Here is a 56407-nt window from a genome sequence, read left to right on the forward strand (position 1 = left end):
GCAGACCGAAGGCCGCCTGCTCGAGCTGTGGCATCTGGCAGGCAGCCATGAGTCGGTGTTCCGCAGTGACCCGATGCTGTCCTGGCATTGGGACATGGCGCGACGGCAGTTTTTCGGCGAGTCGCTGCCGATGATCGAGCAGCTGATCGAGGATGGCAGGCGCGGCCGGCCACCGCCGTGGACCGCGGCCGAGTTCACCACGCGCTACGTACCGACGCTGCGTTCGCTGGAGGAACTGCGCGACGGCTATCTGCGGGTGTCGATCGATCGCTTCGAGCACGCCCGCAATCGCGAGGCGACACGGCTGGGGGTGCTGGTGGCCACCGCGCTGGGTACGCTGCTGGTGTTGGGCGGCGCCCTGCGCATCGCCCATCGGCAGATCCTGCGCCCGCTGCTGCAGGCGCAGAAGCAGGTGATCCAGATCGCCTCGGACACGCCCGGTCCGGAGCAGCACGCCACCCATCCACTGGCCGAGATGCAGCGCTTGTTCGATGCGATTGAAGTGCTGCGCGAGAAGTCGCGCGAGCGCTCGGCGCTGACCAGCGAGCTGCGCCAGCTGGCCGGCACCGATGAACTGACCGGGCTGTTGAACCGGCGTGCGCTGGAAGAAAAAGTGCAGCAGCGCCATGCCGATGGAGACGCGGACGCCGTAGTGATCCTGCTGGACGTGGACCGCTTCAAGGCCATCAACGATGGCCATGGCCACGATGCCGGCGACGCGGTGCTGGTGCAGGTGGCCCGATTGCTGCAGCGTCATCTGCGCCGCAGCGACAGCATTGCCCGCTACGGCGGCGAAGAATTCCTGGTGCTGTTGGCCGACGGTGATCTGGCCGGTGGCCGCCAGCTGGCCGAGTCACTGCGGCTGGCCCTGCAGCAGCTGGACATCGTGGTGGCCGCTGGCACCGTGCTGCGGGTGACCGCAAGCTTCGGCGTGGCCGCAGGTGGCACCGATGCGCTGGGCTGGCGCACACTGCTGCGCGCCGCCGACGCGGCGATGTACCAGGCCAAGGCCCAGGGCCGCGATCGGGTGCGGGTGGCCGGTGGTGGACGTGGTGGACGCTGAGGCCGGCGTTCATCGCCGGCGCACGCGCCGGCCCCTAGACTGGCCGCCCTGAACGTTGCAGGAGCTGGACATGATCATGCGCCCCCTTCTGGCTGCCATGCTGCTGGCCGGCGTGCTCGCTGGCTGCAGCACGCCCTCGCAGACGTCGGCCGATGAGCCGCACCCTGCCACCCTGGGCGCCGGCCTGAGCCCGGTGCCGGCTTTCACGGGTGGCGGTGCCGGCTGGCGCATCGAGATCGCGTCCACCGGCAAGGGCAACCACGATGCCAGCCTCAGCGCCGATGGCCGCACCCACTCCGGCACGCTGCGCTATCTGGGCCAACCCGCCGATGCACCCAGCACGCTGATCGTGCTCAACGGTGAGCTGGGCAGGCAGCCGGCCATCGTCGAGATCAAGCGCGAGTCGTGCCGCAATGCTGAAGGCGTGGATACGCAGGCCAGCGTGCAGGTGACGATGGAAGGGCAACCGCAGCGCCGCGGCTGCGGCCACCTGGCGGTGTACTGAGCCGGCACGGGCCATGCTTGAGATCCCCACCCTGCACACCGCACGTCTGCGGCTGCGCCCGCAACGGCTGGACGACTTCGGCGCCTATACCGCGTTCCTGGCGTCGCCGCGCGCACGCGGCATGGGCGGTCCGTTTGGTGAAGTGGCGGCCTGGGGCCAGTTCTGCCATGACCTGGCCAGCTGGCACCTGTTCGGCCATGGCGCGCTGATGATCGAGCGCAGCGACAGTGGCGCCTGCATCGGCCAGGTCGGCATCAATCACGGCCCGCTGTTCCCGGAAAAGGAACTGGGCTGGTTGCTGTACGACGGCCACGAAGGCCAGGGCTTTGCCACCGAAGCGGCCGGCGCGCTGCGCGACTGGGCATTCGTGGTGGTGCAGCTGCCGACCCTGGTCAGCTACATGGCGCCGGACAATATCGCCTCGCAGGCAGTGGCAAAGCGCCTGGGCGGCGTGCTCGATGCGCAGGCCACGCGCAGCGACGCGCAGGATCTGGTGTACCGCTACCCCGCCGGGTAGCGCCGGCCGCTGGCCGGCATCATCACGTGAGCCGCCCTCCCGTCCTGCAGGTACCAGGTTGGAGGGAATGCCTGCGATTCATCCTTTCACGCCGGATGTGATATATCGTTTATCGATAAATCCACCCCGGGGCGGCGAGGCCACCCCAATGCCGGAGGCCGCTTGACCGCTCGTCCCGCCCGCGCCACCCCTGCGCGAGGCCTGTTTACCCTGGCCCTGGCCGCCGTACAGGCCGTCCGGGCGATGTGCTGGCTTGGCATCCTTGCCGCACTGCTGGCCGTGCCGCTGGTCGCCCATGATCGTCGCTGGCTGCTCGACAGCGTGCATGACACCGCTGCGGCGGCCGCGCACGGCAGCGACCTGTTCCTGCATTTCTGCCTGGGGCTGGGCGCGATCATTGCGCTGCTGGTGCTGTGTCTGCTGTTCCTGCGTCACCTGCTGCGGCTGCTGCAATCGGCGGCGCGCGAGCGGCCCTTCACCCACGCCAATGCGCAGCGCCTGCAACGCATGGCTTGGCTGATGCTGGCGATGGAACTGCTGTCGATCCTGATCGGGGCCTACGCAGCGTGGATGGGCCCGGACTTCACCTGGATGGAAGTTGGTGGCGGCATGTCGATCACCGGACTGATCGCGGTGCTGATGCTGTTCGTGCTGGCCCGCGTGTTCGCCGCTGGCGCGGCGATGCGCGACGACCTGGACGGTGTGATCTGATGGGCATGCACTGATGGCCATCGTCATCACCCTCGACCGCATCCTGCACGAGCGCGGCATGACCCTGTCCGAGTTGGCCGGGCGCATCGACATCACCCTGGCCAACCTGTCGATCCTGAAGACCGGCAAGGCGCGCGCCATCCGCTTTTCCACCCTCGATGCGATCTGCCGCGAGCTGCAGTGCACGCCGGGCGACCTGCTCGGGCATGACCCGACGCAGCCGCAGGACGGCGACTGAATGCGTGTTTTCTTCCCTTACCTACTGACGAAACGGAACTGAAATGGAATGGTTGGCTGACCCCTCGATATGGATGGGCCTTGCAACCCTGGTCGTGCTGGAGATCGTGCTCGGCATCGACAACCTGGTGTTCATCGCGATCCTTGCCGACAAGCTTCCGCCGCACCAGCGCGACCGCGCACGCGTGATCGGCCTGACCCTGGCGTTGCTGATGCGGCTGGTGCTGCTGGCGGCGTTGGCCTGGATCATGAAGTTGACCGAGCCGCTGGTCACGTTGTTCGACCACAGCTTCTCCGGCCGTGACCTGATCCTGCTGGGTGGCGGCCTGTTCCTGCTGTTCAAGGGCACGATGGAGCTGCACGAGCGGCTGGAAGGCCGCGAACACCATGAAGACGGCAAGAAGGTCTACGCCAGCTTCGCGATGGTGGTGGCGCAGATCGTGGTGCTCGACGCGGTGTTCTCGCTGGACTCGGTGATCACCGCGGTCGGCATGGTCGACAACCTGGGCGTGATGTACGCCGCGGTGACCATCGCGATGGCGCTGATGCTGGTGGCCAGCAAGCCGCTGACCCGCTTCGTCAACAAGCATCCCACGGTGGTGGTGCTGTGCCTGGGCTTCCTGCTGATGATCGGTTTCAGCCTGGTGGCCGAGGGCCTGGGCTACAAGATCCCGAAGGGCTACCTGTACGCGGCCATCGCCTTCTCGATCCTGGTCGAAGCGTTCAACCAGTGGGTGCGCTTCAACCGCGAGCGCAACGAGCGCCGCCAGCCGTTCCGCCAGCGTACCGCCGACGCGGTGCTGCGCATGCTGGGTGCGCGTCCGGCCAACGGCCACGACGACGAAGGCGAGGACGCACACGCCGATACCGAAGAGCGGCTGCAGCCGGCCGAGCACGAGATGATCCGCAGCGTGCTGGGCCTGGCCGACCGCCCGGTGTCGAGCGTGATGACCGTGCGCGCCGACGTGCAGTGGATCGATTTGGCGCGAGGCCGGGACGACGTGGTGGCACGCCTGGTGGCGTCACCGCACACCCGCCTGCTGGTCGGTGACGGTGATCTCGACAGCCTGCGCGGCGTGGTGCAGAGCCGCGACCTGCTGGCCGACCTGCTGCAGGGCAAACCGCTGCAGCTGGAAGCCAACCTGCGCGAACCGCAGTACGTGCTGTCCAGCGCCAGTGCGCTGCAGGCACTGGAACTGATCCGCCAGCACCCGGTGCCGCTGGCGGTGGCCGTGGACGAGTACGGCAGCGTGGAAGGCCTGGTCACCGCCAATGACCTGCTGGCCGCCATTGCCGGTGACCTGGTCGACACCCAGGACGAACGCTATGGCGTGATCGCGCAGGGCGAGCAGCAGTGGGAAGCCGACGGTGCGTTGACACTGGACGACCTGCAGCGGCTGACCGGTGTGTCGTTGCCGCGCAGTGCCGACTACATGACCATCTCCGGGCTGGTGCTGGAGCAGCTGGGCCGCCTGCCGGACATCGGTGACGCGGTGGAGATTGCCGACGTGCGCATCACCGTACTGGCGATGGAGAAGCGCCGCATCGCCCGCCTGCGCGTGGAGCGCCTCAACCTGCCGTTGTAGCGCCGAGCCCCTGCTCGGCTGCCCGTAGCGTAGCGTCGAGCCTGCTCGACGCCCGTCAAGTAGAGTCGAGCTTGCTCGACTGGCTTTTGAGCAGCCGAGCATGGCTCGGCTCTACATCCAAAGCAGCCGAGCACGGCTCGGCTCTACACAACGCGACCCGCACCCCTCACCATAGCGGCCCCGCTTTTCCCCTGGATGGTTGCAGTGCTGAGTACGATCGGTTTGTTGATGGGCCTGTATGTGGCCTGGCGCCTGTTCTGGCCACTGCGCATGCGGCCCTGGCTGAAGATCGTGCTGTCGCTGCTGCTGGTGGCCGTTGCCGTGCAGCTGCGCATCGTGGCTACCTTCTGGGGCACGATGGCGTCACCAGAGATTCCGAAGCTGGCCATCGCCACGCTGGCCACCGGATCGACGGCGGTGCTGCTGCTGGCGTTGGCCATGCTGGTGCTGGATGCCGCCCTGCTGCTTTCCCGTCTGCTGCGCTGGCCGCGTGCCGTGTCGGCGCTTCGCGGCCCGAAGCTGCGGCCGATGGCCGGCGTGCTGGCCCTGCTGGTCAGTGGCTATGGCATCAGCCAGGGCATGGCCGTGCCCCAGACCCGGCAGATTGAGGTGGCGATCAACGATCTGCCGCCCGCGTTCGATGGCTACCGCGTGCTGCAGCTGACCGACATCCATGCCAGCCGCCTGCTGACCGGCGATTGGGTGCGCAAGGTGGTGGCCGGGAGCAACGCATTGAAGCCGGACCTGATTGTGATCACCGGCGATCTGATCGATGGCAGCGTGCACGCCCGCCGCGATGATGCGCGCCCGCTGGCCGATCTGCGCGCACCCGACGGCGTCATTGCCATCACCGGCAACCACGAGTACTACGCGCAGTACCAGGACTGGATGCAGGCGTTCCGCGCGCTGCACATGCAGGTGCTGGAGAACAGCCATCTGCAGGTGCGCCGCGGTGACGCTGCGCTGACCATCGCCGGTGTCACCGATCCGGTGGCGGCCCGCTATGGCCTGCCGTTGCCGGATATCGATGCCGCGCTGGCAGGGGCTGATCGGTCCGCGCCGGTGATCCTGCTCGATCACCGTCCGCGCAATGCGCGCGAGGCCGCCGCCCGTGGCGTGGCGCTGCAGCTGTCCGGGCATACCCATGGTGGGCAGATCATCGGCATGGACCAGCTGGTGAAGCGGGCCAACGGGGGTTTCGTCTCCGGGCGCTACGAAGTCGATGGCATGACCTTGTATGTGAGCAACGGTGCCGGTCTGTGGGCAGGTTTCCCGGCGCGCATCGGCGTGCCGTCGGAGATCACCCTGATCACGCTGCGCCGCACGCTGTGACCTGAAGTGGGGTCAGATCCCTTTCCCACCGGGAGAGGGATCTGACCCCGAAGACCTGGAAGGAACCATGGCCCACCCGCGCGCGCCGATGGAGCGTCTGATCCGAGCCAATGCCGATGAGATCAACCGGCTCCGCCAGGCCATCCGTGAAGCCGCTGGCGCGCGCTGGCGTGGCCCGGAAGAATTGCAGCGGCATGCGGCAGCCTGCGCGGAATACAACCAACGCCATGAACAGCTTGCGTTCCCGGGTGGCTACGCCAACGCACTGAAGCAACTGGCTGAGCACGATCCGAATACGGTGGATGTCGTGCTGACCTTCCTCGAGGTGCGGCCATACTTCTTCCGTTCCGGATACATGTGGAAGACGCTGTTGAAGCGCGTGCAGCGGGTGCCGATGGGCGCCAAGCAGCACGCCAGGCTGCAGAAGATCCTCGTGGACTATGCGCTCTACCGCGCCGCGCGAAGCCAGTAGGGGTCAGATCCCTTTGCCATTGACGAGGGGATCTGGCCCCGACTGGTCACGATGCCCGCGGTGCCGGCCGCGCATGCGCATTGCGCCGCAGGGACTGCGCCCGCTTGGCGATCGCGCGCACCACGAAAGCGGTGAACAGCAACGCCGAGGGCACCGCGTACCAGAAGTTGCCGGGTACGCGCTTGAAGTACGAATAGGTGAACACTGCGGCGATGATCCACATGCCGGTGACGTGCAGGCGTCGCCATGCGGTGGGGCCCATGCGCCGTGCGATGCCACGATGCGAGGTGATGGCCAGGGCAAGGATGGCCACGTAGCCGACCGTGCCCGGCAGATTGGCCAGGGCCGAGCGCGCTGGCCAGAACGCAGGGTTGAGGATGCCGAAGGTGGTGATCGCCACCGCATGCAGCAGGTGCGAGAACGCGAATGACAGGCCGACGATGCGCCGTTCGCGCAACAGGAAGCGGGTGAACGGGCCGGGCAGCAGGCTGGCGAACGAGGATGCGGTGAACGCGGCCAGGAACAGCAGGAACGATGTGCGCGCGGTGACCCGGATCGCCGCACGGCTGCCTTCGATGATGTCGGGCTGCAGGGCGAACGCCGCCAGTGCGAAGGCGATCAGGACCACGGCGATGACCGCGAACAGGCGCCAGCCGTGCAGAAAGGAAGTGTTGGAAACAGCCATGATCAGACCTCGAAGAATGGAGAGGGGGCCGTGCCGGTCGCTGGCCGGCCAAGGACGGGGTAGTGCCGGCCGCTGGCCGGTCAAGGAAGGGTAGTGCCGGCCGCTGGCCGGCTCGCTCAGCAGTCGTTCGTCACAACCAGCACGCCGCCCGCGCACAGTTGGTCCAGTAGTGGGCTGCAGGCTGCGCGCAGTTCGTCGGTGGCAATGCCATGCGCCTCGGCCAGTACCTGCAGCGCGTCTTCCACGCGGGCACCGTCATCGCCGAAGGCCGACAGCAGCGCATACGTCAACGGTGCCAGTTCCTCGACCCGCAGGCTGAAATCATCCAGGCGCCGCAGAAGCAGTAGCGTCGGTGCCGTGCTCGGCGCACCGTTCACCCTGGCATCCTCATGCACAGGCCACTGGTAGCCCAGCACCCGTACCAGTGGAGACAGCGCAAGCACGCTGCCTGTCTGTGGCGCATGCAATGGCTGCTGGCCCGGGTCGCGTGCTTCGATATGCAGCGCCTGCTGCGTGCATTCGTAGTGCGCCAGTTCTGCCGCCCAGCCCGGCAGTGCGAGGTCTGCCTGCACGCCCAGCCACGTGGCGAATTCACCTGCGATCTGCGGGAACAACGGCGTACGGCAGGCATGGCGCGCGTAGTAGCGCTCGACGGCATCGCGCCAGCAGGCGTCGCCCAGCCGCGCCTGCAGGCGCGGCAGGCTGCCTGCCAGCAGGTTGTCCAGGCTGTCGAAGCAGAGGCGGCGGTAGACCGCCATCCGTCGTGCATCGATGCCCTCGGGAACGGGCATCGACGGATCGCGTACATGATCGGCCCAGCACTGCTGCAGGGCGGCCAGCGACTCAGCCATGGGCCACCTCGGGCAGCAGGACATCGGCCTGCACCTGGCGGATCTGCTCGACCTCGGCCAGCAGCTCGGCCAGCGGAGGAAGTTGAAATCACGTTCCAGCAGGGTGGGGCGCACGCCGACACGCGCATATGCCTGGTGCAGCAGGGCCCAGACCACGCCCCTCACCGGCGCGCCATGGGTGTCGATCTTGAATCCGTCGTCCTCATCGAAGTGGCCGGCCACGTGCAGCGAGGCGACGCGATGCGCAGGTACACGTGCCAGGAAATCGAAGGCGTCGTAGCCGTTGTTGCAGGCGTTGACGAAGACATTGTTGACGTCCAGCAGCAGGTCGCAGTCGGCCTCGGCCAGCACCGCAGTGATGAAGTCGATCTCGCTCATGTCCGCACCGGGCACGGCGTAGTAGGAGATGTTTTCCACGGCGATGCGCCGGCCGAGTGTGTCCTGCACCTGGCGGATGCGACTGGCGACGTGGCGCACGGCCTCGGTGGTGAACGGCAGTGGCAGCAGGTCGTAGACATGGCCGCCGGCGGCGCAGTAGCTCAGGTGTTCGCTGTACAGCTGCACCTGGTGCAGATCGAGGAAGGCACGGGTCTGCGCCAGCAGGGTACGGTCCAGCGGGTCGGGGCCACCCAGTGACAACGACAGGCCATGGCAGGTCAGGCGATGGCGCTCGCTCAGCTGGCGCAGCGCGGCGCCGTGTGCACCGCCCACGCCGATCCAGTTGTCCGGCGACACTTCAAGGAAGTCGAGGGCATCGGCCGGCATCGCCAGCAGTTCATCGATCAGGCCACGGCGCAGGCCGAGACCGGCACTGGCGGAAGGCAGGGGCAAGGACATGCGACGGTACTCCAGGGCAGTGGCGCCGCCGTAGGGGCGGCGCCGGGTGGGGAACGATCAGTCGTTGACGCGGGAGAACAGGCCCTTCGGCATCGGCTTGCCGTGGGCGGTGTAGACACTGCGCAGGTAGTCGTGCGCTTCCTGTTCGCTGATGTAGCCATCGTGGTCGGTGTCGATGCGGTCGAACTCGGCGGCGCGCTTGGCCGCCACGGCATTGAACTCGGCACGCGAGACCCGGCCGTCGTGGTCACGGTCGGTGCGGGCGAACGAGGCATCGCCACACTTGCCTTCACCGCACTGGCCTTCGGCCACCTTGGCCTTGCCGGCCGGCTTGCCGGTGGCGGCCTTGTTGGCGCCGCACTTGCCTTCACCGCATTTGCCTTCGGCGGCGGCGCTCATGGCCACCGCACTGATGGCCAGCGGCTGGATCGCAGCGGCCTGGCCGGCCAGCAGCAGGCCACCGGCCAGGGCGATACCAATGGTGCCGATGCGCGGCAAGCGGGAAGCAGGGGTGTTCTTGGTCGAAACGGACATGGTGATGACTCCTTGAATTGGCACGCAGGGCGTGCGGGATGGACGCCGCTGGAAGGCGACGGAAACGAGGGGAAGACGCGCGGGGAGGGCGAAGCGGATCAGGCGTTGCAACGGCGGCGCAGTACGTAACCCAGCAGCAGTGCGCCACCGAGCAGTGCGCCACCGAAGCCGATACCGGGCAGCAGCGCAGCAACCGGCAGCAGCAGGGCGATCAGGCTCACGCCCCAGCCGAGGCCGTCATTGCCGGCGGCGGCGCGTTGCGGGCCGGTCAGCAGACGATCCAGGCTGAGCGCACCACCGCCGTTGAGGATCAGCGGCAACAGCATGGCCAGGAACAGCAGCGGCAGCTTGAAGTTGCCGTAGCCCTGGTCGGTGATCGCATAGCCCTGCCAGAGTTCGCCCAGGCTGTTCCACTGATCGGGCCAGTGCACGGCGGCGATGGCGACGATGGTGAGCACCCAGAAGATGTAGGCCACCGAGCGCGTGGCCAGGCCCAGCAGCAACAGCACCGCGCCCACCAGCTCCAGCCAGGTGGCCAACTGCCAGTTCAACGTTGCGGGCAGGGTGGAGAACGGAAACGGGAAACGCCCTTCCAGATCGGCGAACCAGTTCTGCCCGCCCAGCTTCTCGCGGCCCGACTCGAAGAACTCCCAGGCCAGCAGGGCGCGCAGGGCCAGCGGCGAGAGCCAGCGGCCGACGGCATCCAGGCGGGGGTGTATACGGAAGAGGCGGTGCTGATCATGGGGTTGTCCTGCGGGCCAGTGGTCGATGGAGGCCATTTCGAGCCGCGCAGGTATCGGCAACGTGTGCGGTTGCCCGGGGTTTTGTCAGCGACTGTGGCCGCGTCGGGGGTTTCGTACAGTCCGGTACAAAGACGCCGCGTCGGGCGTTCGCCGGGCATGGCCCGGCGGCCGAATGTATCCAACTGTAGGAACCGGCCGTCGCCCTACATTCCGGTACAACTCGGCGCCGCAGCGAAACAGCACCGATACACCCCCAGGCGGAAATGGCCACTCCCAACACCGGAGTGCCACCCATGATCCGTACCACCCTGCTTGCTGCCGCCCTGGCCTTCGCCGGCGCTGCGACCCCCGCCTTCGCCGCACAGACCAATGCCAGCGCGCCGCCCACCGTCATCCTGGTCCACGGCGCCTTCGCCGATGGTTCGAGCTGGAACAAGGTGATCAGCACGCTGCACGACTGGAAGGTACCGGCGGTGGCGGTGCAGAACCCGCTCACTTCGCTGGCCGACGATGTGGCGGCGACCCGTCGCGCGATCGCCGCTGCGCCCGGCAAGGTGGTGCTGGTCGGCCACAGCTGGGGTGGCACGGTCATCACCGAAGCGGGCAACGATCCCAAGGTGCAGGCGCTGGTGTACGTGGCCGCGTTCGCACCGGACGTGGGCCAGTCATCGGCACAGCAGGGCGAGGGTTTCCCGGTGGGCCCGGGCCTGACCCGCCTGCAGGACCGTGATGGCTACCTGAGCCTGCCGGCCGATGCCATCGCCGAGGATTTCGCGCCGGATGTCATGAAGAAGACCGCAGCGCTGCTGTACAGCACCCAGGTGCCACTGAAGGCCAGCGCACTGGGCGAAGCCGTGACCACCGCGGCCTGGCGTGGCAAGCCGAGCTGGTACGTGCTCAGCCGCGACGACCGCATGTTGTCGCCGCAGCTGCAGGCGGCCACCGCAAAGCGCATTGGCGCGCAGCTGCAATCCATCGGCAGCAGCCACGTGTCGCTGCTCTCGCACCCGGCCCAGGTGGCCGACAGCATTCTGGAAGCCGCGGGCGTGAAGCCGGCCGAACTGCCGCTGGCCGAGCAGGGGGCTGAGTGATGGTCACCCTGCGCGCGTATGCGTTGCCGTTGCTGCTGGCCCTGATCGGGGGCTGCACTGCTGCTGGTCTGGCCCAGCCCGCAGGCCGATGCGCAACCGGCCGAACCGGTGGCGGCGGCCGGCTTCGAGGGTGGCGGGCCCTGGCACAACAGCCCGCCGCTGCGGCTGGAACAGTTGCGCGGGCAGGTGGTGCTGGTCGAGTTCTGGACCTATGGCTGCAGCAACTGCCTGAACGTCGCACCTTATGTTCACCGGTGGCACGCACGCTATGCGCCGAAGGGCCTGCGCGTGGTGGGTGTGCACACGCCTGAATTCGCCTATGAAGGATTGCAGGGCAACGTGCGCCATGCCCTGCGGCGGTTGGACATCACCTGGCCGGTGGTGCAGGACAACCAGTACCGGATCTGGAACGCCTGGGGCAACCGCTTCTGGCCGGCGCTGTACCTGCTCGACCGGCAGGGCAGGGTGGTCTACCGCCATTACGGCGAAGGCGACTACGCACGTACCGAAAGCGAGATCCAGCGCCTGCTGGCCGGCCCCTGAGCCGCGCTACCATGGCCGCGCCGCGCGGCCTTGACCTCCGTCTTCATCGAGAACGCCATGAACCACGTACCGCACATCCTTGTCGTCGACGATGACAGCGAGATCCGCCAGATGCTGGCCGATTACCTGCAACGCAACGGCCTGCGCGTCAGCCAGGCCGATGGCGGCCGTGCGATGCGCGCGCTGATGGACACCCATGCGGTGGACCTGGTGGTGCTGGACGTGATGATGCCCGGCGAAGACGGCCTCAGCCTGTGCCGCAACCTGCGTGCCGGCAAGCACCGTGCGGTGCCGGTGGTGCTGCTGACCGCCCGCGACGACGAAACCGACCGCATCATCGGCCTGGAAATGGGTGCCGACGACTACGTGACCAAGCCGTTCTCTTCGCGCGAGCTGCTGGCGCGCATCAATGCGGTGATCCGGCGCACGCAGATGCTGCCGCCGAACCTGCAGGTGACCGAAGCCGGGCGCCAGCTGGCGTTCGGCGACTGGCGGCTGGATACCACCGCGCGCCATCTGCTGGATGCGCAGGACACCGCCTATCCGCTCAGCGGTGCCGAGTTCCGCCTGCTGCGCGTGTTCCTCGACCATGCCAACCGCGTGCTCAGCCGCGACCAGCTGCTCAGCCTTACCCAGGGCCGCGATGCGGAACTGTTTGATCGTTCCATCGATCTGCTGGTCAGCCGCGTTCGCCAGCGCCTGGGCGATGATGCGCGTGAGCCCACCTACATCAAGACCGTGCGCAGCGAAGGCTATGTGTTCAGCGTGCCGGTGCAGTTGCTGGGGCCGCAGGAATGAACGCCCGCGCGCGCCGCCTGTCGTGGCCGCGCACGCTGTCGGCACGCCTGCTGCTGGTGCTGCTGGGCGGATTGATCCTGGCCCATGCGCTGTCCTTCGGCCTGTTGTTCTTCGAGCGTTACCAGTCCACGCGCAGCATGATGCTGCGCAACCTGGACGAGGACGTTGCGGTAAGCGTGGCCCTGCTCGAGCGCCTGCCGGCCGACCAGCGCCAGGCCTGGGTGCCGCGGCTGGAGCGGCGTACCTACCGCTACCTGTTGCGCCCGGCACAGGCGGGGCCTGCGCTGGAAACCGATCGCGCACGCCAGGTCACCGCCATCATCGATGACAGCCTGGAGCACCGCTATCGGTTGCAGGCGCGGCAGGTGGCACGCCTGCCGGAACGCTTCGAAGTGGAGCTGCGCCTGCACGACGGTTCGCCGCTGACCATCGAAGTCACACCCTCGGGCCTGCCGCTGGCGCGATGGCTGCCGGCCGTGCTGCTGGTGCAGCTGGCGTTGCTGCTGGTCTGCGCATGGCTGGCGGTGCGGCTGGCATTGCGCCCGTTGCGGCAGCTCTCGCACGCCGTCGAGCAGCTGCAGCCCGGCAACGACGTACCGATGCTGCCCGAAGACGGCCCCGCCGAAGTGGGCACGGCCGCGGCCGCGCTCAATGCACTGCAGGCGCGCATCCGCGGCCATGTCAGCGAGCGGTTGCAGATACTGGCTGCCATCTCCCACGATCTGCAGACGCCGATCACGCGTATGAAGCTGCGGGTGGAAACGCTGCCCGAAGATGCCACCCAGCAGCGCCTGCTGGACGACCTTGACCACCTGGGGCAACTGGTGCGCGAAGGCGTGGCCTATGCGCGCAGCAGCCATGTGGCCCGTGGCGCGCCGGTGGCGATGGATCTTGGCGCGTTCCTGGCCAGCGTGGTGGGCGACTATGAAGACATGGGCAAGGCGGTCAGTGGCGGCGCACCTGCGGGCCTGACCGTGCAGACCTGGCCGCAGCCGCTGCGGCGGGTGGTTGGCAATCTGGTCGACAATGCATTGCGTTATGCCGGCAGTGCCGAGATCGAGGCGGGTCGTGATGCAGCAGGCCGGCCATGGATCAGCGTGTCCGACCGCGGCCCCGGCATCCCGGAGGACCAGTTGCAGGCCGTGCTGGCGCCGTTCCATCGGCTGGAAAGTTCGCGCAACCGCGATACCGGCGGCACCGGCCTGGGCCTGGCCATCGCGGTGCAGCTGGCGCAGTCGTTGGGCGGCTCGCTGCAGCTGTGCAATCGCGAGGGCGGCGGCTTGCAGGCGGTGTTGCAGTTGCCGGGGTAGCAGGCGGGTCAGATCCCTTTGCCAACGGCAAAGGGATCTGACCCCGTAGTTGATGCACCGCGTCGTCACTGCGTACGTGGCACCCTGCGGCGATGAAGGAACGCATGCAATGACCGCAGCACGGCAGCGCTCAATGTGGGTGGCGGGCCTGTCCACGGTGGTGGAGTGGTACGACTTCACCCTGTACCTGTATTTCGCCACGGTGCTGTCGCGGGTGTTCTTCGGCGGCGGCGAGCAGGCCTTGCTGGTTACCCTGGCCGGCTTCGCGGTGTCCTATCTGATGCGTCCGCTGGGCGCGCTGTGCTTCGGTCACCTCGGTGATCGCCTCGGCCGGCGCTGGATGCTGCTGGCCTCGATGGCATTGATGGCCGCGGCGATGCTCGCTACCGCACTGCTGCCGACCGCCGCCACCGCAGGCAGCACCGCCGGCGTATTGATGCTGGTCCTGCGCTGCGTGATGGCGTTCTCGGTGGGTGGCGAATACACCGGCGTGGTGGCCTACCTGCTGGAAAGCGCACCGCTGCGGCGACGGGGCCTGGTGACCTCGCTGGCCTCGGCGGCCAGTGAAGTGGGTGCGCTGCTGGCGGTGGCGATCTCCGCGCTCACGGTCGCGCTGCTGCCCACACCGCAGCTGGACAGCTGGGGCTGGCGCATTCCGTTCTTCGTCGGCGCCGCGCTGGCGCTGGTGATCCTGGTCGCACGCTCGGGCATGCACGAGTCACCCGAATTCGAGCGCCAGCGCCGCGACGGCAGCATACCGGCCACACCGCTGCGGCATGTGCTGCGCAATCATCCGGGGGCAGTGGCGCGTACCTTCGCGATCTCCGCACTGGGTTCGATCACCTATTACGTGGGCATTACCTACGTGCCAGCGTTCCTGCATGCGCGGGGGCATGACGAGGGCGATGCGTTGTGGCTGTCGACGATCGCGGCGGTGGCGGTGATCGCGATCACCCCGCTGTGCGGCGCATTGTCGGACCGCGTCGGCCGTCGGCCGATGCTGCTGGGGCTGACCATGCTGGCGGCCCTGCTGCCGCTGTCGCTGTTTGCGTGGATGGCGCAGGCGACGACGCTGGGCATCGTGTTGGCCGCAGTGCTGCTGGCCTGCGTGGCAGGTGGCGTGAGTGCGGTGGCGGCCCCGGCCACCGCCGAACAGTTCCCGGGCGAAGGCCGGGTCAGCGGGTTGGCACTGGGCGTGACCATGGCCACAGCGGTGTTCGGCGGTGCGACACCGTGGCTGGCGCAATGGTGGGTGGAACGCAGCGGCTGGGCGGCGGCGCCGGGCGCGATGATCGCGCTGGTGGCGGTGCTGGTGCTGCCCGTGCTGTGGACCCTGCCCGAGACGGCCCCGGGCAGGGTCAAGCGCTAGCCGATCAGACCTTCAGGGTCTGCTCGATGTCGGCCAGCACCGCGGCCGCATCCACGCCAATGGCGATGGACTGCAGCACGTGGCCATCCCACACGCTGGGGCCGAAGCCCATGCCTTCCGGCTTGGGAATGGTCATGCCACGGGCAACGCCGTCGGTGGCCACGCGCACGCTGGCGCGCTCGAACTGGAACAGTTCCGGGCGGGTCAACGCGATGCAGGCGCAGCAGTCGTGCACCACCATGCCCTTGTGGCCCGCCTGCAGGTAGAAGTCCACGTAGTCCTGCGACAACGCCCGCACCAGCTCGGCATCGGCGCCGCCGAGGGCGGCCAGCGTGTCCAGGCCATCGCGGTTCATTTCCACGCGGGTGGTCACGTCCAGGCCGATCGCGGTGACCGGCCAGTCGGTGGTGAACACCACGTCGGCCGCTTCGGCGTCGCCCCAGATGTTGGCCTCGGCGGCCGGAGTGATGTTGCCGTTGACGTGGAAGGCGCCGCCCATGAGCACCACGCCGCGCACCAGGCCGGCGATGTCCGGGGCCTGCTGCAGGGCCAGGGCCAGGTTGGTCATGCGGCCGACCGCGACCAGGGTCACTTCGCCCGGGTGGGCACGGACCAGATCGATGATCAGCTGATGCGCCGGGCGGGCGTCGACGGCCACATCCAGCTGTGCCGGCACCGGGTGGTTGCCCAGGCCATTATGGCCGTGGATGTGCACCGGCCAGGCTTCCGGGGTGGCCTCCGGCTGCAGCGGGCCAGCGGCGCCGCGCGCAACCGGGGCGGCAAAGCCCCAGGCCTGCTTCAGGTACAGCGCGTTATGCGTGGTCGACTCCACCGAGGCATTGCCGAAGGTGGTGGTGACGCCGATCAGGTCGATCTGCGGGTGCTTGTGCAGGTACAGCAGCGCCAGGGCGTCGTCGACGCCCGGGTCGGTATCGAAAATGACTTTCAGCATGTTGTTGTTCTTCTTCTTCCGTGTGGTGCGGGGGCGCCGGCGGCCCGCAGGCAGGCCGGCGCGCCCTACATTGTCCCATCTTCATGACAGGCACGGCCATTGCCGGGGCGGCAGGCCATAATCTCCCCGTCCAGGCCCGGAGTCCGCCGCATGCTGATCGTGACCCTTCTGCTGGCCCTGCTGGTGCTGGGCCTGAACGTGGTAGCCACGGTGGTGATCGTCCAGCGCGAGGGCCTGTCGGCAGGGGGCGGGCGGTGCAGCTGCTGCTGGTCTGGCTGCTGCCGCTGGTGGGCGCGATCCTGTGCATGGCGGTGGCCACCGCCGATGGCTCGGGTGGCCGCGGGGAGGGGTGAGGGCTGCGTAGCGTCGAGCTTGCTCGACGGCCCGTACAAAAGCAGTCGAGCAAGCTCGACGCGACAGAAGCGGCGACAGCGGTGACGGCGGCGATTGATGGGACGTTCCCGGGTGCATACCCCGCCGAGGTCACGTCTCGGTAGTGCCGGCCGCTGGCCGGCAACCCCATCCGTTCAGCCGCCGCCTTCGGTCGGCAACGGCGCCGGTACGTTCAGCAGGCCTCCCGCAGCCACATAGGCGGCCAGCGCCTGGCCCTGGCTGAGCAGGTGGCGCTCCATGGTGCGTTCGGCGGCAGCGGCATCACGCCTGCGGAAACACTCCATCAGTTCGCGGTGCTCGGCCAGCGACTGCGCGGTACGACCCGGAGTCAGCAGCTGGCGGCCACGGTGCATCTTCAGGATACGGTGCAGGTCGTGCGTGATCCGGATCAGCCACGGGTTGCCGGCATAGTGCTGCACGGTTTCGTGGATGAGGTAGTTGTTGCGGTAGTACTCGGCGATGTTGCCCTCGGCCGCAGCGGTTTCCATCGCCGCATGCAGGTCTTCCAGCTGCTGTACCCCAGCATCATCGATATGCCGGACCGCTTCATGCGCGCAGCGGCCTTCCAGCATCGCCATCACCGGGAACAGCTGGTTGAGGTCTTCCAGGGTGAGCCGGGTGACCCGCGCGCCACGACCGGCATCGATCTGCACCAGGCCCTCGGCGGCCAGCAGTTTCAGTGCTTCGCGCAGCGGCGTGCGGCTGATGCCCAGTTCCTCGCACAGGGCCGGCTCGTCGATCCACTCACCCGGTGGCAGGCGGTAGTCGTAGATGCGTTCGCGCACGTGTTCGGCGACCTCTTCATACAGAGGAGCACGCTTCTTCGGTGAGCGCGGGGCAGGAGCGATGGCCATGGCGGAAAGTGTACTGCCTCCATGCATGGGACCTGCAATGCGGGCGGAAACCGAGGGGGAAACGGCTCGGGGGAGCGGCTGGGTAGAGTCGACTGTTAGTCGACTATCGCGCGGAGCGCGGGGTTTTTCGCCGTCGGAACGGAGAGCAGTCGACTAACAGTCGACTCTACCTCGTCGGTCATACCCCGCTGGAAGGGCGCCGGAATCCCCGGCGCCCCTGTGCAGTTACATCCAGCCCGGCACCACGAACACCAGCCACGCCAGCAACGGCCCCAGCGCCACCACCAGGCCGCTGTAGACCAGGAAGCGGCGGAACAGGGTCTCGCGCTCTTCCTTGGCGGCCGAGGCCACCACCAGTGCACCATTGGTCGAGAACGGGCTGACGTCGACGATGGTGGACGACACCGCCAGCGCGCAGATCACGCCGGCTGCGCCCAGGTGGCCCTGCATCAGGAACGGCACGGCCAGTGGGATCGTTGCGCCCAGCACGGCGGCCGAGGACGCGAAGGCGGAGACGATGCCACCGACGTAGCAGACCAGCAGCGCGCCCAGCAGCGGAATGCCGATGCTGGAAACACCATGGCCGATGAAGTCCACCGCGCCGGCGTGCTCCAGCACGCCGATGTAGGTCACCACGCCGCAGATCAACAGCACGGTGGACCAGCTGATGCCGTCGACCGCGCCCTTCTGGCTCTGCGGCGACAGCAGTGCCAGCGCTACGGCCACCGTGATCGAGACCAGGCCGACGTTGAGGTTGTAGATCAGCGCGGCCACGCCCAGGCCCAGCAGGCCGATCAGGGTGAACAGGCGTTCGCGGGTGAAGCCGACCGCCTCCAGCGCCTCCGGATCGTTGCTGAGCGTGCCGCCACCGGCGGCGACCAGCGCGCCATGCCCCTCAATGGCGAACTGCCGCGACGACGCCTGCGGGCCACCGGCCATCGCAAGCCCGGCGTTGCCAACCGTGCCGGCCAGTGTGATCGAGCCGCGGCGCAGCAGCGCGATGCCACCGAAGGCGACGAAGCAGATGATGGCCATCATGAAGTTGAAACCGAGGCTGGTCAGAAACACCGCCATCTCGGTCACCTCCAGCCCGGCCTTCTGCACGACCCCGTTGGTGATGCTGCCGTACACGCTGATCGGCGAAAAGCCGCCGGCCTGTGCGCCATGGATCACCAGCAGGCCCATCATCAGCGGGTTGATGTTGTATTGCTTGGCGAAGCGCAGCGCGACCGGGCCGATGATCGCCACTGCGGCCGGGCCAAGCGCACCGAACGCGGTGAGTACCGCGGTGACCACGAACATCACCCAGGGGATGGCGACGATGTGGCCGCGCACCGCGCGCACCGCCCAGTGCACCAGCAGGTCGATGGTGCCGTTCTTCTGCGCGATGGCAAACAGGTAGGTGATGCCGACCAGGGTCAGGAACAGGTCGCCCGGGAACCCGGCCAGCACCTCCTTGCCGTCCATGCCGACCCAGACACCACCGATGATGAACGCCAGCGCGAAGGCCACCGCCCCCATGTTGATCGGCAGAGCGGTGGCGACGATGAACATGACCACCAGACCGATGATCGTTGCGAGTTGTGGACTCATGCGCCCTCCCAGACACGTGGCTCACGTACAGCGCGGATGGAAACCCGCCATCCCGGGGTAAGGCGACGTACTGCGTATTGCGTGATACGTACTGCTCGAACCCGTTACCGCAGCCGCTCCAGCGCGCTGCGGGCCCATGCGGCGGCGCCTTCCAGGCTCTGGAACTCTTCCACCGCGCGCATCTCGCAGCACGGATAGGACGGCGCGACCATGCGCACCAGTGCATTGCCCGGGCCCAGCTGCAGGAACACCCGCGCGCCGCGCTCGAAGGCCTGGCGCATCACCTGCGCCCATTCGATGGTCTGTGCCAGCTGTGCCGACAGGGTGTGCACCGTCGCCGCACGATCACGCACGGGTCGCGCATCGATACCGGCCAGCAGCGGCAGGCGCGGAGCCTGCAGCGGGGCGGCATCGAGTGCGGCGGCAAACGGTGAGACCGCCGCCGCCAGCAGCGGTGTGTGTGCGGGAACATGCACCGGCAGCACGCGGACCTCCGCGCCCTGTGCGCGTGCCGCATCGGCCAGTGCGTGCAGCGACGCCTGCGCACCGCCAACGATGAAATGATCTTGGCCATTGGCAATCGCCACGAAGGTGCCGTGCGCATCGCAGAGCGCGTGCAGTGCACTGCGATTCAGCCCGAGCACCGCTTGCAGTCCGGCATCGGCGGGGCCGGCGGCGTCCATCAGCTGCGCGCGCCGGGCGGCCAGCGCCAGGCAGGTGTCCGCGTTGAACGTGCCGGCGATGGCATGCGCGGCCAGCTCGCCGATGCTGTAGCCGGCCACCAGCACCGGCGCAGGCAGCGCTTCGCGTAGTCCCCGCCAGTGCGCGAGGGTGGCCGCACACAGCAATGGCTGCGCCAGCGCGTTGTCGAAGCGCGATTCATCAGCGGCCGCTGCGAACACATCGCGTCCAAGCACTGCGCTGGCAATCTCCAGTACGTCGCGCGCGGCAGGCAGATCGCGCACGCGCTCGAACATCGCCGCATGCTGCGCGCCTTGCCCGGGACAGAGCAGAGCCAGGCTCATGCGGCCTCCTGCTGCAGCAGGAACCAGCTGCAGGCGAGCAGATCGGCACTGCCGCCAGGGCTGAGGCGGCGCGCGACGAAGCGTGCACCGATGCCGTGCAGGCGCACTTGCCAGCCCGGTGCGAAGGCACCGCCACTTTCCAGAAAGCCGCGCGCCTGCTGCTGGGCCCAGAGCAGGCCGTCGATGCCGCCACGGTGCAGCAGGTTGAGGTCGTCGATGTGCGCAACCAGCTGCATCAGGGTCTGGCACAGTGCCGCGTCGCGCGGCAGCCCTGCGCTCAGGGCATGGCGCAGCGTGGGCACCGCCAGTTCGCGCAGCAACGGGTAACCGGCCGCCGCCTGTTCGCGCACGCCCGGCACGCCATGCTGCACTCGTGCGCGCTGCCCCGGGCTCTGCGCATCCAGTGGAGCACGGGCGAAATCGTCGGCCCAGTGCTGTACGCCCAGGCACACCTGTGTGGCAGGCACGCTGTGGCCGTGCTGACGCCGGCAACGTGCTGCGGCGGCCACCAGCAGGCCGAGGCTGAAGATTGCACCGCGATGGGTGTTGATACCCCCGGTGGCGCGCAGCATCGCGGTTTCGGCAGCGAGGCCGTGCGCGCGCAACCGCGCGAACGGTGCGTCTGCAGCGCCGGCGTGCGCCATCGCAGTGAAGAAGTGGCGCAGCGCAAACAAGCTGCGCAGGAACGTGCCGGCATCCATGTCGTCATGGCTGCCTGCATCAAACGGCGTAACCAGCCCTGGTTTGGGGGCCAGTGCCAGTTCGGCATGCAGGCTGGCGATGGCCAGGCGCCCCAGGCGCGCGCTGTCGAACGCACGTGCGCCGGGCAGACGGAGCTGGACGACGGCGCTCACGCCGCCACTCCGCTAGCCACGAACAGGTGCTCGCGGGTTTCCAGCGCGGCGCCATCCAGGCGCTTCACCAGCACCTGGCGGCTGTCGCCGGCATATTCACGCCAGTTCACCGCGCCGCCATCAGGCAGGCTCAGTTCGCCATCGACGCGACGGCCGTGCTCGTGCTCCCAGGCATTCAGGTGTGCGACAAGTGCGTCGGCCTGGGTGCGGGTCTGCACCTGCCACAACAGATCGATGTCCGAGCGTGGATGCACATACTGCAATCGGCTCAGATGCTGCCAGGCAAAGGCACCGAACACGCGTGCCGGTGCGATGCGCGCCAGGGTGTGCAGCGCCTGCTGCCAGTCGGTCGGGACACCGGCAGTGAGCACCGCGTCCAGTGTCGGCGGTGGTTGCAGGCGCTGCACATCCTGCAGCGGTACGCGCAGGGCGAGGCGCAGTTTGCCTTCGTTCGGCGGCAGCGGTACGCCCAGGCGCAGGCGCGGGTCGGGATCATCCACGGCACGACGCGCCACCATCGCCGGCAGGCCCTGCGCGAACCAGCCCGCGAGGCGTGGTTCCTGTGCGGCCACGTCGGCGCGCCAGTCGGCGTGAGCCGACAGCCAGACCAGCGTGTGGCGGGCGGGCCGCTCAGGCATCGCCGCCGGCCACGGCATCGGCAACAACCGCCGCCAGTGCACGACCGCCACGCTGTACACCCCGCGCCGCGCGGACGTCGCCTTCGCTGGGCGTGCGCAAGGCCTGCAGCAGATGCTGGGCCAGGTCGCCTTCCCACAGCGATTCCACGGCGCCCATGGCCACGTAGTTGGCCACGCCCGGTGCGAATACCGGTGAGCTCTGGCTGAGCGCCTGCAGCTTTTCCAGCGGCTGCTTGGTCACCCGCGCCATCGCGCGCAGGTCCATCACCCGCACCTGTGCGTCGGGCAGGGCATGGATGTGATCGGCCATCAGGCCGAAGGACAGGAAGCCGCCACTGACCGATTCGCCATAGACCAGGGTGACCAGCCGCGCGCCACGGCGACGCGCCAGATCGATGCTCTGTGCGAGGTGGGCGAAGTAGCCGTTGATGCCCAGCAGTTCATCGCGGCGCGCCAGGCGCTGGCCTGCGGTGTCGGCCAGCATCACGATCGGCCGCTGCGGGTGCGCGGCGGTGCTGGCCAGCACCGATTCGGCCAGCGCCAATGCATGATCGACACCGACCTCGATGCGGTCGGTGGTGCCGATCACCGTCACCTCGCCGTCGTCGGTGGTCGCCGTGCCGGACAGCACCGAGTCATTCACCGCGATGGCATGCCCGCGCGGGAACAGGGCATCGAGCAGGGGCTGCAACGCGGCGTTCATGGCAGGCTCCGGTCGCGGGTGGCGGCAAGGAAGGCGTCTGTGTCCAGCAGCGGCAGCCGCGCGGGTTCGGCGATGCCCTGGAGGGCCCAGATCTCCAGGGCGTCGCGGCAAACGCCCCAGGCCTGAACGCGGGCCTTCAATGCCGCATGCCGGGCCTGCAATGCACGCAGCGCTCGCTCACTGTCGCCGCTGTCGGCATCGGGGTGCAGCGCCTCGGCAGCGGCGCGGGCGAAGGCGTCGAGGGCGTCGGGCACCAGCACCTGGGCCTGGTCGATCAGGTAGCGGTGCTTGCCGCCGGTCACCCGCCACACCAGCGCGCGGTCGCGCGAGTCGAATTCCTCCACGCCGCGTACCGTTTCGATCACTTCCGGTCCGGACAGCGACAACCGGCCTTCCTCGGACATGATCACCGTGCTGCAGCAACGGGCGACGATGCCCATGCCACCGAACGCGCCATTGCCACTGCCGACCAGGGCGATGACCGGCACACCCGCCGCGCGCGCATCGAGCGTGGCGCGCATGATCTCGGAAATGGCGATCAGCCCGGCATTGGCTTCGTGCAGGCGTACGCCACCGGTGTCGAGCAGCAGCAGCACGCCCTCCGGGTGCGTCTGCGCCGCGCGGCGCAGCAGGCCGGTCAACTTGGCACCATGCACTTCGCCGACGCCGCCGCCCATGAAGTGGCCTTGCTGCGCGGCCAGCAGCACGCGCTTGCCGCGCAGCAGGGCCTCGCCGACCACGATGCCATCGTCAAACGCGGCCGGCTGTTCGAGCTGGGCCAGGTGCGGGCTCATCATCCGCCGCGCGGGGCCGAGGAATTCGCGGAACGAACCGGCATCGACCAGCCCGGCAATGCGCTCGCGTGCATCGGCTTCGTAGTAGCTGCGGCGCTGCATGTGGCTCATGGTGTGCCCCCGGCCAGCAGGGTTTCCACTGCCTGGTCCAGGCGCAGGCTGACCACCGCCGGTGTGGCGCCGGCGTCGTTGATCGACACGCGCACGTCGCGCAGCGGGTGGCGCTGGGCAAAGTCCGCGATCACCGCCTGCCAGATGGTGCCGAAGCCGCGCGCAGCGGTGACGATGCGCACCGTCATCGCGCCGTCCAGCGCGGCCGGCTCCAGCAGGATTTCCAGATTGCCCGAGGCCAGCACGCCGACCAGCACCGCATCGCGCGCGAACTGCACCGGGGTGCGGCCTTCGAATCGATAGTCGAGGGTTTCCATGCTCGATCCCTTACCAGTTGCGGAAGCGCTTGGGTGGGTCGTACAGCCCGCCGGACCAGCGCACCAGATCCTTCACCGAGCGCGCGGCCAGCAGGTCACGGCTGGCATCGCGCACGTTGATGCCAAGGTCGTCCGGGCGCTGGATCACGCCACGGTCGCGCAGGTTTTCCACCATCGCGCGGTCCCGGCCCATGCCGACGGCGGTGTAGCCGGCCACGCCACGGATGGCCTGTTCGCGTTCTTCCGGCGTGCGGCACAACAGCAGATTGGCGATGCCTTCCTCGGTCAGCACATGGCTGACATCGTCGCCATAGATCATCACCGGTGGCAGCGGCATGGCGGCGCGCTCGGCCAGCTGCCAGGCATCCAGGCGCTCGACGAAGGCCGGCGCCATGTGTTCGCGGAAGGTTTCCACCATCTGCACCACCAGCTTGCGGCCGCGTGGCATTTCGCCGGGGCGTGCCGCCTGCTGGCCAGCCTTGATCCAGGCATCGCTGGCGTGGCGACGGCCGCGCGCATCCGAGCCCATGTTCGGTGCACCGCCGAAGCCGGCGATGCGGTCGCGCGTGGCGGTGGAGCTGTTGCCCTGCAGGTCGATCTGCAGGGTCGAACCGATGAACATGTCACAGGCATACAGGCCTGCAGTCTGCGAGAACGCGCGGTTGGAGCGCATCGAACCGTCGGCACCGGTGAAGAACACATCGCCGCGCGCGGCGATGTACTGCTCCATGCCCAGTTCCGAACCGAACGAATGCACCGACTTGACGAAGCCAGATTCGATGGCCGGAATCAGCGCCGGATGCGGATTGAGCGCCCAGTGCTGGCAGATCTTCCCCTTCAGGCCGAGTGACTCGGCGTAGGTAGGCAGCAGCAGTTCGATCGCGGCGGTATCGAAGCCGATGCCATGGTTGAGACGGTTCACGCCGTACTCGGCGTAGATGCCCTTGATCGCCATCATCGCCATCAGCACCTGGATCTCGGAGATCTGCGCCGGATCGCGGGTGAACAGCGGTTCGATATGGTTCGGCGTTGGCGCCTGCACCACGAAGTTGACCCAGTCGGCCGGGATGTCGACGCGGGGAGGGTGTCGAGGATCTCGTTGACCTGGGCAATGACGATTCCGCCGCGGAATGCAGTGGCTTCCACGATCACCGGCGTGTCTTCGGTGTTCGGGCCGGTGTAGAGGTTGCCGTGGCGGTCGGCGGCCTGCGCGGCCACCAGCGCTACGCGCGGGGTCAGGTCGATGAAGTAGCGGCCGAACAGTTCCAGGTAGGTGTGGATGGCGCCGATCTGGATGCGCCCTTCGGCCACCAGGTTGGCCAGCCGCACCGATTGCGGGCCGGAGAAGGAGAAGTCCAGTTTCGAGGCGATGCCGCGCTCGAACACATCCAGGTGCGAGGGCAGGGACAGCACCGACTGCACCATGTGCAGGTCATGCACGCGGCCAGGGTCGAGGTCGGCGAGGGTCTGGGCGAGGAAGTCCGCCTGCTTCTGGTTGTTGCCTTCCAGGCAGACCTTGTCGCCGGGTTCGAGCAGCGCGTGCAGCAGTTCGCGCACGTCGTCGGCCGCGACCTGGTGGCCGCGCGCCCAGGGCGCGGCGCGCTCCAGGCGCACCCGGCGGCTGCGTTCCAACGTATCCCAGCTCGGGTTCATCGACCGGCTTCCGATTGGCGTTGAAATAATTACGGCATAATTATGGCGTGCAGTGCAACCCGCAGTGCAGCAAAAAGGGCCCGCGCGGAGGCGGGCCCATTGATCCAGGTAGTGCCGGCCGCTGGCCGGCTCCACGCGATGCAGGGTGATGGGGAGCCGGCCAGCGGCCGGCACTGCCGTTTGCAGTCGCTCAGAACTTCCAGCGCAGGCTGGCCGACACGAAGCGCGGCTCGCCGAAGTTGTTGTAGTCCAGGTTGGCCCAGTAGGTCTTGTCCAGCGCGTTGCGCACGCTCAGCGTCGCGATCCAGTTGTCGCTGATGCGGTAGTTGGCGTTGAACTGCACCAGCGAGTACGCGGGCTGGTTCACCGTTACCGTGCCGCCCAGCGGGTAGGCGATGTTGTAGCCCTGCACCTTGCTCTGCCACTGCACGCCGCCGCCGATGCTCAGCCGTTCCAGCGCGCCGCGCAGCTGCAGCTGGGTGTTGAGCTGCAGCAGGTCCTCGGGCGGGTTGGCGTACAGCAGGTCGGTGGCGGCGCGGGTCACCTTGACGTGGGTGTAGCCGGCGTTGACCGTCCAGCCCGGCAGGATTTCGCCGTTGACGTCCATCTCCCAGCCCCGCGCCTTGGTGCCATTGATGCCGATGTAGGCCGAGCTGCCATCACTGAGGGTGCCCTCCGGCACGCTCATGTCGCGCACGGCGTAGTTGTCCTGCTTGGCTTCGAACACCGCCGCATTGGCGGTCAGCCGGCCGTCGAACCACTGGGTCTTGATCCCCGCTTCCAGGTTCGAACCCTGCACCGGCGCCAGCAGGTTCTCGTTGCGGTCCTTGTAGTTCTGCGGATTGAAGATCTCGGTGTAGCTGGCGTAGGCCGACACGTTCGGGGTGATGTCGTAGACCAGGCCCACGTACGGGGTGATTTCGTCGCTGACCTTGTAGGCGCCGCTGGTGCCGGTATAGGCGCCGGCCGCGTTGTAGGAACGGCTCAGGGTCTGCCAGCGGCTCAGGCGCGCGCCGGCGATCAGCGACAGCGGATCGGCCAGGTGCAGGCGGGTGGCCAGGTAGACGCCGCTCTGGGTGGTCTTTGCCACGCGCCGTGCACCGGTGCGGGTGTAGGTCACCTCGGAAATGTCGCCGTCCCAATCGAAGACATTCGGGATGTAGTAGCAGCGCTCGCGCCCGCAGGTGGCCCAGTCGCGGGGAAATTCAGCGCGACGGTATTGGTGGTGCCTTCCAGGTCCGACCACTGCGCACCCAGGGTGAGGTCGTGGTCGCGGCCGAACAGCGGGAACGTGCCGGTCAGGTAGGCATCGACGTTGCGGCGGGTGTCCTTGGAATCACCCGCCGCGGCGCGCAGGTAGATGCCCGAGCCGGTCACCGGGTCCGGGTTGCCGGTGCCGTACAGGCGCACGTTCTGCACGTTGCCGCGGGTGTAGGCGGTGTTGATCTTCAGCAGCCAGTCCTCGCCCAGGCGCTGCTCCAGATTGGCGAAGGCCGTGTTGCTCTCGCGCTTCCAGTAGCTCCACTTCGGCGACAGGTTGGTCGAGCGCGCCAGGTGGGCAAAGTTGCCCTGGTTGTCGAAGAACGCGACGGTACCCCAGGTGGATCCGACCGGGTTGTTGTCCTGGCTCTGGTAGCCGAGGGTGATCGTGGTGCTGTCGGTGACGTCGCCTTCCAGCACCGCCATGCCCGCCATCTTGTTCTCTTTGTAGCGGTCGTAGTACAGCCCGCGATCGGTGTAGGCGGCGACCACGCGGCTGCGGAAACGGCCGTCATCGGTCAGCGGCGCGGTCACATCGGCCTCCATGCGGCGGTAGTCCCAGCTGCCGGCGCTGACCGCGAACGAGGCATCGAACTCTTTGCCCGGGCGCTTGCGCAGCAGGTTGACCGTGGCCGACGGCACGCCGGCGCCACTGAGCAGGCCGTTGGCACCGCGGATCACTTCGATGCGGTCATAGAAGGCGGTGTCGTATTCCTGGTTGGTCGAGCCGCTGTAAGTGGGAATGCCATCGACCTGGAAATCGGTGATGGCAAAACCACGGGCGTAGTACAGGGGGCGCTGGGTGTCATAGAAGGAGACGCTGACGCCGGTCACGGTGCGCATCACATCGTTGATGCTGAACAGCGACTCGTCCTGCAGGCGCTTGAGGCTGATCGCCGTGGCCGACTGCGGGGTTTCCTGCAGGGTGATCGGCAGGCGCGTGGTGCTCGATGGTGGTGCGGACTGTTCGGCGCGAACGCTGACCCGGTCCAGGGTCTTGGCATCGGCGGCGCCGTCGGTGGCGGCGAACGCGCTGGGCGTGGCCAGCAGGGTCAGCGACGAAAGCAGGGCAGCCGGCAGCAGCGCGCGGCGGGGCAGGCGGTTACGCAGGGTCAGGGACATGGTGGGCTCGAAGCGTGGAGGCGGGGAAGGGCGGCAACAGTCGTCCAGCACCCGGGGCGGCGGCTTCGGGCACGTCAGGTCCATCTGGGAGGGGCGCGGTCACTGCGCAGGACGCAAATGTAAATAATTCTTAACAACATTACAATTCGCGTCATTGTGCATCGGCTTTCCGGCACCAGGCATCGCCTTCTGTAGAGCCGAGCCCATGCTCGGCTGCTTTTTGCTGGAGCCGAGCATCGGCTCGGCTCTACAGCAGGGAGCCGCCCCAAAAACGAACGGCCACCCGAAGGTGGCCGTCCGTCTGCATCGAAACGCGGGTGCGGGCTTACAGCGCCTGCAGTTCCTCGTTGGCGTTGCGCTTTTCCTTGGCCGGTGCCGGAACCGCGGCCGGAACCACGGCGGGTGCAGGGGCTGCCGCACTGGCGTCCACCGGTACCTCCAGGTACGGCAGGTGCAGGGTCTGGCTGGTCAGCGTGCGGATCTCGTTGGTCAGCGCCGCGCTGTCGTTGAGCTTGCGCCCGTACGACGGCACGATCTCGCGCAGGCGCGCTTCCCAACCGGCCTTCATCTGGTCCGGGAAGGCCTTGGCCATCAGGTCCAGCATGATCGGCGGCGAGGTCGACGCACCCGGCGAAGCGCCGAGCAGGGCGGCGAGGGTGTGATCCTTGTCGGTCACGATCTCGGTACCGAACTGCAGCACCGCGCCCTTCAACGGGTCACGCTTGATGATCTGCACGCGCTGGCCGGCGGTCACCAGCTTCCAGTCGCCGGGCTTGGCGTTGGGGAAGTACTTGACCAGTTCGGCCTGGCGATCGGCATCGTTCAGGCGCGCCTGGCCCATCAGGTACTGCACCAGATCGAGGTTGTCCTTGCCCACTTCCAGCATCGGGCCGACGTTGTTGTGGGTGACCGAGGAGTACAGGTCCCACCACGAGCCGTGCTTGAGGAACTTGGTGCTGTACAGCGCGAACGGCCCGAACAGGACCACCGGCTTGCCGTCCAGCTTGCGCGCATCCAGGTGCGGCACCGACATCGGCGGCGACCCGGTCTCGGCCATGCCGTAGGCCTTCACGCCGTGGCGCGAGGTCACGTCCTGGCCCTGGAAGGCCAGGAACTGGCCACCGACCGGGAAGCCGGCGTAGTCCTTCGACTCCGGAATGCCCGACATCTGCAGCAGCTTCAGCGCAGCGCCACCGGCACCGATGAACACGAAGCGGGCGTGGGTGGTGGACTCGGTGCCGGCCTTGAGGTCCTTCACCGTCACGTTCCAGCTCTTGTCGGCGTTCTGCCGCAGCGCGCTCACCTCATGGTTCAGGTGCAGGCTGAAGTTCGGGCTGCGCTGCAGGCCGGTAGTCAGCTGGCGGGTGATCACACCGAAGTTGACGTCGGTGCCCAGCGGCATCCAGGTTGCGGCCACCTTCTGCTTCGGGTCACGGCCTTCCATCAGCAGCGGCGCCCACTGCTTGATCTGCGCCGGATCTTCCGAGTACTGCATGCCGTAGAACAGCGGGTTCTTCACCAGGGCCTGCTGGCGCTTGTGCAGGTAGGCGATGTTGTCATCGCCCCAGACGAAGCTCATGTGCGGGGTCGGGTTGATGAAGTCGCTGGGCTGGCTCAGCCGCCCTTCCTTGACCTGGTGCGACCAGAACTGGCGCGAGACCTCGAACGATTCGGCAATGCCGACCGCGCGCTTGGTCTCGATGCTGCCGTCGGGCAGTTCCGGGGTGTAGTTCAGTTCGGCGAAGGCCGAGTGGCCGGTGCCGGCGTTGTTCCAGCCGTCGGAGCTTTCTCCGGCGACGCCGTCGAGGCGTTCGTAGACCTGGATGTTCCAGTCCGGCTGCAGTTCCTGCAGGTAGGTGGCCAGGGTGATGCTCATGATGCCGGCGCCGACCAGCACAACGTCGACGGGCTTGTCGTTGCTGGCGGCGGGCACCGAGCGCTGGGTCAGCGGCCAGTACAGGAACAGCGCGGCGGCCAGCAACAGCAGCACGAGCAGGGCGAGCAGGGCCTTGCCAAATTTCTTCATGGGGGCGGGATCGTTGGCGGAGGGGAGGAGTTCAGGATGCGCATGGAGCAGGGAAAGGGCGTGAAGAAACAACGCCTTGCAGCATCCAGACGCGATTCTAACCGGATCCGGTCCTTTTTTGATGCAACGCAGCATCCGGCATGCCGCGCCATGCCCTCCCAACAGCGCCAGGCCCTGCCTGGCGACGCCTTCGATCAGACCAGCTCAAGAATCTCGTCACCCACCTCGTCGATCTGCCCGGTCGGGCGCCAGCCCAGGCGCCGGTAGAAGCCATGCGAACGCGAGCGCGGGTCGGCCGAGCAGGCCAGGAACAGCCGCCGGTGGCCGGCATCGCGGGTCAGGCTGACCACCTCCTGCAGCAGCTGGCGGCCGATGCCGCGGCCTTCGTAATCCGGAAGCAGTGCCAGCACCAGCACTTCACCGCTGTCGCGGTCGGCGAAGCAGTAACCGACCATGCGCTCGCCCTCCCAGGCGACGCGGCCGATGAAATCGCCGGCGGCGGTGCCTTCGGCCCACGTCTGCGCGGTGATGCCCAACTCGGCCAACTGCGCGGCACTGAAGGCGTTCTCGCGGGTGCGCCCACGCAGATCGATGCAGGCGGCGGCGTCTTCGGGGCGCGCATCGCGGACGAATACAGGCATGCAGGGCATCCTTGCAGTGATCGGCCGGCCAGTATCCGCATCACGCATGGACCGGGTGTGTAGGAACCATGGAGATCCGATGGAGCCCCTTTTCAGCGCTTGCGCCGGATCAGCGCCGAGGAGGCGTCCAGCACCGCGCGGGTCAGCAGGGCCATGGTCTGCACGTCGCCCTTCCAGTGCTGCCAGTACAGCGGCACGTCTTCCCATGCGCGCTGGCGCACGTAGACCAGGCGCCCGGCATCCAGGTGCCGCTTGACCAGCGGCAGCGGGTTCATGGTCCAGCCCATGCCCCCCAGGTTGGCCTGCACGAAGGCGCGGGTGGAGGGGATCCACCAGGTCGGGGCGGTGCTGGGCAGATCGCCACCGGCCATGCGCCGGGCGAAGCGCGACTGCATGTCGTCCTTGCGGTTGAACACCAGCACCGGCGCCTGTGCCAGCGCCTGCGCGGTCACGCCCTTGGCGAAATGACGTTCGCGGAATTCCGGGGTGCAGGTGGCGGCGTAGCGGATGCTGCCCAGTGCGTGGATCTGGCAGCCCTGCACCGGCTCGTCCAGCGTGGTCACTGCGCCCAGCACCGTGCCCTGGCGCAGCAGCTCCACGGTGTGGTCCTGGTCTTCCACGCGCAGGTCCAGCGTGGTGCCGGTGCTCTGCGCGAACTGATGGGCCGCCTGCGGGAACCAGGTTTCCAGGCTGTCGTGGTTCACCGCCACCGGGATGCTGGCCTGGGGCAGGTCCTCGTCGGCCAGGCCCATCCGATGCAGGGCGTCGTGTTCGAGCAGCGCGGTCTGCTCGGCCAGCTGCACCAGCAGTTGGCCCTCGGCGGTGGCGGTGGCCGGAGTGCCGCGCTTGACCAGCAGGCGGCCGACCCGGTCCTCCAGTGCCTTCACCCGCTGCGAGATGGCCGAGGGCGTGACATTGAGCGACTGCGCGGCGCGGTCGAAGCTGCCCTCGCGGATCACCGCGGCCAGGGCGCGCAGCTGGGCATGGTCGATACGCATCGAATTAAGCTCCGCTAATGTTGGTTTAGGAAGTTTAGCTCGTCTTTTTAATGTTGCGGCGCGACAATGGCGCCCGTTCCGGTGCTGTCCGCCTTCGCGAGGCACCGTCCCCCAGCAAGTAAAGGCAGTGAATCCCATGTTCTCGGTCATCTCCGCCAGCACCGGCCTCGGTGCCTGGTTCTCTGGTGCAGCTACCGGCATCGGCCTGTTCGCCGTGGTCGGCGCCCAGAGCGCCTTCATTCTGCGCCAGGGCATCCTGCGCAGGCACATCGTGCCGGTGGTCGCCACCTGTGCGGCCATCGATGCCATCTTCATCTTCGCCAGCGTGGCCGGCCTGCGCACGCTCACCTCGGCGTTGCCGTGGCTGACCACCGCCGTGCTGTGGACCGGTGTGACGTTCCTGGCCTGGTATGCCATGAAGTCGGCGCGCCGTGCGATTGCCGGTGGCGGTGGCATGGGCGAGGCCGACAGTGATGACGGCAGCCGCCGCGCGGTGCTGATGGCTGCGGTCGGCTTCTCGCTGATCAACCCGCACTTCTGGCTGGACATGATGGTCATCGGCTCGATCGCCGAGAACTTCGGCAACGCGCGCATGGCCTTCGCTGCCGGCGTGGTCACCGCCAGCTGCCTGTGGCTGACCGCGCAGGGCCTCGGCGCGCGCCTGCTGGCGCCGCTGTTCACCAAGCCCAGCACCTGGCGCGTGCTCGACGGCACCATCGCCGTGATCCTCAGCATCCTGGCCCTCATGCTGGCGCTGCGCGGGGTCCATTGACCCGGCGCACGCCCCCGAACCCACGTCCTGACTCTCTCTCCAAGGTAGTGGCAACGACGGCACCGGCAACGGTGCCGTCGTCTTTTCCGGCGCTGGCGGGAATGGCCCAGCCCTGCCTAGAATCGACGACCAGGACAAGGTGTCCACTGGAACAGGGGAAGGATGCGCAGGACAATTCTGGCGGTCGCACTGGTCGTCATCGGGGGCGTTGCCGCAGGCAGCGCGGGGGCGGTGGATCTGACGCAGTACCTGCGTCGGGAGACCTTCACCGACATCAAGATTTCGCCGGGGGCGAGTACGTAGCGGCAACGGTGCCGAGGGAGGACAGCACCGCGATCGCGATCCTGCGCCTGAAGGACAAGGAGGTGGTCGGCAGTTTCTGGCCGCCCAGCCGCAATCATGCGCAGACATTCGATTGGGTCAGCAACGAGCGCCTGCTGATCGGCCTGGCCGAGAAATGGGGCTCGCTGGATCAGCCCAACCCCACCGGCGAGCTCTATGCCATCGATGCCAACGGCAACCGCGGCGAGCTGCTGGTCGGTTACCGCGTCGAAAGCAAGGGCCCGGGTACGCGCATCCAGCCGAAGAAGGTCGAAGCGGTGGCCGCCTTCCTGGCCGACGACCTGCCGGGCGACGAGCGCAACGTACTGGTGACCGTGTGGCCGCTGGCCGAAGATCCCTTCACCCGCGTCGATCGCATGGATGTGGCCAGCGGCCGTCGTTCGCGGGTGGCGTCTTCGCCGGTACGGCGGGGTGAGTTCACCACCGACGGCGCCGGCGAAGTGCGTTTCGTGCACGGCTCCGGCAGTGACAACGTCAACAAGCTCTACTTCCGCGAGCGCTCCGGCGACACCTGGAAGCTGATCAACGACGAGGCCGTCAGCAAGCGCATCGAAACCGCCATCGGCTTCTCGGCCGATGACAGCCTGGCCTATCTCAACGTCGAGCAGACCCAGGGCCCGGATACGATCGTCAGCTGGAACCCGCAGACCGGCGAGCGTGCCACGTTGCTGCGCGACGAGGTGGTCAACCCGTATCGCATCATCCATCGGCCCGGTACCCACGTGCCGGTGGGCGCGCTGTACATGGGTGACACGCCGCGTACCCGCTTCTTCGACGAGAAGTCGCCGGAGGCGCGCCTGTACCGCAGCCTGGAAGCGGCCTTCGGAGGCCCGGTCTACATCACCTCCAGTACCCGGGATGGTCGCGTCGTGCTGGTGGAGACCTGGTCGGGTTCCAACCCGGGCGACTTCTATGTGTACGACACCGTGGCGCGCAAGGCCGATCACCTGATCAGCCGCAGCGACTGGATCGATATCGAGCGCAGCGCCAAGGTGCGCCCGATCGCCTTGAAGGCCCGCGACGGTCTGCCGTTGCATGGCTTCTTGACCCTGCCGACCGGCAGTGACGGCCGCAACCTGCCGATGGTGGTGCTGCCGCACGGTGGCCCGTTCGATATCTTCGATTCCGGTGAGTACGACCGCGAGACCCAGATGCTGGCGGCTGCCGGTTATGCCGTGCTGCAGGTCAACTTCCGCGGATCGGGCAACTATGGCCGGGCGCACACTCAGGCCGGCGCGCAGCAGTGGGGCGCGGCCATGCAGGACGATGTCACCGATGCCACCCGCTGGGCGATCAGCGAAGGCATCGCCGATGGCCGTCGCATCTGCATCTACGGCGCCAGCTACGGTGCCTATGCGGCGATGATGGGGGCTGCCCGCGAACCCGGGCTGTACCAGTGCGCGGCCGGCTATGTGGGTGTCTACGATCTGCCGATGATGTACACCCGTGGCGACATCCAGGACCGCGGCTCAGGCGTGACCTACCTGCGCGAATGGCTGGGTGATCCGGCCAAGCTGGGCGCGGTATCGCCGGTGAACCTGGCCGAACGGATCAAGGTGCCGGTGTTCCTTGCCGCCGGTGGCGAAGACAAGCGCGCACCGATCCAGCACACCGAGCGCATGGAAGCGGCGCTCAAGCGCGCCGGTACGCCGGTGGAAAGCCTGTACTACAAGACCGAAGGCCACGGCTTCTATACCGAGGCGCATCGCAGCGAGTACTACGACAAGCTGCTGGCGTTCCTGTCGCGCAGCCTGGGTGGCAAGACCGCCACCACCACACCTGCGGCCGGCAAGGATAAGGCGCCCTGAGCTGACAGGGCGGCGGATGATCGTTCCGCCGCCCTGCTTTTCCGCACGCGCGGGGTTTACTTCACCCCGTGCATCATCCGCTTCAGCAGCGGCGCGGCGATGAAGGCGGCCAGGGCACAGCCCAGGCCGATCCACATCAGCAGCCAGAACAGGTGCGCGTAGGCACCGGCCGCGGCCACCATGTCCAGCGATTCGCCTTCGGGCACCTCGATCGCGGCCAGCTTGCCGAACAGCGCGGCCAGCGTTTCCGAGAACGCAGTGGCCAGGAACCAGGTGCCCATCATCAGGCTCATCACCCGTGGCACCGCCAGCTGGGTCACCGCCGACAGGCCGACCGGCGACAGACACATTTCGCCGCTGGCCAGCAGGAAGTAGGCCAGCACCAGCCACCACACGCTGGCCATCTCACCGGTGGCCCCGACCTGCTGTGCGGCCAGCGCCAGTGGCACGAACGACAGCGCACCGATCACCAGGCCCCACGCCGATTTCACCGGCTTGCCCGGCTCCCAGCCACGGCGGTCCATCCAGGTCCACAGCGCGGCAAAGGCCGGCGCCAGCAACACCAGGAACAGCCCGCCCAGATAGGTGAGCGAGCCGGCGGTCTGCGGAATCACCAGGCAGTCGCGTACCAGCAGCACCAGCATCAGCACGACGATGGCGGCGAAGAAGGTACGCGGCGCGGTCGAGCCCGGGCGACGTTCGGACAGCCGCGCGCTGACCACGAAACCCAGCGGTGCCAGCAGCAGCGAGAGGATCGACCACGGCAGCGGGGTACCGCCGGTGATCACCAGCGAGGGTACGATGTCCTTGGTCAGCAGGCGGTCGGTGAAGGTCACCCACGAGCCGTAGGACTGCTCGTACATCGTGAAGAACACCAGCGCCATGAAGATCAGCACCATCAGCGCGATCATCTGCTGGCGTTGTACCGGCGTGCATTTCGTGCCGGTGAACCAGGCGAACCAGACCAGCACGCCCCCCAGCACCACCAGCATCAGCATCAGCGCCAGGCTGATTTCGCCGCCCAGCGCGAACGCGCCATTGCCGGCCGCCCACATCAGCCATGCCACCGGCAGCACACCGAGCACCGCGCACAGATAGATGAGCCATTCGCGCGGCAGGCCCAGCACCTTCTGCTTCAGCGCGGCCGGCTGCCGCGGTTCGGCATGGCCCTGCAGGTATTTCTGGCCCCACAGGAACATCGCCAGGCCAGCCAGCATGCCGATACCGGCCGCGCCGAAGCCGTACTTCCAGCCGTAGGCCTCACCGAGGAAGCCGCACACCAGCGAAGAGAACAGCGCGCCCAGGTTGATGCCGGCGTAGAACAGCGAGAAGCCCGAATCACGACGCGGATCGTCCTTGGCGTACAGCTTGCCGACGATGGTGGAGATGTTGGGCTTGAGGAAGCCCACGCCCATGATGATCAGCGCCAGCGACAGATAGGTCACTGCCAGCGCCGAGGTATCGCGCACCACTTCACCGTTGACCCGGTACGCCGCGTGGCCCTCGAACGCCATGCCGAGGTGGCCCAGCACCAGCAGGATGCCGCCGAACAGCACCGCCCGGCGCATGCCCAGCCAGCGGTCGGCCAGCATGCCGCCGAACACCGGGATGCAGTAGACCAGGCCACCGTAGGCGCCGAGCAGGTCCAGGCCGGCCTTGTCGCCGAACAGGTGGTACTTGGTCAGGTACAGCAGCAGCAGCGCCTTCATGCCGTAGAAGGAGAAGCGCTCCCACATTTCGGTGAAGAAGCAGACGTAGACGCCCTTGGGATGGCCCAGGAAGTCGTCGGAGGCGGTAGCGGCAACGGTCATCGACGGCGGGGACTGCGGAAAGGGCGCGATTATAGAAGGGGATGGCGCGGGGCATGCGGCTTATGCCAAATGCGACTTAATCCCCTCCGTCCCCTTTTTGCCGCAGGTGTGGGCCGGCCTTGCCGGATCGGCCGGTTGGCCTTGCCGTACCGGCCGGAGAGGGCGGCAGGCCCTGGGCGGCGGTGACCAACCGCACTGGACTTGCCGCCCCCTGACCGCTAGCGTGCAAGGGATTTTTGCCAGCAGGGGCTTCCATGAACCACGACGCTGCGCCCAAGCAGCTCACCTTCCGCGCAGTGGCCCTGGCCATCGTGCTGGCGGTGGTGCTGTCGGCCGCAAACGCCTACCTCGGTCTGTTCGCAGGCCTGACCATCGCCACCGCCATTCCCGCCGCGGTGATTTCCATGGGCGTGCTGCGCCTGCTGGGCGGTGGCTCCATCCTCGAAAACAACATCGTGCAGACCGGCGCTTCGGCCGGCTCGTCGATCGCCGCCGGTGTGATCTTTACCATCCCCGCGCTGGTGATCATGGGCTACTGGCCGGACTTCAAGTACTGGTGGGTGCTGGGCATCGCTGGCCTGGGCGGCCTGCTGGGCGTGCTGTTCTCGGTGCCGCTGCGCCGTTCGATGATCGTTGAAGACCCGCTGCCGTTCCCGGAAGGCAAGGCCGCCGCCGAAGTGCTCAAGGCCGGTGAGAATCCGGGCCCGGGCCTGAAGATTCTCGGCCTGTCGGCGGTGATCGGCGCCTTCGTCAAGCTGGCCGCGGAAAGCGGCATGCGCCTGATTCCCGATGCCTGGGCCACCTCGGCCTACGTCGGCAGCTCCAAGGTCACCGCCTTCATCGGCACCAACCTGTCGCCGGCGCTGCTGGGCGTGGGCTACATCGTCGGCCTGAATGTCGGCATCGTGGTGGTGTCTGGTTCGATCCTGACCTGGCACATCGCCATTCCGATCTACCAGGCGTTCTTCATGAACACCGATCCGGCCTTGGCCGCGTCGGTCGCCACCGCCTCGTCCACCGAGGCTGCGTTCGCCATCTGGGGCGCGAAGATGCGCTACCTGGGCGTCGGCGCGATGCTGATCGGTGGCATCTGGACCCTGATCTCGCTGCGCAAGTCGCTGCTGAACGGCGTCAAGAGCGGCTTCGCCGCCGCCCGCAAGAGCGGTGGCCCGGTACTGGCGCATACCGAGCGCGACCTGCCGATGAAGTGGATGCTGGTCGCCCTGGTGGCCTTCGTGCTGCCGCTGCTGGCCCTGTACCAGGCCATCGTCGGCCAGTGGCACGTATCGATCCCGATGACCCTCATCATGATCGTCGCCGGCTTCCTGTTCGTCTCGGTCTCGGCCTACCTGGCCGGCCTGATCGGCTCGTCCAACAACCCGGTCTCGGGCATCACCATTTCCACCATCCTGTTCGCCTCGGCCGTGCTGGTCGTGCTGCTGGGCGCCGATGGCCTCAAGCCGGTCGGTGCCGGCGGTGCGCCGCTGGGTGCGGTGGCCGCGATCATGATCGGCGCGGTGGTGTGCTGCGCCGCCGCGGTCGGCGGTGACAACCTGCAGGACCTCAAGGCCGGTTACATCGTTGGTGCCACCCCGTGGAAGCAGCAGCTGATGCTGGGCATCGGTGCGTTCTCGTGCGCGCTGATCATGGCCCCGGTGCTGAACCTGCTGGCTACCGCCTACGGCATTGGCGTGAAGTCCGAGCTGCACCCGAACGCACTAGCCGCACCGCAGGCCAACCTGATGGCCTCGGTGGCCAAGGGCCTGTTCGGTGGTGAACTGCCGTGGACCTTCATCGGCATCGGCGCCGTGGTCGGCGCCGCCATCATCGCCTTCGACAGCTGGCTGAAGGCGCGCAATTCACGCTTCCGCGTGCCGGTGCTGGCTGCCGCCATCGGTATCTACCTGCCGCTGGAACTGATGGTGCCGATCTTCCTCGGTGGCCTGATCGCCTACCTGGTCGAGCGCTTCCACAAGGTGCGCGCCGATGACGAAGAAGGCCGCGACCGCGTGCACAAGCCGGGCGTGCTGTTCGCCGCCGGCCTGATCACCGGCGAGGCGCTGATGGGTATCGCCATCGCGATTCCGATCGTGGTCAGCAGCCGCGCCGACGTGCTGGCCGTGCCGTTCCACCTGCCGGGCGCACAGTGGATCGGCCTGGCCGTGCTGTTCCTGGTCGGCTGGCTGATCTACCGCACCGGCAAGCGCGCCGTGGCGTAAGAATGGGTAGTGCCGGCCGCTGGCCGGCAATCCCGGAATCCCGTGATACCCCTGGTTGCCGGCCAGCGGCCGGCACTACAGCAAACCCCGCCCCGGCGGGGTTTGCTGTTTCTGGCGGCTGCCCGCCCGCAGGCATGACCGATGGCCTTGGCAGCCCTGGTCGCACGGGCCTACCATCGGTTTTTTGCCGTCCTGCGGAGACCCCGATGAAACTGCGTCATGCCCTGCTGCCACTGAGCCTGCTGGCCGCCCTGCCCAGCGTTGCCGCTGCCCGTGGCCTGGAAGTCCGCGACATGGTGGCGATGGACCGCGTCTCCGCGCCGGTGCTGACCGCTGACGGTGGCATCGTGGTGTTCGCCAAGCGCAGCGTCGATGCCAACCTGAAGGCCTCCACCGCGCTGTTCGCACGCAACCTGCGCACCCGCGACGCGGCCCCGCCGAAGCAGATCACCCCGGCCGGCTGGAACGTCAATTCCGCTTCGCTGTCGGCCGATGGCCAGACCGTGTATTTCCTCAGCGCCAAGAACGGCAGCCAGCAGCTGTACGCGCAGCCGCTCAACGGCGGCACGCCGCGCCAGCTGACCGATTTCGCGGTCGACGTGGACAGCTACCACGTGTCGCCGCAGGACGACCGCGTGCTGTTCAGCGCCGGCGTGTTCCAGGCCTGTGCCTCGGACCTGGCCTGCACCGAGAAGAAGCTCAAGGACATTGCCGGCGCCAAGGCCAGCGGCAAGGTCTTCGATTCGCTGTTCGTGCGCCACTGGGACACCTGGAACGACGGCCGCCGCAACACCCTGTTCGTGGCGCCGCTGCCGGCCGCCAAGGCCGGTCCGGTCAAGGGCGCTTCGGCGCTGAGCGCCACCATCGATGGTGATGCGCCGTCCAAGCCGTTCGGCGGCAATGACGATTTCGTGTGGTCGCCGGATGGCGCCAGCGTGGTGGCCAGCATCCGCGTGGCCGGCAAGCAGGAGCCGTGGTCGACCAACTTCGACCTGTACCGCTTCGACGCTGCCGGCAAGCAGGCGCCGGTCAACCTGACCGCGTCCAACCCGGCCTGGGATGCCGGCCCGGTGTTCAGCGCCGACGGCAAGACCCTGTTCTATCGCGCGATGAAGCGTCCGGGCTTCGAGGCCGACCGCTTCGGCCTGATGGCGATGGACCTGGCCAGCGGCAAGGCCCGCGAGATTGCGCCGCAGTGGGATCGTTCGGCCGGTGGCATCGCCCTGTCCGCCGATGGCGCCAGCATCTACACCACCGCCGATGACCTCGGCGAACACCCGCTGTTCCAGATCGACGTGGCCAGCGGCAAGGCCACCAAGCTGATCGGCGACGGCAGCGTCACCGCGGTCGACGTGGCCGGCAACAGCGTGGCGATCACCCGCAACAGCCTGAAGAGCAACGACCAGGTGCTGGTCGGCCTGCTGCCGGCCGCGGGCCAGCCGATCGGCGAGCTGCGCGCGCTGACCCCGGCCGCTGGCGACGTGCTGAAGGACGTGTCCTTCGGCGACTACGAGCAGTTCGAGTTCAAGGGCTGGAACAACGACACCGTGCACGGCTACGTGGTCAAGCCGCACAACTACCAGGAAGGCAAGTCCTACCCGGTGGCGTTCCTGATCCACGGCGGCCCGCAGGGCAGCTTCGGCAATGGCTGGAGCTACCGCTGGAACCCGCAGACCTACGCCGGCCAGGGCTACGCGGTGGTGATGATCGACTTCCACGGCTCCACCGGCTACGGCCAGGCCTTCACCGATGCGATCAGCCAGCACTGGGGCGACCGCCCGCTGGAAGACCTGCAGAAGGGCTGGGACGCGGCGCTGAAGAAGTATTCCTTCCTCAACGGCGACAAGGCCTGTGCGCTGGGCGCCAGCTACGGCGGCTTCATGGTCAACTGGATCGCCGGCAACTGGAACAGCCCGTTCAAGTGCCTGGTCAACCATGACGGCGTGTTCGACCAGCGCATGATGGGCTACGCCACCGAAGAGCTGTGGTTCACCGAGTGGGAGCAGGGCGGTACCCCGTACCAGAAGGCGGCGAACTACGAGAAGTTCAACCCGGTCAACCACGTCGCCGACTGGAAGAAGCCGATCCTGGTCATCCATGGCCAGCAGGACTTCCGCATCCCGGTCGAGCAGGGCCTGGCCGCGTTCACCGCTGCCCAGCGCCAGGGCATCGAATCGAAGTTCCTGTACTTCCCGGACGAGAACCACTGGGTGCTGAAGCCGAACAACAGCATCCTGTGGCACGACACCGTCAACGCCTGGCTGAAGCAGCACATCGGCGAATAAGCCGGTCCAGCGCCGCCCCCGGGGCGGCGCTCTGCTTGTTGTAGAGCCGAGCCATGCTCGGCTGCTCTGTGCCTCCTTATCCCGCCAACAGCAGCCGAGCATGGCTCGGCTCTACATGAGCGCATGCATGCCTTCGACTGCTCTGATCCAGAACGACATCGTCGTCTTCGGTTTGATCGCCGCCACCCTCGGTGCCGTGTTCTGGACCGCCTCGCGCGAGCAGGGCCTGTGGAAGCGTTTCTACACCTTCGTGCCGGCGCTGCTGCTGTGCTATCTGCTGCCGGGCATCTACAACACCGTCGGCCTGATCGACGGGCAGAACACCAAGCTCTACAACCCGGTGGCGCGCGACATCCTGCTGCCGGCGGCGCTGATCCTGCTCACCCTGGCGGTGGACATCAAGGGCATCCTGCGGCTCGGCCCGAAGCTGGTGCTGATGTACCTGGGCGCGTCGGCCAGCATCATGCTCGGTGCGGTGGTGGCCTTCCTGCTGATGCGCGCCGTGCATCCGGAAACCGTGGCCGGCGACACCTGGGCCGGCATGGCCGCGCTGGCCGGCAGCTGGATCGGCGGCGGCGCCAACATGCTCGCCATGCGCGAAGTGTTCGACGTCAATGCCACCACCTTCGGCCAGTTCGCGGTAGTCGATGTCGGTGTCGGTTACGTGTGGATGGCCGCGCTGATCTTCCTGGCCGGGCGCGCAGCCAAGATCGATGCACGCAGTGGCGCCGATACCTCGGCCATCGATGAACTGAAGGAGCGCATCGCGCGCTTCCAGGCCGAGCACGAACGCATTCCCAGCCTGACCGACCTGATGCTGATCGTGGCGGTGGCCTTTGGCGGCGTCGGCCTGGCCCACGCCATCGGCGCGCCGCTGGCGGCCTGGTTCAAGCTCAACGTCAGCTGGGCGGCGCAGTTCAGCCTGGACGCACCGTTTGTGTGGGTGGTGGTGTTGTCCACCACGCTGGGCCTGGGCCTGAGCTTCACCCGCGCACGCACCCTGGAGGGCGCCGGCGCTTCGCGGCTCGGCTCGCTGCTGCTGTACTTCCTGATCGCCTGCATCGGCATGCAGATGGACCTGCTGGCGTTGCTGGACCGGCCGTGGCTGTTCCTGCTGGGCATCATCTGGATCAGCGTGCACATCGCGCTGCTGTGGTGCCTGGGCAAGCTGCTGAAGGTGCCGTTCTTCTACTTTGCCATCGGTTCGCAGTCGAACATCGGTGGCCCGGCCTCGGCACCGGTGGTGGCCGCCGCGTTCCATCCGGCGCTGGCACCGGTCGGCGTGCTGCTGGGCACGATGGGCTACGCCACCGGCACCTACCTGGCCTACATCGTCGGCATTACCCTGCGCGCGCTGGCTGGGCAGGGGTGATTCCGGTAGTGCCGGCCGCTGGCCGGCAACCCGGTGATGCTTCACGGCTTCATGAGGTTGCCGGCCAGCGGCCGGCACTACCGACGCTCTATGCCTGCAGCAACCCGCGCTCGATCAACCACGCCTTGGCGTCTTCGGCATCCTGCTCGAACCACGCCCGGGTAGACCCCAGCCGGTAGGTGTAGCCCCACGCATCCATGTCGGCCATCAATTGCTGGCTGCCGACACCGGGCAGCTGCGCGGCCAGCACGATCTGCAGGTAGCAGGTGGCGTCTTCCTCGGGCACCGAATCGGTGGCGTCGGTGTGCACCTGCGCGCGCCGCTCCGGCGGCAATACGATCAGGTGGCAGGCTTCGTGCAGCATCGAATGCACGGGCGTGTCATCGCGCACGTACACGTTGCTGGCGATGATGCCCGCCTCGGGCTCGCCCCAGTAGCTGCCGGGAATCGGCTCGCCGTCGGCCACGTGGTGCAGCTGCAGGCCATGCGCGGCGAGCAGGCGCTGCGCATCGGCGAAGGCGATGGCGCCGACGCGGGTGACGTTCGGTTCGGGTGTCGTGTCGGTCATGCGGGTCAGCCGGCCCCGCCCATGCTGGCACGGGCGGGGCAGGGGATCAGGGCTTTTCCGGGCCTTCCGGCAGCGCCACGGAGATGTCCAGCACATCGTGCTGGCCATCCTTCACCAGGTCGACCTTCACCGCATCGACGTCGATGTTCACGTACTTCTTGATCACTTCCAGCAGCTCGCGCTGCAGCAGCGGCAGGTAGTCCGGGCCACCGCGGTGGCTGCGTTCCTGCGCGATGATGATCTGCAGGCGGTTCTTCGCGGTTTCGGCGGTGGTCTTCTTCGCTTTGAGGAAATCGAACAGGCCCATGCTTACCCTCCGAACAGCTTGCTGAAGAAGCCCTTCTTCTCGACGGTGGTGAAGCGCATCGGGCGATCTTCGCCGAGGATGCGCGCGACGGCGTCGTCATAGGCCTGGCCGGCAGCGGATTCGACATCCAGGATCACCGGTTCGCCCTTGTTGGACGCGTTGAGCACGTCGCCCGACTCGGGGATCACGCCGATGGCCTTCAGGCCCAGCACTTCCTCGACGTCGGCGATGCTCAGCATCTCACCGGTTTCCACGCGCAGCGGGGTGTAGCGGGTCAGCAGCAGGAAGGCGGGCACGTTCTGCCCGGATTCGGCCTTGTGGGTCTTCGAGTCCAGCAGGCCGATGATGCGGTCGGAGTCGCGCACCGAGGACACTTCCGGGTTCACCACCACCACGGCGCGGTCGGCGAAGTACATCGCCAGGAAGGCGCCCTTCTCGATGCCGGCCGGCGAGTCGCAGATGATGTAGTCGAAGCCATCGGCTGCCAGGTCCTTGAGGACCTTGCCGACGCCTTCCTGGGTCAGGGCGTCCTTGTCGCGGGTCTGCGAGGCGGCCAGCACGTACAGGTTGTCAAAGCGCTTGTCCTTGATCAGGGCCTGCTTGAGGGTGGCTTCGCCGTGCACGACGTTGACGAAGTCGTACACCACGCGGCGTTCGCAGCCCATGATCAGGTCGAGGTTGCGCAGGCCGACGTCGAAGTCGATCACCGCCACCTTCTTGCCGCGCCGCGCCAGGCCACAGGCCAGGCTCGCGCTGGAAGTGGTCTTGCCCACGCCGCCCTTGCCGGAGGTGACTACGATGATTTCAGCCAAAGGACTTCTCCTGGTTCTGCATTGATTTGGGGCTGCGTCAGTCCAGCGCAGCGATCTTGATCTGGTCCTGTTCCAGCCACACCTGCACGGCCTTGCCGCGCAGGGTGTCCGGGACATCGTCCAGTACCTTGTAGTGGCCGGCAATGGCCACCAGTTCCGCATGGAAATCACGGCAGAAGATGCGTGCCGCGGTGTTGCCCTGGGCCCCTGCCAGCGCACGGCCGCGCAGAGTGCCGTAGATATGGATGCTGCCATCGGCGATGACTTCAGCGCCGGCGCCGACGGTGGCCATCACGGTCAGGTCGCAGTTTTCCGCATACAGCTGCTGGCCCGAACGCACGTTGCCCAGCTGCATGCGGCCCGGCTGCGGTGCGGCGGCATCGGCCACCCTGGCCACCGGCGCGGCCGGGGCCGGCTTCGGTTCGGCGCGCGTCGCGCGGCGGGGTTCCGCTGCGGGCGGCGGCGGGGCCGGTTCGGCCTCGGCGCGCTCGTACTGGGCGCGGAACTTGGCCAGCAGCGGCAGGCCGAGCTGCTGCGAGAGCAGGTCGACCGCGCTGGTGCCATAGGCCAGCGCCACCGGCAGCACGCCGGCGCTGCGCAGGCCGTCCACCAGCGCCTGCGCGGTGGCCACGTCCGGCACCTGGCTCAGGCCGCCGAAGTCGAGGATCACCGCAGCGCGGCCGAACAGCTTCGGCGCGCGGGTCACGCGCTCGCGCATTTCCTGCACGAGGCGTTCGACATCAAGGGTGCGGATGCGCAGGTTGGCGATGCCCACCTGGCCGATCTTCAGTTCACCGGCCTGTTCGTAATCGAAATTCACCGCCACGCTCAGGTCCCCGTCGGCCGCTGTGCCTGCGCCGGCAGCTGCCGGGCGCGTGTCCATGCCACATCCGGCAGCTTGCCGCCATAGGTCTCCTGGACCCACGGGTAGCTGCACAGTTCCTTGGCCAGCATGCTGGCGCGCACATCGACCTGCGGCATGGTGTTCTGGCCAAGCTCGCGGAAGCCGAAGCTGCCATGGAAGAGCAGGGCGGCATCGGCGCCATGGTCGAGGAAGACTTCGCAGGTCATCTGCGGGTAGCGCAGCTCGGCAAAGCTCTGCGCGTCGGCATAGAACGCACGCCCGACACCACCGCCACGGCGGCGGCTGGCGACCACGATGCGGTCGATGTAGAAGAACGGGGTGTCCAGCTGCTGCTTGAACCAGGCGAAGTTGCTGCTGTCGTGCTGGCTGTCGCTGCCGAAGCCGATCAGGAAGCCGGCCAGGTTGCCGTCGCGCTCGGCGACGCGGAAATACTCAGCGGTTTCATAGAACAGGCGCAGGCGGGCCGCATCCAGGGGAAGGATGGCCAGGCCAGCGTTGTTGTTCAAAGCCAGGACGGAATCGAGCTCGTGCTCGCGCACGTCGCGGATGACAATCGACATTGTGACTCCGTGGGGTAACGCGGTTGGTCCATCAAGGGACCCTGCGCACGATTATTGCATGCCCGGGGTGGGCTGCGGCATGAACAGGCGACCGGGCAGGCATGACTTCCGTGGGGTGCGGCGCGCAGGCCGGGCCCGTAGAGTGCTGGCATGTTGGGAGCCCTCAGCCATACCCGCGTTCTCCGCCTGGCCGGCCTGTTCACCTGGGTCATGGTCGGCCTGCCGCTGGCCTATTCGCAGTTCGAGAACCTGCACAGCCGCAACGACATGGGCGGCTGGGCAGTCCTGCTGTTCGTGGCCTACCTGTCCTTCGGCACGGCGTACTACTGGTTGACCCGCATCCTGCGCAGCGACAGCCACACCAGCTGGCTGGACCGTGGCCTGCTGTTGCTGCTGACGGTCTCGGCACTGGGGGTCAGCTTCCTCAGCGGTTCGGGCCTGGGCAGCATCCTGATGATGGTCGCCGCCGGCGTCATTCCGTGGATGCTGTCGGTGCGGCTGGGCGTGCTGTGGCTGCTGGTCAGCCAGCTGGCCGTGGCGCCGGTGTACTACATGCTGCTGCGCTTCCCGTTGTTCGAGGCGGTGATGCAGTCGCTGCTGTATGGCGGCTTTTCCATGTTCATCTTCGTGACCAGCCTGGTCGCCCGGCAGCAGACCGAGGCCCGTGACGAGCAGCGCCGGTTGAACTCCGAACTGCGCGCGACCCGGGCCCTGCTGGCCGAGAGTGCGCGCGTCAACGAGCGCACCCGCATCTCGCGCGAGCTGCACGACCTGCTCGGCCACCAGCTGACCGCGCTGACCCTGAACCTGGAAGTGGCCGGACACCTGGCCGAGGGCCAGGCGCTGGAGCACGTGAAGCGCTCGCACGCACTGGCCAAGCTGCTGCTGGGCAACGTGCGCGAGGTGGTCAGCCAGCTGCGCGAGACCGGTGCCATCGACCTGGCCGCGGCGCTGCGCCCGTTGACCGAGAACGTGCCTTCGCTGGACATCCAGCTGGAGATCGACGACCCGCTGAACGTGGAAGACCCGCAGCGGGCGCATGTGCTGCTGCGCTGCACCCAGGAGATCATCACCAACGCGGTGCGCCACGCCGGCGCCCGCCATCTGTGGATCAAGGTGTACCGTGAAGCCCCCGACCGGGTGGTGGTGGAAGCCCGCGACGACGGTGTCGGCGCGGATATGGTCAATGTGGGCAACGGCTTGCGCGGGATGCGCGAGCGCCTGCAACAATGTGGTGGCCAGCTGAAGATCGAGACCCGTCCCGGCGAAGGCTTCCGGGTACGCGCGACGGTTCCGGCAACGGTGCTGGTGGCGGCCCTTACCAAGGTTCCTGAAGGAGTGCGTTGATGATTCGCGTCTGCCTGGTCGACGACCAAACCCTGGTGCGGCAGGGAATCCGCTCCCTGCTGGCGCTCGACGACGGCATCGAAGTGGTGGCCGAGGCTGGCGACGGCCGGCAGGCGGTCGAGCTGATACCGCAGGTGCGCCCGGACGTGGTGCTGATGGACATGCGCATGCCGGTGATGTCCGGTCTGGAAGCGCTGCAGGTGCTGTCGCGGCAGGAACAGCTGCCGCCGACCATCATCCTCACCACCTTCGACGATGACCAGCTGGTGCTGGCCGGGCTCAAGGCCGGCGCCAAGGGCTATCTGCTCAAGGACGTCACCCTGGAGCAGCTGGTTGGTGCCATCCGCACCGTGGCCGACGGCGGCTCGCTGGTGCAGCCGGCGGTGACCCAGCGCCTGCTGTCCGGGCTGGAACACATGCGCAACGAATTCGTCAGCCTGGACCGGCCCGATCCGTTGACCGACCGCGAGACCGAGATCCTGCGGCTGATGGCCAGCGGCTTCTCCAACAAGGAGATCGCCAACTCGCTGGGCGTGGCCGAGGGCACCATCAAGAACCACGTGTCCAACATCCTTTCCAAACTGGGCGTGCGCGACCGGACGCGTGCCGTGCTGAAGGCGTTCGAACTTCAGCTGGTCTGAGGAAAATCGTTTTCATACAAAGACTTGGGTGGCCATGCGGGGGTCGGGCCGGCGGCCCCCTACATGCCGGGTAGCGGTATGCGTTACCCTTCGAATTCTTTGTCCATACAAATACGCAGCCGGCAGGGAAACCGGTGCGCCAATCCCGATAAACAATGCCCGCGAAGCCTGCTAGGATTGGCGCTTCGCTTCAATCAACCCGGCCGTGGGATCGGCCCCGGAGACTCTCTGAATGACCCGTATTATCGAGTTCCTGATCGCCTTGGGGATCGTGGCTGGCCTGTTCGTCATCATTGGCGTATGTCTGCCGGGCGAGCGTCACATCACCGAAAGCATCGAGACCAACCGCAAGATGACGATCGTGTACGACACGGTCAGCAGCCTGCGCCGCTTCAAGGACTGGAACCCGCTGGTACTGCGCGATCCCGCCGTTGAACTGAAGCTGTCCGGCCCGGCCTCCGGCAAGGGCGCCACCCTCGACTTCACCTCCAAGGACCTGGGCACCGGTTCCTGGAAGATCACCGACGCCGAAGAGAACAAGCGCGTGGCGATCGCCATCGAAGACGCCACCAAGGGTCACGACAAGGTCACCACCTTCACCCTGGAGCCGACCGGCAAGGGTGGCCGTAACGTCAAGATCACCCAGGACTACTCGGTGAAGTACGGCTTCGACCTGTTCGGCCGTTATGCCGGCCTGTATGTCAGCCGCCAGATCGGCGACGACATCAAGATGGGCCTGTCGCGCATGGCCAACATGCTCGCCACCGTCCCGAACGTCGACTACCGCACCCCGGAAGCGCCGCTGACCGATCTGGCCATTGTTGAAGTGCCGGCCGAGGATCTGCTGGTGGTCAACGCCGGTAACGTCGATCGTGGCCAGGACACCATCACCAAGTCCATCAAGGACAACCAGGAGTGGATCAAGCGCGTGATGGAGGCCAATGGCCTTGAAGCCGCTGGCCCGTTCCGCATCATCACCACCGACTTCGGTCAGGAGAAGTACGCCTTCGACATCGCCCAGCCGGTGAAGAAGAAGGGTGCTGAAGGTGCCACCGCTGAAGCCCTGACCGTCAAGATCGACGGCGGCGCTCCGGTCAAGTACCTGCACGTGGCTCCGCACCGTTCGGCGCATGCGGCCTACACCGGCCACATGGCGGGTCTGGACGTGGCCCGCAATGGCCTGCGTGCCTGGGCCGTGACCTCGGGCAACGAAGTCATCGACCGTCCGTACGAATCCTGGAAGGACGGCATCGACAAGTCGTTCACCCCGGAAGGTACCTACGACATCTACTGGGCCGTCAAGTAAGCTTCGGCTGACCCATGTAATGTTGGACACGAAAACGCGCCGCTCATTGCGGCGCGTTTTTTCATCTGGCGCCCGGCAAGCGGCGCTGCGCAAGGAGCCCTCATGTTCAATCTGGAACGTCGCGCACGTAAGCCCTCCCTGCTGGCCTGCCTGGGTGCGCTGCTGGCTGCGGCCTCGATCGGCCTGTCTGCCTATGCCTCGCATGGCGTGGCCGATCCGCTGGCGCAGCAGCATCTGAACATGGCAGCGCTGTATGCGTTCGCGCATGGTGCGGTGCTGGTGGCGCTCGGGCCGCGCGCACAGGGGGCGATCGCACACCTGGCGCTGTATGTGCTGCTGCTGGGCGTGCTGCTGTTCTCCGGCAGCCTGGTCGGTGGTGCGTTGTGGCAGTGGCCGACGCGGATGGCGCCGATCGGCGGCACCAGCATGATGGCCGGATGGGTATTGCTGGCGATCAATGCGTTGCGGCGGTGACGGTGTGACGACGCGACGACTGTAGAGCCGAGCCATGCTCGGCTTCGAGAAAAGAGATCCGCGCTTGCTTCGGGGCCAGGAGCAGTCGACTGACAGTCGACTCTACCGGGCACGGACGCTTGCTCAGTCGTTGCCCGGCTTCCAGCACCAATGCCACGGCTCGTAGACGATGCCGTGCGGGTTGTCGCGAGGGTAGCTCAGCTGGAAGCCGTGTTCACCGGCATGGGCCTGCAGCCAGGCGAATGCGTCGGTCGCTTCGAACGATTCTTCGGCGGGCGCGTCCCCGGGCGTGCCGATGTCCAGCGCATGGCCGCTGTGGTGTTCGCTGAAGCCCGGTGCCGCATTGACCTTCAGGATGTCCGCCACGCTCAGTCCGCGTGCGCGCTTTCGTTCGAAGATGCCCAGCTGATAGGCGTGGCTGCGGAAGCCGGAGATCGCGTCCAGCGCGATGCCATCCCGCGCTGCGTGCAGGCGCATCCGTCGCCAGCCCTGTGCGGCGGCGCGACGCAGCCATAGCGGGCGGCCGAAACGGTCGTGGCCGGCCAGGTGCAGCAGGCAGGGTTCGGGTTCCAGCGGCAGGCCACTGTCGTCGGCGTAACGCTGCGGGTCCAGGCCGAGCTGCTGCAGTCGCTGCTGCAGGCCGGTCAGTGGCAGCCACTGTTCTTCCAGCGTCGCGGCGAACGGCCGTGCCAGCGGCGCATCCAGCAGTGACAGCGCTTCCTCCACGCCCGGCTCACGCGCCAGCCGCGGCACCATGGCATGTACCCCGTGTGCCAGCACGGCTGCCAGGTAGCGGCCATCGTGCTTGCGCCGCAGTACCCAGTGCGCCCGCGCCAGCGAGGCGCGCATCAAGGTTGCTGCGCGCGCGCAGCAGGCCGGCGGGCCATGCTTCGATGGCCTCGGTATTGATCAGCAGGGGCGGGCGTCGTTGCATCGCCGCAGCTTACTGCCGTGGCACGGTTACGGCCACCTTGCGCAGGGCGTCCAGCAGCGCCTGCGGCCGTTCCAGGCTGAGCAGCAGCGTGCTGCCATCGCGCACCGGCAGCACCAGCACGCGGCTGCGGTCGGTCACCAGGGCAAAGCCCTTGCCGCCGCCCTGCAGGCGGAAATGGCCGGAATGGAACCCCGGCATCGAATAGCCGTTGGTCTTGAAGCGGATGGCGTAGCGCCGGTCACGGCCGAGATCGACCACTTCGGCGCGGTCCAGCTGCAACTGCGCCACCGGCACGCGACGTCGGTACATCGTTGAACGGACGTCCAGCACTGTGCCATCGAACTCCACCCGGCGCCGGAAGAAGGCCAGGCCCAGCCCCATGCCGAGCGCGGCGATCACCACCAGGCTCCATGCCGCGCTGCCGCCCATCCGGAACCACGGCGGCGACAGGGTCACCTCCATCCACGGCGCGTTGGCACGCGCCGTGTGCAACTGTGCGTAGACGCTGATGGCGAAGGCCAGCAATAGCGGCAGAACCACCCACAGCACGCGGAACGGTGAGCTCTCCGCCACCTCGAAGCGCTTCGGGTCGCTGCCGTTCATCGCTGTGCCTTTATCCAGGTGGCCACGTCATCGATCAGCGTCGCATCGACATGGCCCGGTTGCGTGTACTCCTGCAACGAGCTACGACCCGTGCCGGCCATGCCGATGTGGTTCAGGGCCGGATACGCCCGCCACTGCACGTCGTTGCGGGTGGCCAGCGCCTTCTGCCACAGCACCCAGTCGGTGTCGGGCACCTGGAAGTCGCGGCCGCCGTGCAGCATCAGCAGCGGCGTGCGCAATGACTGTGCATCGGCGCGTGCATCAACGGCTTCGATGCTTTTCCAGAATGACTGCGGCACCCCCAGCGGCAGCTCGCTGGCGGCCACCGGCGCGTTGCCCCGTGCGGCGGCGATCTGCCTGTCGAGCGCCTCCAGGAAGGCCTGCTCCGACGCCGTGATGTCGCCGTCCAGGCCCAGCAGGTAGCGGTTCTGTTCCGGCAGCAGATCCAGCAGCGTGCGGGCCGGCGCCGCCCACAGGATCGCGCCACGCGCCTGCGGCCAGTGCCGGGCAATGCGCGGGGCGAGCATGCCGCCCTGGCTGTGGCCGAGTACGAACACGCGGCGCCCGTCGATGCGCGGGTCGGCAGCCAGTGCGGTCAGCGCGGCCACGGCGTCGTCGGTGGTTTCGTCATCAACGGTGAACGTGCCGCCCTGGAAATCCTGCGGGCGGGCGAAGGTGCGCTTGTCGAAGCGCAGCACGGCGATGCCCTGGCTGGCGAGGCCGCGGGCGATATCCAGGAACGGGCGGTTGCCGCCGATCGTCTCATCGCGGTCCTGCGGCCCCGAGCCATGCACAAGGACCACCGCCGGGAACGGGCCCTTGCCGTTGGGCAGCGCCAGCGTGCCCGGTAGTGCGCCGCGCGGCTGCGGCACGCTGAATTCACGCTCGCCATAGTTCGCATCGGCGGGCGGCGGCGCTGCCTTGGCCGCCGGGGCCGGGCGCAGCATCAGGCCGGCCACCTTGTCCTGTGCATCCACGGCCACCTGCGCGACGACCCGGCCGCTGGCGAACTGCAGCGGCACCACCACCAGGTGCATGCCCTGCTGCGCGCTCACTTCGGCGGCACCTCGTTGCTGCAGGGGGCCCAGCGACTTCCACAGCACGTCGAGCCGGTCGGCGGGTACGGCCTGGGCCATCTGCGCGGTCAGCATCGCTTCGGCATCGGCAATCTGGCCGGCCTGCAGGTGATCCAGCAGCTGGTTGGCGACCTGCTGCGGTTCGGCGGCCAGGGCCGGGCCGGTGAGCAGGGCCAGTGACAGCATCAGCGCTCTGCGGTGCGCGGACATGGTTACTGCTCCTTCTTGAAGACCAGCATGGCCGGGCGCATCGGCGCCGGGATGATGATGTTGACCAGCTCCCAGCCGAGCATGCCCTGCCGGGTCAGCTCGCTCTGGATGTCCTCGGCCTTGAGGACGCCCATCATCGTGGTCTTCACTTCAACGGTCTGGTAGCTCCAACGCGTGCTCATTCCTTGTCCTCCGGCGATGATCTGGGTTTCGGCAGGCGTCCTGCCTTGCGCAATGCGTCGCGCAGCACGTATTCGATCTGCGCGTTGAGGCTGCGCAGCTCGTCGTCAGCCCAGCGCTGTGCCGCGGCCAGGACCTCGGCATTGATGCGCAGCGGATAGGCTTTCTTCTCACTCATGAAAACTCCTGGCGGGGCGGTGGGGCGCCCCGTTGCGAGGATGGCTCAGTACAGCGAACCGGCGTTGACGATCGGCTGGGTGCCGCGATCAGAGCACAGCACGGTCAGCAGGTTGCTGACCATGTGCGCCTTGCGCTCCTCGTCCAGCTGCACCACGCCGTTCTTCTGCAGTTCGGCCAGGGCCATTTCCACCATGCCGACGGCACCGGCCACGATGCGCGTGCGTGCGGCGATCACGGCATTGGCCTGCTGGCGCTGCAGCATCGCCTGGGCAATTTCGGCGGCGTAGGCCAGGTGGCTGATGCGGGCATCGAGCACCTGCACGCCGGCATCGGCCAGGCGCTCGGCCAGCTCGTTCTTCAGGTGCTGGGAGATCTCGCTGGCGTGGCTGCGCAGGGCCAGCTGGCCGTCCTCGTGCTGGTCGTAGGGATAGCTGGTGGCCATCGCGCGCAGTGCCGACTCGGACTGGATGTGCACGAAGCTCTCGTAGTCGTCCACGTTGTAGACCGCTTCGGAGGCGTCGACCACCTGCCAGACGATCACGGCGGCGATCTCGATCGGGCTGCCGTCCAGCTCGTTCACCTTCAGCTTGCCACTTTCGAAGTTGCGCACGCGCTGGCTGACCCGGCGCTTGGCATAGAAGGGGTTGTTCCAGCGCAGGCCGTTGTCCTTGACCGTGCCCACGTACTTGCCGAACAGGCTCAGCACGGCGGCCTGGTTGGGCTGGATGGTGTACAGGCCGGCCAGGATGAAGACCGCAGCGACGATCACCAGCATGCCGGCCAGCATCAACAGCAGGTTCGGTGAGCCGGTGCTGGCCTTGGCCGCCACTCCCAGCACGAACAGCGCTGCGCCGGCCAATGCGGCCAGCAGGGATCCGGCCAGGGTGCCCAGGCCGTTGAGGGAGGCAAGCGACTTCTCTTTCATGGCGGTACGTCCTTGAGGGTTCGATGAAAAGATATCAAAGTGATATCAGATGTGGCGACCGTTCGTCGGAAGATCCGGGCCGGGGACGCAGGCCGGACCGGCTAGAATGCCCACCCGTCTTCACATCGCTGCTGGAACCGCCATGGCCAAGCTTGGAACCCCGTTGTCTCCCTCCGCGACCCGTGTGCTGCTGCTGGGCTCGGGTGAACTTGGCAAGGAGGTGGCCATCGAGCTGCAGCGGCTGGGCGTGGAAGTGATCGCCGCCGACCGCTATGCCGACGCCCCGGCGATGCAGGTCGCGCACCGCTCGCACGTGATCGACATGCTCGATGCGATGGCGCTGCGCGCGCTGATCGCGCTGGAGCAGCCGCACCTGGTGGTGCCGGAGATCGAGGCGATCCATACCGAGACCCTGGTGCAGCTGGAACAGGAGCAGGGCCTGCGGGTGATCCCGACCGCACGCGCCGCACGCCTGACCATGGACCGCGAGGGCATCCGCCGCCTCGCCGCCGAGACTCTGGGCCTGCCGACCTCGCCGTACCGCTTCGTCGATACCGAGGCCGAGTACCGCGCCGCGGTCGCGGCGATCGGCCTGCCGTGCGTGGTCAAGCCGGTGATGTCCTCTTCGGGCAAGGGCCAGAGCACGCTGCGCAGCGAGGCCGACATCGCCCCGGCCTGGGACTATGCGCAGACCGGTGGCCGTGCCGGTGCCGGCCGCTGCATCGTCGAAGGCTTCATTGATTTCGACTACGAGATCACCCTGCTGACCGTGCGTCACGCCGGCGGCACCTCGTTCTGCGCGCCGATCGGCCACCTGCAGAAGGACGGTGACTACCGCGAAAGCTGGCAGCCGCAGCCGATGTCGGACAAGGCACTGGCGCGTGCGGAAGAGATCTCGCGCGCGATCACCGATGACCTGGGCGGTTGGGGCCTGTTCGGCGTCGAGCTGTTTGTGAAGGGCGACGAGGTGTGGTTCAGCGAAGTGTCGCCGCGCCCGCATGACACCGGCCTGGTGACCCTGGTCTCGCAGGAACTGAGCGAGTTCGCCCTGCACGCGCGCGCCATCCTCGGCCTGCCGATCCCGCTGATCCGCCAGAGCGGTCCGTCGGCGTCGTGCGCACTGCTGGCGCACGGTGAGGGCGTGCCGTATTTCAACAACGTCGCCGCCGCGCTGCAGGTGCCCGATACCGCCGTGCGCCTGTTCGGCAAGCCGAGCGTGCACGGCCATCGCCGCGTCGGCGTGACCCTGGCGCGCGCTGAAACCATTGACGAAGCACGTGCCATCGCACGTGAGGCCGCCGACGCCATCGGCGTCGAGCTGCGCCCGTAAAGCGGTAGCGCCGGGTCATGCCCGGCGGCTTTCCCTGCGCTGCGCGAATCTACTGTAGAGCCGAGCCCGCGCTCGGCTGCTTTTCAATCCGCGCCGCGCGCGGGAGCCGAGCGTAGGCTCGGCTCTACGGAGCAATCTGCCTTACGGCTTCACATCCACCCACACCAGGTGGTGGTCGCTGCCGTCGGCGATCTTCGCCTCCGGGCTTTCATTGGCCGGCCAGAAGATGCCGCTACCGACGTACTCGAAACCGGTCGAGGGCAGCACGTAGTCCAGACGCATGGTGCCGGACTTCGGGCCGAAATCGCCGGTGGCGTGGAACGGTGCGCCCCTGCGCGTGATGCCCTTGGCCGCATAGGCCAGACTGGTCTGCTCGCCGCCGATGCTGCGTGGGGTGGGGTAGCGCAGCACACGGGCGTTCTCGATCAGCTCGACGATCGCCTCATGGCGGCCATCGCCATCGACCGGGTCGTTGTTGAGGTCACCGAGGATCACGAAGCGCGCGTCCTGCGCCAGGCCACCGCACTGGCCCTTGTCATCGCACAGCCACGGCTTGTCACCCTTGGACAGATATTCCTGCCACAGGCGCAGTTCGTCGTGGTTGCGTGCGGCATTGCGCTTCTCCGGTCCGTCGAACACCGGCGGGGTCGGGTGCGAAACCAGCGCATGCACCACGCCGGCCGGGGTCTTTACCGGCACGTCCCAATGCGATTTCGACGACAGGCGCAGCTGCGACCACACCGCATCGTTGTAGAAGCTCTGGCCGGTGCGCGGATCGACCGGTCGGATCGCGCCGGGCATCGCGCTCCACTTCAGCAGCTGGAAGCTGCGCACCTTGGCTTCGTCGATCGGGTAGCGTGACAGCACCAGCATGCCGTACTGGCCCGGGTGCAGGCCGTAGCCCCAGGCATCGTTGCCGCGGCTGCGGCCTTCGCCGCCCACCACGCCGTTGTTGTCCAGGTCCAGCCCACTGGGCACGCCGGTGTTGACCGGGGCCAGGTAACGGTAGGCGAAGTGCAGGGGCTTGCCGCCACCGGGCTGGGCCACTTCCAGGTAACGCTTCTGGAACAGGTCGGCAGCGCGATGGGCGTCGTCGAAGTCGAACTCGTTCAACAGCACCAGGTCCGGGCGCACCTGCTGCAGCACCGCCGCGATCTTGCGCGCGTGCTCGCTGTCACCTTCCAGTTCCTTGATCAGGCCACCGGTCTCGTCGGAATACAGCGACGTGTTGTAAGTGGCCAGGCGCAGCGCTGAGGACGGCTTTTCGGTCATCGCGGGGGTCGTGGCGAAGGCGGGGGCGGTGGCGCCGCAGAGCAGGGCCAGGGCGAGGATCAGGGGTTTGGCGTTCATGGCCCTATTCTGCACCCGCTCCGGTGTCAGCGGTTTGTCAGCGCCCGTCCAGATCGTTGTCGAAATCGTGCCAGCGGCGGCCGTCGTAGGCCTCCAGTGGATGGAAGCGGCGCTTGTAGTCCATCTTCTGGTGACCACGGATCCAGTAGCCCAGGTACACGTGGGGCAGCCCCTCGCGGCGGGCCCATTCGATCTGCTGCAGGATCGCGAAGGTGCCCAGCCCGCGCGCGGCGTGCTCCGGGTCGAAGAAGGTGTAGACCGCCGACAGGCCGTGCTCGGTGACGTCGGTCACCGCCACCCCCAGCAGCTGGCTGGGCTGACCGTCGTGGCCGGGCAGGCGCATTTCCATGAAGCGGGTGTGCGACCAGCTGCCGATCAGGAACTGCTCGAATTCGTGCGGGCCGTGGTCGTCCATGCCGCCATTGGCGTGGCGGTGCACCAGATAACGGTGGTACAGCGCGAACAGGTCGTCGCGGGCCGTGGCGGCGGTGATCCGCACTTCCAGGTCGGCATTGCGGGCGGCACAGCGGCGCTGGCTGCGGTCCGGGGCGAAACGCGCCACCGGGATACGCACGGCCACGCAGGCCTGGCAGTGCGCGCAGTGGGGCCGGTAGACCAGGTCGCCGCTGCGGCGGAAGCCCCAGCTCAGGGCCAGCGGATACAGGCCGCCCAGGCGGCGGTCGTGGGGTCCAGCACCAGGTCGCGCGCCACCCGGTCCGACCAGTACCCGCAGGGGTGCTCGCCGGTCTGGAAAAGCCGCAGTTCGTCGTCTCTGTCGCCGTGTATCGCCATGCACACAGCATAGCCCCAGCCCGTCGCAGTGGCGGCGACTGTCCGCCGGATGAATGGAACCGACCGCGGCGTCAACCGATGTCGCACCCGGGCGTTGTTGTCTCCCGAGGGTGAAGTGATCACCCCGACGCAATTCCCATCCCCAGGAGTGACCTCATGATCCGTACCCCCTGCTGCTGGCCCTGCTGCTCGGCACCTCCGCTTCCGGTATCGCGCTGGC

49 protein-coding genes and 9 pseudogenes (2 of these 58 only partly in view) are annotated in these 56407 nt (G+C 67.5%); 25 read left to right on the forward strand and 33 right to left on the reverse strand.

The window, feature by feature from the left end; genetic code table 11:
• The 8 genes and pseudogenes from N4G47_RS03880 to N4G47_RS03915 form a co-directional block, all read left to right on the forward strand.
• Positions 1 to 1063 (forward strand): annotated as a pseudogene (locus N4G47_RS03880) (GGDEF domain-containing protein); it begins 679 nt to the left of the window's first position.
• Between the two features lie 70 nt (positions 1064 to 1133).
• Positions 1134 to 1568, forward strand: coding sequence for a hypothetical protein (locus tag N4G47_RS03885; protein ID WP_475285332.1), 435 nt, complete (start codon positions 1134 to 1136; stop codon positions 1566 to 1568).
• 13 nt (positions 1569 to 1581) lie between these two features.
• Positions 1582 to 2085, forward strand: a complete 504-nt coding sequence (locus N4G47_RS03890; protein ID WP_475285334.1) for a GNAT family N-acetyltransferase — start codon at positions 1582 to 1584, stop codon at positions 2083 to 2085.
• A gap of 243 nt (positions 2086 to 2328) precedes the next feature.
• Entirely contained in the window at positions 2329 to 2796 is a 468-nt protein-coding gene (locus N4G47_RS03895) for a DUF2975 domain-containing protein (protein WP_475289887.1), read from the forward strand.
• Positions 2797 to 2809: 13 nt separating this feature from the next.
• Complete coding sequence (locus N4G47_RS03900) at positions 2810 to 3034, forward strand: helix-turn-helix domain-containing protein (RefSeq protein WP_475285336.1); 225 nt, start codon at positions 2810 to 2812, stop codon at positions 3032 to 3034.
• A 43-nt stretch (positions 3035 to 3077) separates the two neighbouring features.
• Positions 3078 to 4619, forward strand: coding sequence for a TerC family protein (locus N4G47_RS03905; protein ID WP_475285338.1), 1542 nt, complete (start codon positions 3078 to 3080; stop codon positions 4617 to 4619).
• 195 nt (positions 4620 to 4814) lie between these two features.
• On the forward strand, positions 4815 to 5951 hold the full coding sequence (locus tag N4G47_RS03910; RefSeq protein ID WP_475285340.1) for a metallophosphoesterase: 1137 nt from the start codon (positions 4815 to 4817) through the stop codon (positions 5949 to 5951).
• A gap of 67 nt (positions 5952 to 6018) precedes the next feature.
• On the forward strand, positions 6019 to 6423 hold the full coding sequence (locus N4G47_RS03915; RefSeq protein ID WP_475285342.1) for a hypothetical protein: 405 nt from the start codon (positions 6019 to 6021) through the stop codon (positions 6421 to 6423).
• Positions 6424 to 6469: 46 nt separating this feature from the next.
• Here N4G47_RS03915 and N4G47_RS03920 read toward each other — a convergent pair whose 3' ends face one another.
• The 5 genes and pseudogenes from N4G47_RS03920 to N4G47_RS03940 all read right to left on the reverse strand — a co-directional run bounded on the left by N4G47_RS03920 (position 6470) and on the right by N4G47_RS03940 (position 10072).
• Positions 6470 to 7108, reverse strand: a complete 639-nt coding sequence (locus tag N4G47_RS03920) for a ferric reductase-like transmembrane domain-containing protein (RefSeq protein ID WP_475285344.1) — start codon at positions 7106 to 7108, stop codon at positions 6470 to 6472.
• Positions 7109 to 7224: 116 nt separating this feature from the next.
• On the reverse strand, positions 7225 to 7983 hold the full coding sequence (locus N4G47_RS03925) for an HvfC family RiPP maturation protein (protein ID WP_475285346.1): 759 nt from the start codon (positions 7981 to 7983) through the stop codon (positions 7225 to 7227).
• Positions 7952 to 8796, reverse strand: a pseudogene (locus tag N4G47_RS03930) (HvfB family MNIO-type RiPP peptide maturase). Before N4G47_RS03930 ends, N4G47_RS03925 begins: the two are co-directional and overlap by 32 nt.
• A 57-nt stretch (positions 8797 to 8853) precedes the next feature.
• On the reverse strand, positions 8854 to 9330 hold the full coding sequence (locus tag N4G47_RS03935) for an HvfA family oxazolone/thioamide-modified RiPP metallophore (RefSeq protein WP_475285347.1): 477 nt from the start codon (positions 9328 to 9330) through the stop codon (positions 8854 to 8856).
• 98 nt (positions 9331 to 9428) lie between these two features.
• Positions 9429 to 10072: pseudogene (locus N4G47_RS03940) on the reverse strand (HvfX family Cu-binding RiPP maturation protein).
• Positions 10073 to 10366: 294 nt separating this feature from the next.
• Between N4G47_RS03940 and N4G47_RS03945 the strand changes: the two are divergent.
• The 5 genes from N4G47_RS03945 (at position 10367) to N4G47_RS03965 (ending at position 15184) form a co-directional block, all read left to right on the forward strand.
• Positions 10367 to 11164, forward strand: a complete 798-nt coding sequence (locus tag N4G47_RS03945) for an alpha/beta fold hydrolase (RefSeq protein ID WP_475285349.1) — start codon at positions 10367 to 10369, stop codon at positions 11162 to 11164.
• 108 nt (positions 11165 to 11272) lie between these two features.
• Entirely contained in the window at positions 11273 to 11707 is a 435-nt protein-coding gene (locus N4G47_RS03950) for a redoxin family protein (protein WP_475285351.1), read from the forward strand.
• Positions 11708 to 11764: 57 nt separating this feature from the next.
• Entirely contained in the window at positions 11765 to 12505 is a 741-nt protein-coding gene (locus N4G47_RS03955) for a response regulator (protein WP_475285353.1), read from the forward strand.
• The gene (locus tag N4G47_RS03960; RefSeq protein ID WP_475285355.1) at positions 12502 to 13815 is read left to right on the forward strand and encodes an ATP-binding protein; all 1314 of its coding nucleotides are present in this window, start codon (positions 12502 to 12504) and stop codon (positions 13813 to 13815) included. Before N4G47_RS03955 ends, N4G47_RS03960 begins: the two co-directional genes overlap by 4 nt.
• 109 nt (positions 13816 to 13924) lie before the next feature.
• Entirely contained in the window at positions 13925 to 15184 is a 1260-nt protein-coding gene (locus N4G47_RS03965) for an MFS transporter (RefSeq protein ID WP_475285357.1), read from the forward strand.
• Between the two features lie 4 nt (positions 15185 to 15188).
• Here N4G47_RS03965 and N4G47_RS03970 read toward each other — a convergent pair whose 3' ends face one another.
• The gene (locus N4G47_RS03970; protein ID WP_475285359.1) at positions 15189 to 16136 is read right to left on the reverse strand and encodes a nucleoside hydrolase; all 948 of its coding nucleotides are present in this window, start codon (positions 16134 to 16136) and stop codon (positions 15189 to 15191) included.
• A gap of 150 nt (positions 16137 to 16286) precedes the next feature.
• On the opposite strand from N4G47_RS03970, the pseudogene N4G47_RS03975 reads away from it, so the two are divergent.
• A pseudogene (locus N4G47_RS03975) lies at positions 16287 to 16486 on the forward strand (hypothetical protein); the annotation flags it as partial.
• Positions 16487 to 16663: 177 nt separating this feature from the next.
• Here the strand turns inward: N4G47_RS03975 and N4G47_RS03980 are convergent.
• The 13 genes and pseudogenes from N4G47_RS03980 to N4G47_RS04040 all read right to left on the reverse strand — a co-directional run bounded on the left by N4G47_RS03980 (position 16664) and on the right by N4G47_RS04040 (position 31118).
• Positions 16664 to 17383 carry a GntR family transcriptional regulator gene (locus N4G47_RS03980; RefSeq protein ID WP_164137312.1) on the reverse strand — a complete coding sequence of 240 codons (720 nt, stop codon included), beginning with the start codon at positions 17381 to 17383 and terminating at the stop codon, positions 16664 to 16666.
• A 225-nt stretch (positions 17384 to 17608) separates the two neighbouring features.
• Complete coding sequence (locus N4G47_RS03985; RefSeq protein WP_475285361.1) at positions 17609 to 18976, reverse strand: SLC13 family permease; 1368 nt, start codon at positions 18974 to 18976, stop codon at positions 17609 to 17611.
• 104 nt (positions 18977 to 19080) lie between these two features.
• The gene (gene mdcH / locus N4G47_RS03990; RefSeq protein WP_475285363.1) at positions 19081 to 20001 is read right to left on the reverse strand and encodes a malonate decarboxylase subunit epsilon; all 921 of its coding nucleotides are present in this window, start codon (positions 19999 to 20001) and stop codon (positions 19081 to 19083) included.
• Positions 19998 to 20855, reverse strand: a complete 858-nt coding sequence (gene mdcB, locus N4G47_RS03995) for a triphosphoribosyl-dephospho-CoA synthase MdcB (RefSeq protein ID WP_475285365.1) — start codon at positions 20853 to 20855, stop codon at positions 19998 to 20000. The genes mdcH and mdcB overlap by 4 nt, the downstream gene beginning before the upstream one ends.
• Entirely contained in the window at positions 20852 to 21493 is a 642-nt protein-coding gene (gene mdcG / locus N4G47_RS04000) for a malonate decarboxylase holo-[acyl-carrier-protein] synthase (protein WP_475285367.1), read from the reverse strand. The genes mdcB and mdcG overlap by 4 nt, the downstream gene beginning before the upstream one ends.
• On the reverse strand, positions 21486 to 22196 hold the full coding sequence (gene mdcE / locus N4G47_RS04005; protein ID WP_475285369.1) for a biotin-independent malonate decarboxylase subunit gamma: 711 nt from the start codon (positions 22194 to 22196) through the stop codon (positions 21486 to 21488). The genes mdcG and mdcE overlap by 8 nt, the downstream gene beginning before the upstream one ends.
• Complete coding sequence (locus N4G47_RS04010) at positions 22193 to 23101, reverse strand: biotin-independent malonate decarboxylase subunit beta (RefSeq protein ID WP_475285370.1); 909 nt, start codon at positions 23099 to 23101, stop codon at positions 22193 to 22195. Before N4G47_RS04010 ends, mdcE begins: the two co-directional genes overlap by 4 nt.
• Positions 23098 to 23418 carry a malonate decarboxylase acyl carrier protein gene (gene mdcC / locus N4G47_RS04015; RefSeq protein ID WP_107230182.1) on the reverse strand — a complete coding sequence of 107 codons (321 nt, stop codon included), beginning with the start codon at positions 23416 to 23418 and terminating at the stop codon, positions 23098 to 23100. Before mdcC ends, N4G47_RS04010 begins: the two co-directional genes overlap by 4 nt.
• A 10-nt stretch (positions 23419 to 23428) precedes the next feature.
• Positions 23429 to 25071 (reverse strand): annotated as a pseudogene (gene mdcA, locus N4G47_RS04020) (malonate decarboxylase subunit alpha).
• 190 nt (positions 25072 to 25261) lie between these two features.
• A pseudogene (locus N4G47_RS04025) lies at positions 25262 to 27453 on the reverse strand (TonB-dependent siderophore receptor).
• 325 nt (positions 27454 to 27778) lie between these two features.
• Entirely contained in the window at positions 27779 to 29479 is a 1701-nt protein-coding gene (mqo, locus tag N4G47_RS04030) for a malate dehydrogenase (quinone) (protein WP_475285373.1), read from the reverse strand.
• A gap of 194 nt (positions 29480 to 29673) precedes the next feature.
• A complete protein-coding gene (locus tag N4G47_RS04035; RefSeq protein WP_279919910.1) occupies positions 29674 to 30120 on the reverse strand; it encodes a GNAT family N-acetyltransferase in 447 nt (148 codons plus the stop codon).
• A 92-nt stretch (positions 30121 to 30212) separates the two neighbouring features.
• Positions 30213 to 31118 carry a LysR family transcriptional regulator ArgP gene (locus N4G47_RS04040; protein ID WP_475285375.1) on the reverse strand — a complete coding sequence of 302 codons (906 nt, stop codon included), beginning with the start codon at positions 31116 to 31118 and terminating at the stop codon, positions 30213 to 30215.
• Positions 31119 to 31254: 136 nt separating this feature from the next.
• Between N4G47_RS04040 and N4G47_RS04045 the strand changes: the two genes are divergently transcribed.
• Both N4G47_RS04045 and N4G47_RS04050 read left to right on the forward strand, forming a co-directional pair.
• Positions 31255 to 31890: a LysE/ArgO family amino acid transporter gene (locus N4G47_RS04045; protein WP_057496234.1), complete on the forward strand. Its 636-nt coding sequence runs from the start codon at positions 31255 to 31257 to the stop codon at positions 31888 to 31890.
• Between the two features lie 162 nt (positions 31891 to 32052).
• A pseudogene (locus N4G47_RS04050) lies at positions 32053 to 34040 on the forward strand (alpha/beta hydrolase family protein).
• A gap of 56 nt (positions 34041 to 34096) precedes the next feature.
• Here the strand turns inward: N4G47_RS04050 and N4G47_RS04055 are convergent.
• On the reverse strand, positions 34097 to 35851 hold the full coding sequence (locus N4G47_RS04055) for a peptide MFS transporter (protein ID WP_475285378.1): 1755 nt from the start codon (positions 35849 to 35851) through the stop codon (positions 34097 to 34099).
• Between the two features lie 254 nt (positions 35852 to 36105).
• Between N4G47_RS04055 and N4G47_RS04060 the strand changes: the two genes are divergently transcribed.
• The 3 genes from N4G47_RS04060 (at position 36106) to N4G47_RS04070 (ending at position 41727) form a co-directional block, all read left to right on the forward strand.
• Positions 36106 to 38070: an OPT family oligopeptide transporter gene (locus N4G47_RS04060; protein ID WP_475285380.1), complete on the forward strand. Its 1965-nt coding sequence runs from the start codon at positions 36106 to 36108 to the stop codon at positions 38068 to 38070.
• Between the two features lie 206 nt (positions 38071 to 38276).
• Positions 38277 to 40355 carry a S9 family peptidase gene (locus N4G47_RS04065; RefSeq protein WP_475285382.1) on the forward strand — a complete coding sequence of 693 codons (2079 nt, stop codon included), beginning with the start codon at positions 38277 to 38279 and terminating at the stop codon, positions 40353 to 40355.
• Between the two features lie 127 nt (positions 40356 to 40482).
• On the forward strand, positions 40483 to 41727 hold the full coding sequence (locus N4G47_RS04070) for a DUF819 family protein (protein WP_475285384.1): 1245 nt from the start codon (positions 40483 to 40485) through the stop codon (positions 41725 to 41727).
• Positions 41728 to 41815: 88 nt separating this feature from the next.
• On the opposite strand, the gene N4G47_RS04075 is transcribed toward N4G47_RS04070, so the two are convergent.
• Genes N4G47_RS04075 through N4G47_RS04095 form a run of 5 tightly spaced genes read right to left on the reverse strand, consistent with a single transcriptional unit; the run spans position 41816 to position 44839 of the window.
• On the reverse strand, positions 41816 to 42295 hold the full coding sequence (locus tag N4G47_RS04075; protein WP_475285386.1) for a hypothetical protein: 480 nt from the start codon (positions 42293 to 42295) through the stop codon (positions 41816 to 41818).
• Positions 42296 to 42341: 46 nt separating this feature from the next.
• A complete protein-coding gene (minE, locus tag N4G47_RS04080; protein WP_053516176.1) occupies positions 42342 to 42602 on the reverse strand; it encodes a cell division topological specificity factor MinE in 261 nt (86 codons plus the stop codon).
• A gap of 2 nt (positions 42603 to 42604) precedes the next feature.
• Positions 42605 to 43414, reverse strand: a complete 810-nt coding sequence (minD, locus tag N4G47_RS04085; protein WP_107230195.1) for a septum site-determining protein MinD — start codon at positions 43412 to 43414, stop codon at positions 42605 to 42607.
• A gap of 37 nt (positions 43415 to 43451) precedes the next feature.
• Positions 43452 to 44297, reverse strand: a complete 846-nt coding sequence (gene minC, locus N4G47_RS04090; RefSeq protein WP_475285389.1) for a septum site-determining protein MinC — start codon at positions 44295 to 44297, stop codon at positions 43452 to 43454.
• Positions 44243 to 44839 carry a GNAT family N-acetyltransferase gene (locus N4G47_RS04095; RefSeq protein WP_010483371.1) on the reverse strand — a complete coding sequence of 199 codons (597 nt, stop codon included), beginning with the start codon at positions 44837 to 44839 and terminating at the stop codon, positions 44243 to 44245. Before N4G47_RS04095 ends, minC begins: the two co-directional genes overlap by 55 nt.
• A gap of 150 nt (positions 44840 to 44989) precedes the next feature.
• Between N4G47_RS04095 and N4G47_RS04100 the strand changes: the two genes are divergently transcribed.
• From N4G47_RS04100 to N4G47_RS04115, 4 genes are all read left to right on the forward strand, one after another.
• Entirely contained in the window at positions 44990 to 46186 is a 1197-nt protein-coding gene (locus N4G47_RS04100; RefSeq protein WP_475285391.1) for a sensor histidine kinase, read from the forward strand.
• A complete protein-coding gene (locus tag N4G47_RS04105) occupies positions 46186 to 46827 on the forward strand; it encodes a response regulator (RefSeq protein WP_057496222.1) in 642 nt (213 codons plus the stop codon). Before N4G47_RS04100 ends, N4G47_RS04105 begins: the two co-directional genes overlap by 1 nt.
• Before the next feature lie 232 nt (positions 46828 to 47059).
• Positions 47060 to 48133, forward strand: a complete 1074-nt coding sequence (locus N4G47_RS04110) for a polyketide cyclase (RefSeq protein WP_107230198.1) — start codon at positions 47060 to 47062, stop codon at positions 48131 to 48133.
• A gap of 102 nt (positions 48134 to 48235) precedes the next feature.
• Positions 48236 to 48607, forward strand: a complete 372-nt coding sequence (locus N4G47_RS04115; protein WP_019659313.1) for a DUF423 domain-containing protein — start codon at positions 48236 to 48238, stop codon at positions 48605 to 48607.
• 123 nt (positions 48608 to 48730) lie between these two features.
• Here the strand turns inward: N4G47_RS04115 and N4G47_RS04120 are convergent.
• The 6 genes and pseudogenes from N4G47_RS04120 to N4G47_RS04145 form a co-directional block, all read right to left on the reverse strand.
• Positions 48731 to 49541, reverse strand: a pseudogene (locus tag N4G47_RS04120) (M15 family metallopeptidase).
• A 9-nt stretch (positions 49542 to 49550) separates the two neighbouring features.
• Positions 49551 to 50144, reverse strand: a complete 594-nt coding sequence (locus tag N4G47_RS04125; protein WP_475285394.1) for a PH domain-containing protein — start codon at positions 50142 to 50144, stop codon at positions 49551 to 49553.
• Positions 50141 to 51430 (reverse strand): alpha/beta hydrolase family protein, encoded by a 1290-nt coding sequence (locus tag N4G47_RS04130; RefSeq protein WP_475285395.1) that lies wholly within the window; start codon positions 51428 to 51430, stop codon positions 50141 to 50143. The genes N4G47_RS04125 and N4G47_RS04130 overlap by 4 nt, the downstream gene beginning before the upstream one ends.
• 2 nt (positions 51431 to 51432) lie before the next feature.
• Positions 51433 to 51612: a DUF4177 domain-containing protein gene (locus N4G47_RS04135; RefSeq protein WP_107230201.1), complete on the reverse strand. Its 180-nt coding sequence runs from the start codon at positions 51610 to 51612 to the stop codon at positions 51433 to 51435.
• Positions 51609 to 51788, reverse strand: a complete 180-nt coding sequence (locus N4G47_RS04140) for a type II toxin-antitoxin system antitoxin (protein ID WP_475285398.1) — start codon at positions 51786 to 51788, stop codon at positions 51609 to 51611. The genes N4G47_RS04135 and N4G47_RS04140 overlap by 4 nt, the downstream gene beginning before the upstream one ends.
• A gap of 45 nt (positions 51789 to 51833) precedes the next feature.
• Entirely contained in the window at positions 51834 to 52715 is an 882-nt protein-coding gene (locus N4G47_RS04145) for an SPFH domain-containing protein (RefSeq protein WP_475285400.1), read from the reverse strand.
• 142 nt (positions 52716 to 52857) lie between these two features.
• Here N4G47_RS04145 and purT point away from each other — a divergent pair, with 142 nt between their 5' ends.
• The gene (gene purT, locus N4G47_RS04150) at positions 52858 to 54045 is read left to right on the forward strand and encodes a formate-dependent phosphoribosylglycinamide formyltransferase (protein WP_475285401.1); all 1188 of its coding nucleotides are present in this window, start codon (positions 52858 to 52860) and stop codon (positions 54043 to 54045) included.
• 141 nt (positions 54046 to 54186) lie between these two features.
• On the opposite strand, the gene N4G47_RS04155 is transcribed toward purT, so the two are convergent.
• Together N4G47_RS04155 and N4G47_RS04160 are read right to left on the reverse strand one after the other, a co-directional pair.
• On the reverse strand, positions 54187 to 55395 hold the full coding sequence (locus N4G47_RS04155; protein ID WP_475285403.1) for an endonuclease/exonuclease/phosphatase family protein: 1209 nt from the start codon (positions 55393 to 55395) through the stop codon (positions 54187 to 54189).
• A 37-nt stretch (positions 55396 to 55432) separates the two neighbouring features.
• Positions 55433 to 56187, reverse strand: a pseudogene (locus tag N4G47_RS04160) (arginyltransferase).
• A gap of 170 nt (positions 56188 to 56357) precedes the next feature.
• Between N4G47_RS04160 and N4G47_RS04165 the strand changes: the two are divergent.
• Positions 56358 to 56407, forward strand: partial view of an EF-hand domain-containing protein gene (locus tag N4G47_RS04165; protein WP_475289888.1) — the beginning only. It continues 496 nt past the right edge of the window; only the first 50 of its 546 coding nucleotides appear in the window; its start codon is at positions 56358 to 56360; its stop codon lies beyond the right edge, outside the window.

It is taken from the genome of Stenotrophomonas sp. GSD10, from assembly GCF_056172695.1.

Bases quoted from the DNA above. Each gene is read 5' to 3' on its own strand.
- N4G47_RS03885 (WP_475285332.1), top strand. From the start codon at position 1,134: ATGATCATGCGCCCCCTTCTGGCTGCCATGCTGCTGGCCGGCGTGCTC.
- N4G47_RS03890 (WP_475285334.1), top strand. From the start codon at position 1,582: ATGCTTGAGATCCCCACCCTGCACACCGCACGTCTGCGGCTGCGCCCG.
- N4G47_RS03895 (WP_475289887.1), top strand. From the start codon at position 2,329: ATGTGCTGGCTTGGCATCCTTGCCGCACTGCTGGCCGTGCCGCTGGTC.
- N4G47_RS03900 (WP_475285336.1), top strand. From the start codon at position 2,810: ATGGCCATCGTCATCACCCTCGACCGCATCCTGCACGAGCGCGGCATG.
- N4G47_RS03905 (WP_475285338.1), top strand. From the start codon at position 3,078: ATGGAATGGTTGGCTGACCCCTCGATATGGATGGGCCTTGCAACCCTG.
- N4G47_RS03910 (WP_475285340.1), top strand. From the start codon at position 4,815: ATGGTTGCAGTGCTGAGTACGATCGGTTTGTTGATGGGCCTGTATGTG.
- N4G47_RS03915 (WP_475285342.1), top strand. From the start codon at position 6,019: ATGGCCCACCCGCGCGCGCCGATGGAGCGTCTGATCCGAGCCAATGCC.
- N4G47_RS03920 (WP_475285344.1), bottom strand. From the start codon at position 7,108: ATGGCTGTTTCCAACACTTCCTTTCTGCACGGCTGGCGCCTGTTCGCG.
- N4G47_RS03925 (WP_475285346.1), bottom strand. From the start codon at position 7,983: ATGTCCTGCTGCCCGAGGTGGCCCATGGCTGAGTCGCTGGCCGCCCTG.
- N4G47_RS03935 (WP_475285347.1), bottom strand. From the start codon at position 9,330: ATGTCCGTTTCGACCAAGAACACCCCTGCTTCCCGCTTGCCGCGCATC.
- N4G47_RS03945 (WP_475285349.1), top strand. From the start codon at position 10,367: ATGATCCGTACCACCCTGCTTGCTGCCGCCCTGGCCTTCGCCGGCGCT.
- N4G47_RS03955 (WP_475285353.1), top strand. From the start codon at position 11,765: ATGAACCACGTACCGCACATCCTTGTCGTCGACGATGACAGCGAGATC.
- N4G47_RS03960 (WP_475285355.1), top strand. From the start codon at position 12,502: ATGAACGCCCGCGCGCGCCGCCTGTCGTGGCCGCGCACGCTGTCGGCA.
- N4G47_RS03965 (WP_475285357.1), top strand. From the start codon at position 13,925: ATGACCGCAGCACGGCAGCGCTCAATGTGGGTGGCGGGCCTGTCCACG.
- N4G47_RS03970 (WP_475285359.1), bottom strand. From the start codon at position 16,136: ATGCTGAAAGTCATTTTCGATACCGACCCGGGCGTCGACGACGCCCTG.
- N4G47_RS03980 (WP_164137312.1), bottom strand. From the start codon at position 17,383: ATGGCCATCGCTCCTGCCCCGCGCTCACCGAAGAAGCGTGCTCCTCTG.
- N4G47_RS03985 (WP_475285361.1), bottom strand. From the start codon at position 18,976: ATGAGTCCACAACTCGCAACGATCATCGGTCTGGTGGTCATGTTCATC.
- mdcH (WP_475285363.1), bottom strand. From the start codon at position 20,001: ATGAGCCTGGCTCTGCTCTGTCCCGGGCAAGGCGCGCAGCATGCGGCG.
- mdcG (WP_475285367.1), bottom strand. From the start codon at position 21,493: ATGCCTGAGCGGCCCGCCCGCCACACGCTGGTCTGGCTGTCGGCTCAC.
- mdcE (WP_475285369.1), bottom strand. From the start codon at position 22,196: ATGAACGCCGCGTTGCAGCCCCTGCTCGATGCCCTGTTCCCGCGCGGG.
- N4G47_RS04010 (WP_475285370.1), bottom strand. From the start codon at position 23,101: ATGAGCCACATGCAGCGCCGCAGCTACTACGAAGCCGATGCACGCGAG.
- mdcC (WP_107230182.1), bottom strand. From the start codon at position 23,418: ATGGAAACCCTCGACTATCGATTCGAAGGCCGCACCCCGGTGCAGTTC.
- mqo (WP_475285373.1), bottom strand. From the start codon at position 29,479: ATGAAGAAATTTGGCAAGGCCCTGCTCGCCCTGCTCGTGCTGCTGTTG.
- N4G47_RS04035 (WP_279919910.1), bottom strand. From the start codon at position 30,120: ATGCCTGTATTCGTCCGCGATGCGCGCCCCGAAGACGCCGCCGCCTGC.
- N4G47_RS04040 (WP_475285375.1), bottom strand. From the start codon at position 31,118: ATGCGTATCGACCATGCCCAGCTGCGCGCCCTGGCCGCGGTGATCCGC.
- N4G47_RS04045 (WP_057496234.1), top strand. From the start codon at position 31,255: ATGTTCTCGGTCATCTCCGCCAGCACCGGCCTCGGTGCCTGGTTCTCT.
- N4G47_RS04055 (WP_475285378.1), bottom strand. From the start codon at position 35,851: ATGACCGTTGCCGCTACCGCCTCCGACGACTTCCTGGGCCATCCCAAG.
- N4G47_RS04060 (WP_475285380.1), top strand. From the start codon at position 36,106: ATGAACCACGACGCTGCGCCCAAGCAGCTCACCTTCCGCGCAGTGGCC.
- N4G47_RS04065 (WP_475285382.1), top strand. From the start codon at position 38,277: ATGAAACTGCGTCATGCCCTGCTGCCACTGAGCCTGCTGGCCGCCCTG.
- N4G47_RS04070 (WP_475285384.1), top strand. From the start codon at position 40,483: ATGCCTTCGACTGCTCTGATCCAGAACGACATCGTCGTCTTCGGTTTG.
- N4G47_RS04075 (WP_475285386.1), bottom strand. From the start codon at position 42,295: ATGACCGACACGACACCCGAACCGAACGTCACCCGCGTCGGCGCCATC.
- minE (WP_053516176.1), bottom strand. From the start codon at position 42,602: ATGGGCCTGTTCGATTTCCTCAAAGCGAAGAAGACCACCGCCGAAACC.
- minC (WP_475285389.1), bottom strand. From the start codon at position 44,297: ATGGACACGCGCCCGGCAGCTGCCGGCGCAGGCACAGCGGCCGACGGG.
- N4G47_RS04095 (WP_010483371.1), bottom strand. From the start codon at position 44,839: ATGTCGATTGTCATCCGCGACGTGCGCGAGCACGAGCTCGATTCCGTC.
- N4G47_RS04100 (WP_475285391.1), top strand. From the start codon at position 44,990: ATGTTGGGAGCCCTCAGCCATACCCGCGTTCTCCGCCTGGCCGGCCTG.
- N4G47_RS04105 (WP_057496222.1), top strand. From the start codon at position 46,186: ATGATTCGCGTCTGCCTGGTCGACGACCAAACCCTGGTGCGGCAGGGA.
- N4G47_RS04110 (WP_107230198.1), top strand. From the start codon at position 47,060: ATGACCCGTATTATCGAGTTCCTGATCGCCTTGGGGATCGTGGCTGGC.
- N4G47_RS04115 (WP_019659313.1), top strand. From the start codon at position 48,236: ATGTTCAATCTGGAACGTCGCGCACGTAAGCCCTCCCTGCTGGCCTGC.
- N4G47_RS04125 (WP_475285394.1), bottom strand. From the start codon at position 50,144: ATGAACGGCAGCGACCCGAAGCGCTTCGAGGTGGCGGAGAGCTCACCG.
- N4G47_RS04130 (WP_475285395.1), bottom strand. From the start codon at position 51,430: ATGTCCGCGCACCGCAGAGCGCTGATGCTGTCACTGGCCCTGCTCACC.
- N4G47_RS04135 (WP_107230201.1), bottom strand. From the start codon at position 51,612: ATGAGCACGCGTTGGAGCTACCAGACCGTTGAAGTGAAGACCACGATG.
- N4G47_RS04140 (WP_475285398.1), bottom strand. From the start codon at position 51,788: ATGAGTGAGAAGAAAGCCTATCCGCTGCGCATCAATGCCGAGGTCCTG.
- N4G47_RS04145 (WP_475285400.1), bottom strand. From the start codon at position 52,715: ATGAAAGAGAAGTCGCTTGCCTCCCTCAACGGCCTGGGCACCCTGGCC.
- purT (WP_475285401.1), top strand. From the start codon at position 52,858: ATGGCCAAGCTTGGAACCCCGTTGTCTCCCTCCGCGACCCGTGTGCTG.
- N4G47_RS04155 (WP_475285403.1), bottom strand. From the start codon at position 55,395: ATGAACGCCAAACCCCTGATCCTCGCCCTGGCCCTGCTCTGCGGCGCC.